The following is a 54,834-nucleotide window of genomic DNA, read 5'->3' on the forward strand; positions in this document are numbered from 1 at the left end:
CTTCGTGATCCACAGCCCGCCATAGGTAGTGCGTCTCGCCATTGATCTTCACGAAGACCTCGTCCAGATGCCACTGCCAGTTCGAATAAGATCGCATCCGATTGACCCTGTTTCTGCGGATCTCTGCTGCGAATATCGGGCCAAATCTGTTCCACCAATAACGCACAGTTTCGTGGCTGATCTCGATGCCGCGCTCGTGCAAAAGATCTTCAACATTGCGAAGCGAAAGCGGAAACCGAACATACATCATGACGGCCAGACGAATGATCTCGGGGCTCGTCTTGAAGTAGCGAAAAGGGCTGCGTTTTGTCATCCTGCGACGCTAAGTGCTCGCCCTGCCCGCCTCAATAAGTTTCTTCTGGTGCTGTCAGACGAATTCGAATCAGTCTCAGTTTGCCGCAGAAACCGTGAACCTATCCGGAACAAAGTTGACGCCACTCGCTAAGTGCGGCGGCGCGGGTCAGCTTGAAGGTGTCTCGGCTGGCTAGCGATCTTTCCTGGTTGAAGTGGTTGTATACGGAGGAATGGACGGAAGCGAATTTCTGTAAACTTCGCATGCGCCTGAAACGTTGCATAGCGCGTTCGCGTCGTCGAAACGGCAGGTGCGAATTCTCAACACGGTTATTGAGCCATCTGCCCGTCATTTGCTTTTCCAACGCACCCAAGTCTCTGAGCGCCGCCTTGTAGGATGCAAAGCGATCTGTGACTACTTCTTCAGCTTTGCCGTGGCGTTTCACTAATTTCTTAAGAAATTTCAACGCTGCAGCTTTGTTTCGGCGTTTGGTAACAATCGCTTCCAGCACTTCACCTTCGTGATCGACCGCACGCCAGAGATAGTGGCGTTTGCCATTCACCTTCACAAAGACCTCGTCCACGTGCCACTTCCATTTTGAAAAGGCTCGGAGTTGCTGAACACGCTTTCGTCTGATCTCGGCAGCAAACATTGGGCCAAACCTGTTCCACCAATATCGGACAGTTTCGTGGCTCACGTCGATGCCTCGCTCATGCAGCAGATCTTCGACATTCCGAAGCGAGAGTGGAAACCGAATATACAGCATCACCGCCAAGCGGATGATCTCAGGACTGGTTTTGAAGTACTTGAAGGTGGCAGGTTTGGTCATTCCTAAATGCTATGCACCCGCCCTGCCCCGCTCAAGCAAAGTTCTTCTGACAAGACCGTACGAAAGTCAGCGTTTCATCATTGTAAACTGGTTTATTCAATGATGCTCGTAAGTAATTGCTCGGTCATTGATGTCGCGTCAGCCCATGGGTAATCGGGGATCGTATTCACACACAGAGCGATACCGATCATTCCGGATATGAGCGTGTCAGTGCTCATTTTGACTTCATGGTCTTCCAGAAGAACCTCTTTGATCAAACTCGAAAACATCCGGAAGTGGGCCAAGGTTTCTTCGTCCATTACGAACGCACTGACATCCGCCCGCGTTACGTTAGTGGACATAAAGACCAATCGAAAATGATCAGGGTGATCAATCCAATAATTGACAAAGGTTTGTGCGGCTGACCGCAGCCGTTCACGCGGGCCAACGACCGACTTCAGCTTCGTCTCGATGTCCCGAGACATGTCCCGAAGCACGTCTGCCCATAGGTATCGTAGAATATCCGTCTTGCCCTCGAAATGCGCATAGATCGTCATCGGCGCGCATCCGACCTCCTTGGCCAAACGGCGAATTGACACCGCTCCGAAGCCTTCCGCTCGGTAAATCTCGAGCGCGTGTTTCCCGATCTTTGATCGAAACTCTTGAATTTCAGCCTTACTGCGGGTTGGCCTGCCAGCGGTTCTAGCCATGGTTGGGCCCTTTCAGATTTATTTTAGTACGCGTCCCAAATAATGTTTGCTTTGTCAAGATTGTATTATTATATAGCACGCGTACCAAATAATAATCACCCTACTGGGCACGCATTTAGGAAAAGTGAAATGAACAAGATAAACCTACTGAACTTTATTGTTGTGATCATTGGTGTTGCCATCATCTTTCTGGGATTGAATATCGGCCTAGGCGGGATCAAGACGCTGGGATGGCAATCAACGCGTGATTTTGTTGCGATTACAGATGCCGCGACATTTCATGCCCAAGACAGCCACATACGGTTCATTGGCGGGGTTTGGTTTGGCGTCGGTGCAGTGTTCGTAGTTGGTGGCTTTGCAATGCACAGGTTTCGTTCAACCTTGATTACTCTGTCGGCTATGATCGCGATCGCGGGCCTGTTTCGACTAAGCGGCATGGACACCGAAGTAATCTTCAGCGCAGCCGTTGCTCCGTCACTGACATTTGAGCTGGTTGGTTTTCCGCTGCTTGCTTGGTGGCTGATGACGTCCGGCAAGCGAGACGCACAGATTATCAAGGGTGTGCAATCCCAATAGCGGGCATTTGCTCGATGGACTTGGACGTCGGCTTCGTCCGCAACTCGGTCATAGCACCATCGGACCTCGCTGCGAGCGGGCCCAATGTCCGCTTTTCTTGCTGCTATGCAGCGCGTAGCCAAGGCGCTCAGCTTGGTGCTGTCAGACTAATTCGAACCAGTCTCAGTTTGCCGTGGAAACCGTGAACCTATCCGGAACAAAGTTGACGCCACTCGGCGAGAGCGGCGGTGCGTGTCAGTTTGAAGGTGTCTCGGCTGGCGAGCGATCTTTCCTGGTTGAAGTGGTTGTAGACGGAGGAATGGACGGATGCGAATTTCTGCAAACTTCGCATGCGCCTGAAACGTTGCATGGCGCGTTCGCGTCGTCGAAACGGGAGGTGCGAATTCTCGACGCGGTTATTGAGCCACCTGCCCGTCTGATGTTTTTCGGTAGCACCAAGCTCTCTGAGAGCGGCCCGATACGATGCGAAGCGGTCCGTCACAATCTCTTCCGCACAGCCATGGCGCTTCATCAATTTCTTGAGGAATTTCAGCGCTGCAGTTTTGTTTCGGCGTTTGGTGACGACTGCTTCCAGCACTTCGCCTTCGTGATCAACGGCCCGCCAAAGATAGTGACGCTTGCCATTCACCTTCACGAAAACCTCGTCCAGGTGCCACTTCCATTTAGAGAATGCGCGCAGTTGCTGAACACGCTTCCGCCTTATCTCAGCAGCAAACATCGGGCCAAACCTGTTCCACCAATATCGGACAGTTTCGTGGCTCACGTCGATGCCTCGCTCGTGCAACAAATCTTCGACATTCCGAAGCGAGAGCGGGAAACGGATGTACAGCATCACCGCAAGACGGATGATCTCTGGGCTGGTTTTGAAATACTTGAAAGAGGCAGGTCTGGTCATGGGCAAAAGCTACGCAACCACCCTGCCCCACTCAAGCAAAGTTCTTCTGACAAGACCTTTTCGACAACCACCACGGTTTAGCCATTGGTCATTTCCTCCAATTTCTTACGGTAAGCATCCGCCCGGCGCGCGTGCTGCGCTGCGTTCAGGGCAAGGATCAGGGTGCAAACGGTCAGAACGCCGATAACGGACCACAAGACCCATTGCGGCAGATCAACCAGCAGTGCACCGCCGCCGCCCACTGGGGCCGCGCGTGCGCCTTTGGCCTGCGTGGCGCGGGCTTTCTGGGCTTTGTCGGCCTCAACCTTCACACGCTCGGGTGATTGCGTGGCCATGGCGACAGCTTCGGCCTCTGTATCTGCCACACGACGGGCCCAACCGCGCCCGAACGTCGACCATGTCCGCAACTTGTGCAGGAACCCCATGCGCGCGGCGCAGGCCCGCTGAATGACTTCGACCCGATCGATAACATTGATAGCCGCGCCAAGCGTTCCACGGCCAATGACCCCGTCAACCGTGACACCCAAGGCGGTTTGCAGCCATTTTGCACCGCGCGACGGGCCAGAGTTCACAGCGCCATCCAGCGCCACCACGTCCAGCCCTTGAGGCAGTTCATCGCCTTTGACCTTGTTCCAATAGCGAAGCCGATAGATTTGCCCGGCTTGGTTCTTGGTCAGGGCTTTTACCTCAGCCTTGGTGACCGCCCTGCCAAGAAACGCGGAAAGCGTCTTGCGGGTGATACCGTGGTTTGTCGCGCCGCCCGGATCCTTGGGGTGGTCGACATAGCCGCCTTCCCATTTCAGCACGTGCGCTAGGCAGGCTTCGAAGTTGTTCCGGCTCATAAATTGCGCTCCACTAAGGCATGCTTTGCCTCAGTGTCGCTTAGTCAATCTATGTAATCCTCTGGCGTTTCCCGGGCCCGCAATCGCCATCCCCGGCCACCAAGCAGACCTTCGCTACTAGTGCAGCAATAGGCCTTAGTGACGGCGGCAATGCACAGGAAGCGGACTTTGGATCAAAGGTGCAGTGTCTTGGAGGCGTGTACAGCAACTATGCGGACAAACCCGCCATCCACGTCAAGCTCTCCAATGTCTGCTTACAACATCGAGCCTCAGATACAGAGCACTGGCGGTAGCCATGTTTCCCGTAGCGGGGACTGGTCCGGTTTAACAAAAGTCACGCGGAAGCTCGTTACATTCCATTGGTACGCCAACAGAGCCGCGCCATGTTCCGAATTGCATAATGGTTTCCGCAGCCAGCTTGCTGCTTTGCGAGCGGCAGTGTTGCCAGTCCAAGTCCGGAACTCGTTCGGTCTTTTAACTTCAATTGTCAGCGTGATCATCTGATCTGAGATGGTGCCTTCGACAAAGCTAAAATCTCGCGACGGCTGTGTTTCAGAAATCGTAGTCAAGATGTCTTGGCCAGATTCCTTTAGTGCATTTTCTCGGCCACCGTCGTTTTTAATCCAGCGCTGAATCTGGAGGTAAGTTTGCAAGTTGGCCGAAGCTCGCCGCTTGGTCGGATTGCGCCGCCACCGCGATGCCACCTCGGACCCACTTTGTGGCAAAGCAAAAACGTAGTCGGATGACAGCTCGTAGGCATAGCTCTCAACGACACCTTCTGAGGCATCCACAACAATTACACATAAAATAAACTTGTCATCAGGTTGCGCAATCGTTGTTGCCCAAATGCGTGCTTCAGCATTACAGCGTTCTCGCGACAACGAAACTGGTTGATGATTAGGTGCACCCCAGAGGAACCCAATCACTGCTTTTGGAAACGCATCTTGGTCATAGACGCCGTCAAACCCATCAGGTTTCTGGGCAACAACACGGCAGACCACATAATTCGAGTAAGCGAGCGCGAGGTCTTTGTCATTCGTTAGTGCTTCGCCAAGATGCGGTTCTAAGCAAGAATTTCCTATGATGGGCGAAACATCCGGATGCTGAGGCCAGTCAGGGCGCATTGTTTCGAGCCAGAGATTCTGGGGGTTATCACCTGCAAATCTGAAGTCTTCAAGCATCCGTAACTGGTATGAAAACTCCTGAGTTCCATTGTGACCCGTCCGGTAACGGACATATGCGATAAGATGTGGGTCAACTGTTCCAGCAACCGGCTGGGCTCCAACCTCGATAATTGTATTTGCGATAGTTTCAGTACTGGAATTTTCAGTGCCCATCCAATTCGCACGAATGGGATCGAAGAACAGAACCAACGTGAGAATAAGCCCAACGACACAAATCAAGGCTGAGATCGAAACCGAGAATCTTATAAACATTTTGTATCACCGAAATGCACTTGCTTTCATGCCTAAGTAATGTTGGCCAGCAAGGCAATCACCCTTTGAGTGTGTTGCTCAACCCACCCAGATTGAAGCGGACATTGGTGCTAAGTCCAGCATCTGGTAAAATGGGCTCGCAGCCGTCGTTCTCTGCGGCGTGCTTCGACTGACACATTGAGCCCTTTGCGGTCGTTGCCCTTTAGTACGGGCGCTGCGGATGCATCCGGCAGGTCGCAGCCCAAAGCGGAAGTTCTATTATGCCTGATCTTTGTGGACGATTTGATGAACGGTCTCCGACTAAGTCGAAACGGTTGCGAACAAGCCCTAAATTAGCAGTCAGAATCTACTTGGTTCCATCATAGTGAACTTCCGAAGCTCTGGATGCGCTATACCTAGGAGCGCCTGACCCGCTATATCCGATTTTGGACGCCCGCTTTCGCACCGCATCTATCGGTAAGATTAAACCAGCCTTTAGAAGTTCATCCTCCGTTTCGACATTGCTTGCCTCCAGTTCGAAAGTTGCACGCATCGGAACGAACCCGTCAACAAGGTGCATGGTCCTTTCTGACGGCGAAATGGATATCTTGCCAGTGAGCCTGACAGGTTCATGTAAACGCTCCGGTAGCCAGTCCCCTGTCAGGCGTACGCGTACTAGCTGATTGGGGTTCGGGGGCGGTGTGTGGCTACACATGCCTCTTTCTGGGACAAGGTAGATGGTTTTGGTGCCATCAGGATCATCAGGGGCCGCCAAAGCATACCCTGACAAACGAATGACCTGACCATCAATTCGCGGATTTCCCGCCGTTGCGGCTTTCTTTCTGTTTTCCGCAACGATCCAGCGTTGTGATAGCAGCCAGTCGATATCTATACCGGCGTCAATCAGCAGGCCTTCAGCACTCGTCAATCTAGCTTCGAGGCCCTGACGCGTTTTGTCTGAGAGAGAATTGGACTCCAAGTTTGATTTCAATCTTACCGTTTCAATAAGACTGCCCAATTGATCGGCCGATAGACTCTTGAATGGGTCATCGTACTCTTGAGAGGATTGGTCGATTAAGTCGGACCATTCCTGGTACTCAATTTCCGCTAATGCAGTCGAGCCGACAATAAGGTACGAGAACAAAAAAAACAGAATTTTGCGCATTTGACTTTCCTTTCTCCGGCATACGGTGTCGGAGCGTCATTGAGAGCTTTGCCTTTGACACCCATCACCCGCACCCAAAAAGTCCCGGCCATTAAACGAAGATAGCTAAAGATCGTTCTTATATACCGTCCCGTCTTTCATTATCAGGACAAAGTTTTTGCCCGGATCGCCGACAAGTTCGAGATTTTCCAGCGGGTTGCCGTCAACTAAGATCAGGTCAGCATAGGCACCTTGCTCTATAACTCCCAGTGCACCTTCCTGGTAAGGGTGCCGGGGACCGCTAAGCTCAAGTAAACGAGCGTTTTCCGAAGTAGCAATTTTCAAAGTTTCGTAAGGCGTGAACCACGTTCCCAACCGAACCAAGTAATCGCTTTGTTGATAGGCTTTTGAAGCATCAAGAAGTTGGTCTGTTCCAAAAGCTATATTGACACCAATCTCGGCGGCCATCGGATAAAGTGAATCTACCGCATCAGTAACTTGCTTCCACTTTTTTGCGCTGACAGGGCTGTCCCAAACCATATCATCATTGAACATGGGTTGCGGGCTCAGCCACACATCGTTCTCTTTCATCAATTTTAGAGTATCCTCAGAAGCGAAGAACCCGTGTTCGATGCTTTTCACTCCCGCCTCTACCGATGTACGAATTCCTCTGTCCGTCATGACGTGCGCTAACGCATATGTGTTAAAGTTTGTGGCCTCTTCAACGACTGCCTCGATTTCATCGACAGAATATTCGCTCACGTCCAGTGGGTCATACTGAGATGAAACGCCTCCACCGGTTGTGATTTTCACTTGGGTTGCACCCATCTTTAGAATCTCGCGGGTTCTTTTTCTTACCTCCGGTACTCCGTCCGACACCATGGCCATCATATTTCTTTCCCAGTAGCTCAATTCGGACGCAGAACTTCTCGGGTTTTCGAGAATACTATGGAAATCTGCGTGACCTGATGTCTGACTCATGAATGGGCCGGAAGGTAGAATGCGGTGACCTGGATACTCGCCTGAATCGATAAGCTTTTTGATAGAAAATGAGTTTCCGCCGGGGTCCCTGACAGTTGTAAAACCACGCATTAGAGTTTCCTGTGCTCCAGTCATGCTTCGAATGGCTACTTCTGCCATATCGCCCTGGTTCATCACGAGTACAGCTGCTGGCGTGTATGCATAAGTCGTGTGCCAGTGTACGTCGATAAGTCCGGGGATCATGGTGCGCCCACCGCCGTCAATTACCGTCGCGCCATCTGCATCTATGGGATCAGTCGAAATCGCCGTTATTAGGTTACCCTCAACCAACACATTAGCGTTTTCTATGCGTGTTTCGTTGACCCCATCAAACACGTGTACGTTTGTGAACAGTGTTTTTTCAGTGCCTTCTTGAGCGTAGGCCGGAACCGCGACACAGACTGCAAAAGACGACAGAATAGTTGAATAGAGAAAGTTCCGCATATCCTACTCCATTTGGGACACATCGACTTATTATATTTGTTTGTAACTCATCATAGTGTTGTATCGAGAAAATTCGGTATGAAAAATTTAAAGGCCAAAGTGCAAAGCGATCTGAAAACCTTCTCTACAACTGTGCGCCAAGCGATGTCTGGGCATGTTTTCAATGGTAGTGTTGTGCAATAGGGACCAGGTGGAGACGAAGGCAAAATTTCTGGCGTCAAAATCGGGCAATCTCGACTTTCGAGAATGTGTTTTGAACCAAAGGCTCTGGTGAGCACCGCACAAAGCAAAGACCATGCCAATTTTACAGCGCCCATCATCGCGTCCGAGCTGTGGTCGGTAAATGGTTTTTAACTGGATCAGCGTTCCGTTTTCATCAACATTCGAGCGGACGAAAGCGAAGTGATCGCGAGCGGGCGAAATTCACTGTGCGGTCGCGTTCCAGCCAACTTGTTTCATAGAGAACTGTGCGTAGTCGGTGGAGAGAGCCTTGCTTGTCGAATGAGCTCGACGGTTGTCTTTAAGCTGTCACGGAGAACACATTTGGCGCTGGTGCAAACGCTCGGATGGGTGATGGCACAATCCAACTTAGGAAACAGCCAGTCTGCACTGCAACTGCACATGGCAAAGATACTAGCCATTTCATTCGCCTTAGCCTCATCACACTGCAACGTCATTCCTGACAGCCAAGCCCGGAAATCTAGCTTGGTCAGGCAGGCACGAGAAATACACGCCTCCAATGACCAACGAAGAACGTCTGTTGCAGACATCTGTCAAAAGCTCGATATCAGCGCCCCAACACTTATCGCTGCATTTCGCAGTGTTTTGATGAGACGCCCTCGCGTTTTTTGCCCTTCAAAGGCTGTCAAAAGTTCATGATAAACTCTCAGTGTTGCAAAGTGAGAGAAGCGCTATAAAACAAGCGGCACTGACCAATGGGTTCTCTGATCTCGGTCGCTTCGGAAGCTACTACAAGAGCATTTATTGTGCGCTGCCGTCTGAATTTCATCGGAAAAATAAATACGACGATAGGGAATAAACCAAAGTAGTCGCTTTACCAAAACTGTTACCCCAGCAAGAGATTGCAGCATGCAGCGAGTGAAATCCTTGACGAGAACAGGCTTGGGATCAAAAATTGCCACATCAGCCCCAAGGATCGGACGCAGAAATGCTCGCACTTTATCTCAATTTTTACAGGCTCTTAAAAGCAATTGTCAGGTCTTGGAGCAGTCCACGGTTTCGTGGCGCACTCGTATTGGCAATCCTTCTGCTGCTTTCAGGGACAGTATTCTACGCTGGCGTGGAAGGCTGGTCCTGGGTAGACGCTCTATATTTCAGCGCGACAACCATTTCCACCGTAGGGCTCAGTGACCTCACACCTGCAACCGATTTGGGCAAGCTTTTCACGGTTGTCTACATATTTGCGGGTGTTGGCGTCTTCATAACTCTTTTTGTTCAGTTTACTAACGCCTTGCTTCGAGATTACGAAGATGCGGAAAGAGTAGAGGAGTAGTAAGTCGAAATTACTTTCATTTGCGCAGGAGAGTTTTCCGGCTGCCGCACTCCAGAGCACCTGAATTAGCGTCACGTAACCTTTTCGCTTACTTCTACGTGTTGACTAAGGATCTTTTGCGTAACTTTACAAAGCCCGCTTTCTGCGCATTGCCGCCGTTGCTGGGGTCCAGTGCTGCAAACGCAGCGAATGGCGGCTTGGTGGCCTTCTGACCAGTTCAGGCGTTGTGCAGCGAAGGACGGGAATGTCCGCATCACAGCCATTTGCTAGCCACGCGGGCGATGTCTGGTTTCCGTTGATTGAGGCTTGCTGCATGCGCGAAGCTCTACATGACTGTAGAGGTCCGGTAAGGGCTCAAACCAGTCATCTGACGGTTTCGGTTGGGCATCGGGCCAGTACAGACGGCATCAAGGTCGGCTGAGCGGGACTTAGCTGTCGTTGGTCTTCCGAGTTGCAATGACCGTTTTAAGTGTATTGACCCAGCACTCAGCCAGCATATTGCAGCTTACGAATTGTCATCTTAGGCTTTCCTGAACGCGGGCGGGGCTGTAGAGGTAACCGCATGTACTTCCAACTTTCAGCTTTACTTGCATCAACCCTGCGACGGGTAAAAGATGCGTATCTTTGGGTCACAGGTGGGTTTGTACGGCTCGTATTTGTGGTCTGCGCATTGCTTTTTGGAACGGGAATTGCGTTTATTATCGTACTGAATCTTGGTGGAAATTTTTTCTGGCAGCTCGGGGTGTTTGGGTTGGGAGCTGCGTCGACGTTACATTTTGCAATGAAAGTGGATAAGTTCCTGAGCTTAGACGAATAGATTTATGCTTAAACTGCCGTTCGCGCCCGCTGCAGCACCCGTCATTCTGGGCTCACAGCAGACTTCCGATCATTTCATTCGGACAATTGACGGGCACCTAGGCGGCCAAGGTCGGCAGTGCGCGGAGAGCAGACTAATGCACCCGCAGCTACCAGATCACTCGGCAACAGCGGCTTTGGGCTCGTAATGGCATTCAAAGGTCAGCAATAAAGAGCGATCATCCAACCGGATCTGATCGCTCGCCCTCACCAGTACGTATTATCCGCATCTGATCTGCAACGAATGGGTGCAGTAGTTTGAACGCCTCATCTGCGCTGCCGTTTATCCATTGGTCGTATGTTTCAGGTTTCAAGATGACCGGCATTCTCTGCGGGTGAATCGGTTTGACGATTTCGTTTGCTGTGGTGGTTATCACGGTAAAGGTTTCCGCTCTTTCCGAGCCTTCCTTCGTTTCGTACCGCGAAACCTGCCACATCCCCGCGAAGGCGAACGGAGGGCGGCTTTCATCGCCTGTCAGTGCAAACCAATGGTAAGTGGCCGGGTTGCGCCCCTTCGCCTCGCAAAACGAGCTGGCAGGCACCAAACAACGCCTTTTCTCAAAGCTTCCCTTCCAAAGTCCACTTGATCGCACCTTGTCATCACGAGCGTTGTTCCAGGCATTTGGCTGGATTATAGCGTCGGTCTTCTTTGATTTTTTGGTAGTGCGGAAACCCCAACTAAGCGGAACTAATTCGCGATCGCCATCTTTGTTTTTGCGGACAACTGGGGCCATGTGCTTCGGGAATATCGCAGGAAGGGGTTCTGCGTTTCCTAGCATGTCGCGTTCAGCCGGCACATCGAACAACTTCCGCATTGCGTCGGCAGGAATGGTGTTTGAATACAAGTTGCACATAGCATTAACGGTAAGCATCAAAAACCATTTGGACAAGTTGTGCCTGTTCGCTACTTGTTCCGCATGACATGGCCCAATCGAATCCCGTTTGACCTCCACAAAGAGCTAGAATCCCGTCCCGTGACGGACTGGGAAGCCGCGCTGCGCATCTGGGCAAAATCCCATGGTCTCAAGCTCAAAATCCAATGGTATCCGCAGTTACAGCGAACCATGAGTGATCTGCATTCCCGCCGGTACACGGCGAAACCTCAAGACTATTGGGCTGCGATCAAGGAATGGGTGGAACGCCATGACGTCCCTGCGCCAGAAAAGCTGCCGGGATGGCCGGAACCAGATACTGTGCGCTATTGAGTAGTCACGCGCTGGCCCAATTCTAATACGAGGCCATATGGGCTCTCTGCGGTGCTGTCAGACGAATTCGAACCAGTCTCAGTTTGCCACAGAAACCGTGAACCTATCCGGAACAAAGTTGACGCCACTCGGCAAGAGCGGCGGCGCGGGTCAGCTTGAAGGTGTCTCGGCTGGTCAGCGATCTTTCCTGGTTGAAGTGGTTGTAGACGGAGGAATGGACGGAGGCGAATTTCTGTAAACTTCGCATGCGCCTGAAACGCTGCATCGCGCGTTCGCGTCGTCGGAAAGGAAGGTGGGAATTCTCAACGCGGTTGTTGAGCCACCTGCCCGTCTGTTGTTTTTTGAGCACGCCCAGCTCTCTAAGCGCGGCTCTGTATGAGGCGAAGCGATCCGTCACTACGTTTTCCGCTTTACCGTGGCGCTTCATCAATTTCTTGAGGAATTTCAGTGCTGCAGCTTTGTTTCGGCGTTTGGTGACAACGGCCTCAAGCACTTCACCTTCGTGATCGACGGCACGCCAGAGATAGTGGCGTTTGCCGTTCACTTTCACGAAAACCTCGTCAACGTGCCACTTCCACCTTGAAAAGGCTCGGAGTTGCTGAACCCGTTTTCTTCGGATCTCTGATGCAAACATCGGGCCGAACCTGTTCCACCAGTATCGGACAGTTTCGTGGCTCACATCGATGCCTCGCTCATGAAGCAAATCTTCTACATTCCGAAGCGAGAGCGGGAAACGGATGTACAACATCACAGCGAGGCGGATGATCTCGGGACTGGTCTTAAAGTATTTGAAAGAGGTAGGTTTGGTCATGTGCAAAATCTACGCAACCGCCCTGCCCCGCTCAAGCCAAGTTCTTCTGACAAGACCTCGCCGGAGACATGGCACCCCAACCCGATCCCCACCTCCGGTCCATGCTGATCCGCGCCCATGGCTGGGCCCGTGATCTGAAAGCCGGGGTTCAACTGATGGAGATTGCACGCCGGGAAAGCATTCCCGGCGCTTTCATCCGTACCCGCGCCCAGCTCGCCTTTCTCTCACCGAAGATTCAGGCCGCGATTCTCGACGGCACCCAGCCGCCCGAACTCACACTCAAGCGTCTGGTCAGCGTTACCCACGCACTTGATTGGGCCGAACAGGAATGTCTGTTCGACTTTTGACACTTCAAGAACCGGCCTCCCTGATACAGGGTTCGCCCTCCCTGATCCGTGGGAACATTTCCCTGTTCGCTCAAGAAAATTCCCTGTTCCACCTTTTAGGGAATTTACTGCATAAACCTCTGAAAAACATACAGTTCTGATAGGGGAAACTCTGGGTTCCAGACCCATCTCACGAAAATTCCCTGCAAATTTCCGGGTATCAGGGAAATCCCGCCCAAAGCGACCCCGCCAAAATGCGCCACTGAGACTGAGGCCTGAATTGCGTTTTGAGTGTACGGTCTGCTCCGTCTCTGATTGAAAGCGCATGCGTCAACTCGCGGGAATTGCGGCACAATTCCGGGTCAGAAAACACAACTGAGGTGAGACGGGTATGGGTGGCGGGGAGACAGGGATTCGAACCCTGGGAACGCTCTCACGTTCAACGGTTTTCAAGACCGCCGCATTCGACCACTCTGCCACCTCCCCGCGTGGGGCCGGGTCTAAGGCCATCGCGAACCGGTGGCAAGACCAAATAGGGAATTCTTGCCGAAGCGCCCGCTGCGGTCTTTCCATGACACTTTGGCCGCGTTATGATCCGCAGGAAAGACCGAAGCAGGCTGGCAATACAGAACCAGCAATCGGCGGCGGGTCTCGGGAAACGAGGCCCAATCAGGCAAGGGATGACAAGATGAAGCGAGCGACAGAGACACGCGCACATCCGCGAGCGTTAGCGGCTTTGGCCGTTGTGTCCGTGGTTTTGGCTGGTTGCGATGAGGTGCTTTCCCCCGAAAATGTCTCGGCAGATACCCAGAGTTCCGAATCCGCACCAGACGGTCGGACCGACCTTTTCCCCACTCCAAGCGGAAGCCCGAAAGATGATGTCGAAGCGCCCGAGGTGTTTCAACTTTCTGAGCCCGGACTTTGGGACGGCCGCCCGTCTTTGGGCGGCATATGGGTTGCCCACCCGGATGTGACGCAGCCCGAACGTGTGCGCGTCAAAAACCCCAAAAACAATAAAACGATTACAGCCGCGTTGTTCCGTCGCGAAAGAAACCTGCCGGGTCCTGAACTGCAGCTTTCCTCTGCTGCGGCCGAAAAACTGGGCATTCTGGCTGGCGCGCCTACACAGGTTGATGTCGTCGCCCTGCGTCGCAAAGCGCCCGAGGCGAAACCTGAGCCGGTTGAAGAAAAGCCCGCAGCCGAAGAGATCCCTGTCGAAGAAACGCAAACCGCAGCAGCGGATGAGCCCAAGACCGACATCGCCGAAAGTGAGGCCGCAGAAGCTGAACAGCCAGCCAAGCTCAAGTGGTGGCAACGCAAAAAACCTGCGGCGGCGGCCGGCGCCGCGACTGCTGTAGCCGCAGATGCCGCGACCGACACGGCAACCGACACAGCGGCGGAAACAGCCGCCGAGGCGGTCGAAACCGTCACTGAGACTGAAGTACCGGCCAAGCCCAAATGGTGGCAGCGCAAGAAACCAGCCACGGCGGCCGTGGCCGCTGATGCCGTGACCGATACGGCGACCGACACAGCGACTGAGGTGGTCGAAACGACGGCAGAAGCAACATCATCGGCTTCACTGGTGGACCCAGAGGTTACCCCCCCGACTGAACAACCGGCCAAACGTAAATGGTGGCAAAAGAAAAAGCCCGATGAAATCACCGAAACGCCGCTGGACCCGATCGCGGGCGCGGCTGCGGCGATTGACGCGGCAGAACCCACACCGGCCGGAACCCCCTCTGCCGCAACAGCGGACGCATCGGCAGCTACGGCGGCTTCGGTATCGTCCTTGTCAAAACCGTTCGTCCAGGTCGGCACTTTCGGGGTTGAAACCAACGCCAATAGCGCTGCCAACAAGATCCGCCGCAACGGAATGCCTGCTGAGGTGCGAGAACTAACCTCGGACGGCAAAACGGTCTGGAGGGTCCTGGTCGGCCCAGCCACGTCGCGCTCGGAACGCAATGCAATGCAGCGCGATGTCAAAGACCTGGGCTTTAACGACGCGTTCACCGTCAAAAATTGAAACCTAGGAGGCCCCCATGCTGTCCTCACTGCGATCATCTGTTTTGACCCTCGGGCTGGCGCTGTTTGCCCTGCCCGCCCACGCTTTCGACACAACCGCCCGCGCGGCCTATGTGATCGATCAGACGACCGGAACGGTTCTGCTGTCGAAAGAAGCAGACCAGCCGCTGCCGCCTGCGTCGATGTCCAAACTGATGACGCTCTACGTCGCGTTTGAGGCGCTGCGAGATGGCCGCCTGACCCTGGGTGAAACCTTGCCCGTGTCGGAACACGCCATGAGTTATGGTGGCTCGACCATGTTCCTGAACACGCAGGATCGTGTCAGCGTCGAAGATCTGCTGCGCGGCATCATCGTATTGTCTGGCAACGACGCATGCGTGGTGATTGCCGAGGCGCTAAGCCCCGATGGGACCGAGGCCGGGTTTGCCCGCTACATGACACAGCGCGCCAAGCAGATGGGCATGGACAACTCGAACTTCGCCAACTCGAACGGATGGCCGGCGGCAGGCCACATGATGTCGGTCCATGACCTTGCCGTATTGGCCAACCGGCTGATCAGCGACTTTCCGGAATACTACCCACTGTTCGCTGAAGAAGAATTTGAATTTGATGGCCGTGCGCCGTCGAACAAACGCAACCGCAATCCGCTGCTGAAACTGGGGATCGGGGCCGACGGCCTGAAAACCGGGCACACGCAAGAGGCGGGTTACGGCCTTGTCGGCTCGGCCAAGCAAGGCGACCGTCGGGTTGTCTTTGTCCTGACCGGCCTCGATAGCACCGCCCGTCGCGCAGAGGAGGCTGAGGCCGTGGTTAACTGGTCGTTTCGCAATTTTGTCGAGAGGACCATTGCCGACGCCGAAACGCCGATAGCCGAAGCCCAGATTTGGATGGGCGCCGAAAAAACTGTTGGGCTGGTGCCCGAAGGGGATCTGACCTTGTTGTTCCCAGTTCTCAATGACAAGGACGTCAAAGCTGAGGTCGTCTACGAAGGTCCGATCAACGCGCCTGTGGAAAAGGGGCAGAAACTGGCTGAGCTGGTGATCACACCCGAAGGATTGCCCGAAATCCGTCGCCCACTGTTCGCGGCCAAAGACGTGCCTGTAGGCGGCTTTGTCGTGCGCATGAAAACCGTTGGCGGTATTGTTCTAGAAGACGTGATCGGCAATCCGCTGGAGGCGATGTGACGAAGGCAGGGTTGTTTCTGACCTTCGAAGGTATTGACGGGTCTGGAAAGTCATCACAAGCACGAATGCTTGCCGAACATTTGCGTGGCCTCGGTTACGATGTCGTTCTGACCCGCGAGCCCGGAGGATCTGCAGGCGCTGAAGAGATCCGAAGCCTTGTTCTGGAAGGTGACCCGGATCGCTGGTCTGCAGAGACGGAAATCCTGCTGTTTACGGCGGCCCGCCGGGATCATTTGGAACGCACGATCAGGCCAGCGCTGGCCGAGGGCAAAGTCGTGATCTGCGACCGCTTCGCCGACAGCACCCGCATGTATCAGGGCCTGTCGCGCGGCGATCTGCGGGGATTGGTCGATCAATTGCAAGACCTGATGATCGGGCGCGAACCCGACATGACCGTTTTGATCGACATGGACCCCGAAACCGGGCTGTCCCGCGCCAAGGGGCGTCAGGGAACAGAAGAACGGTTCGAAGATTTCGGGCTGGATCTGCAACAACAGATGCGTGCAGGGTTTCTGGCCCTTGCGAATGAGTATTCCGACCGTTTCCGCGTGGTTGATGGTAACCGGGACATGGACAGTGTTGCACAGGATGTGACAGATATCGTTCTGCAAGCTTTGCGATAGACGATAGATGAGCGACGACACCCCAACCCCGGATCAGGCACCCGGTGCCCCACACCCGCGCGAGACACTGCGCCTGTTTGGTCAGGACGCGGCGGAACAGGCTTTTCTAAGTGCCTATACCTCTGAGCGTCTGCACCACGGCTGGTTGATTACTGGTCCACGTGGGGTCGGCAAGGCGACGCTGGCCTGGCGGATCGCGCGATTTCTACTGGCAACACCTCCGACTGAGGATGACGGGCTATTTGGTGCACCGCCACCGCCCGATAGCCTTGAGATCGATCCTGAACACCCCGTCGCGCACCGTATTCAGGCTGGGGCCGAGCCCGGCTTGGCCGCAATTACCCGATCTCTGAACGATCAGGGGCGGTTGCGTAATGAGATTGTGGTTGATGATATCCGCAAGCTTGGCAAGTTCTTCGGCCTTTCCTCGACTGACGGTGGTCGCCGCGTTGTGATTGTGGATGCCGCGGATGAGATGAATGTCAGCGCCGCCAACGCGCTGTTGAAAATGCTCGAGGAGCCCCCGGCCCGCACCACCCTGCTGCTGATCTCGCACCAGCCGTCGCGTCTGTTGCCGACAATCCGGTCGCGGTGCCGGACACTGCGCCTGTCTCCGCTGGGATCTGAGAATATGGAAGCCGCGCTGATGCAGACCGGCACAGAAATGCCGGGACAGGCGGATCATTTGGCTGCACTGGCTGCCGGGTCCGTGGGTGATGCGGTGCGCCTGATAAACCTGGGCGGGCTTGAGATTTACGCCGAGCTGATCGCCATTCTGGGCACCCTGCCCCGAATGGACCGTCAGCGCGCGCTTGCCTTGGCCGAGGCTGCTGCCCAACGTGGCGCGGCCGAGCGGTTTGAACTGTTACTGACGTTGATCGACGTCGCCCTGTCCCGGCTTGCGCTGACCGGTGCAACCGGCGCGGCCCCGATGCCCGAGGCCGCTCCGAACGAGGCAGAAACCCTTGCCCGCCTGTCTGCCTCACCGCAGCAGGCCCGCAAATGGGCAGAGGTCGCTGCAGTGATCACCGCACGTGCGCGTCATGGGCAGGCGGTGAACCTTGACCCTGCCGCTCTGGTCCTAGATACGGTGTTCAAGATACAGGAAACCGCCGGTCAGAGCAGATGAGCAATACGCCCGAAATCACCGACAGCCATTGCCATCTGGACTTCCCCGATTTCGAAGGTCAGCTGGATCAGATCGTGGCCAATGCTGCCGAGGCTGGCGTGACCCGCATGGTAACAATTTGCACCCGCTTGCGGAACGAACCAACCGTCCGCGCCATCGCCGAGGCCCACGCGCCCGTCTTCTACGCGGCTGGAACGCACCCGATGAGTGCCGCTGATGAGCCGATGGCATCGGTCGATGAACTCGTCGCCTTGTCCCGGCACCCCAAATTTGCAGGTATCGGCGAAACCGGGCTGGATTATCACTATACCGCCGACAGCGCAGCGGTGCAGAAGCAATCCTTGCGGGTGCATATTGAGGCTGCCCAACGCACTGGCCTGCCTTTGATCATTCACGCCCGTGCCGCCGATGACGACATGGCCCGCATTCTGGCCCAGGAACACCGCAACGCGCCCTATTCCTGCGTGATGCACTGCTTTTCATCTTCTGCCGAACTGGCCAAAGCCGCCCTTGAGCTGGGGTTCTACTTGTCGATGTCCGGCATCGCGGCCTTTCCCAAAAGCCAAGAGCTTCGCGATATCTTTGCCAGCGCCCCGGTCGACCGCATCCTTGTTGAAACCGACGCGCCATACCTGGCCCCCCCCCCGTATCGCGGCAAACGGAACGAGCCCGCCTATACCGCCCACACAGCGCGCAAAGGGGCCGAGGTGTTTGGGATGGACTACGCCGATTTTGCTGCCCATACGCAGGCAAATTTTGACCGGTTGTTCACCAAAGCAGCGACCTACAAGGCGGCTGCATGACCGAATTGCGATGCACCATCCTTGGCTGCGGATCATCCGGCGGCGTCCCCCGGCTGGGCGGGCACTGGGGCGATTGCGACCCCAAGAACCCCAAAAACATCCGTCGCCGCTGTTCATTGCTGGTGGAACGGGACGGCCCGGACGGTACAACCTCGGTGCTGATCGACACCTCCCCCGACATGCGCAGCCAATTGCTCGATAGCGGGACCGGACGTCTGGATGGAGTTATCTACACCCATTCGCACGCCGATCACGTCCACGGCATCGATGACCTGCGTATGATTGTGTTCAATATGCGCGAGCGCGTGCCCGTGTGGGCCGATGGCGACACGCAGAACGCCTTGTTGGGACGGTTCGGTTACGCCTTTGTCCAGCCCGAAGGTTCACCCTACCCGCCAATCCTTGACCTGAAGTCCATCGACGGCCCGTTCGAGGTGGACGGCCCCGGAGGCCCGATCCCGTTCCAGCCATTCAAGGTCAACCACGGTTCGATCGACTCGCTTGGTTTCCGGATGGGCAACCTGGCGTACCTGCCGGATGTGGCGGATATCTACGACGAAGCCTGGGCGACGATGGAAGGATTGGATTGTCTAGTGATCGACGCGCTGCGTCGGAAACCTCACCCGACCCATGCGCATCTGGAAAGGACGCTGGGCTGGATCGAACGACTGAACCCCAAGCGCGCGGTCCTGACCAACATGCATATCGATCTGGACTATGCCACGGTTGATGCAGAAACTGCCGACAACATCACCCCAGCCTATGACGGAATGGTGATCCATCAGGCGCTATAAGACCCCACGCAATCGACCTGGGACGCAGCAATTTTGCGTCGGCCCAGCCTGCAAAGCGGTGCAATGCTTCAAAGTCTGATCGACGTCATTCTACCGGTTTTCCTTGTGATCGGAGCAGGTTATGCTTCGACCCGGTTGGGCTATTTCAAGGAAATCCACATCGATGGGTTGATGAAGTTCACCCAGGGCTTTGCAATCCCATGCCTTCTGTTCCTTGCAATCTCGCATCTGGATCTGAGTGCCAGTTTTGATCCCCGGCTTCTGGTCAGCTTCTACTCAGCAGCTGGCCTGTGTTTCACTGCTGGTCTGTTCGGTGCACGGTTGATCTTTGGCCGTGATTGGGAAGATTGCGTTGCCATCGGGTTTTGCTGTCTGTTCTCGAACTCTGTCCTTTTGGGACTGCCAATTACCGAACGCGCCTATGGCCCCGAAAACCTGACCGGCAACTATGCGATCATCGCCTTCCATTCACCCTTTTGCTACGGCGTTGGCATCACGGTGATGGAGGTTATTCGAAATCGCGGCCAAGGTGGCCCCCGCATGGTCAAATCCATTTTGTCGGCCATGTTCCGCAACGCACTGATCCTTGGCATCGCGCTGGGTTTTGCCGTGAACCTGTCGGGTATTGGCATACCTGCGGTCGTGGACGAAGCGCTGGGCCTTGTGACTCGCGCCGCCCTGCCCGGGGCGCTGTTCGCGCTTGGCGGAGTGCTTGTGAAGTACAAGCCCGAAGGTGACCTGCGCGCCATCGCCTTTGTCTGCGCGATTTCACTAATGCTGCATCCCAGTCTTGTCTGGTTATTCGGCTCAACAGTTGGTCTGCCGCAAGACCTGTTCCGCTCGGGCGTGCTGACGGCAGCGATGGCTCCCGGTTTTAATGCTTACATCTTTGCCAATATGTACGGACGGGCAAAACGGGTCGCGGCCTCGTCCGTTCTGGTCGGAACCGGCGTCTCGATCCTGACAGTCTGGTTTTGGCTGACATTATTGGGATAGCGTGACGTCCCACGGATTGACTTTGCACCAGCCGGACACACCTAACTGAAAAGCCACAGGATACTCCTAAATGCCGCACGCCCTGATCGTCGCCCACGGCCAACCCTCGGACCCGGCCCCTGCCGAAGCGTCGCTAGCTTCCTATGCGGCAGAGGTCGATGCGTATTGCGATGGCGTCAGCGTTCATTCAGCTACGCTTGCTGCGCCTGGAATGCTGGAGGCTCGTTTGGATGAACTGCCCGACGACACTGTCATCTATCCCCTTTTTATGGCCAAGGGGTGGTTCGTGACACGTGCGCTGCCCAAGCGTCTGGGTGATAGAAACATCCAAATTCTGGACCCGTTGGGCGTTGACCCAGAACTCCCCGCTTTGGCTGCGGGCGCGTTGCTGGATGCGCTATCGGGCAAGGGGTGGGACGCGGGCAAAACGGATCTGGTTCTGGCGGCACATGGATCGGGTCGCAGCCGCAATCCATCAGCTGTCGCCATTGAGTTTTCCAGGGAACTGGCCCGGTACGTGACCTTCCAATCCATCCGCGTCGGGTTTGTGGAAGAGGCCCCGTCCATTGCCGAAGCCGCGACCGGGGCTGGCGATCACTCTCTGTGCCTACCCTTCTTTGCCTGCACCGGCGGGCATGTTTTGGATGACGTGCCACAGGAGCTAGAGCGAGCGCGGTTCAAAGGCCACGTGATGCCGGTTGTCGGAGAGCTTCCCCCGATCAAGCGCCATATTGCGGAAATTCTGACACGGGCTATTGCGCTGGATTAACTTAAATACCCGCCCCGCGCGGATTCACAAGTCATTGAGAACTGGCCGGCTTCAGCCCAGTGGTCGCAAGTGCCGAGTACAGACAATGCCGCGAACGCCCCTGCCTCTTTGCCTCATACAGCGCCTGATCGGCTGCATTCAACAGTTCTGCCGCGTCCGGCGTGCCGAACAGCGTGGACAAGGCCGTTCCGATGCTGGCCGAAATCTTGCACGGGGCACCCTGAAACATCATGGGTTGACATAGCCTGCTGATCAGGCGCCCAGCTATTTTAGTCAGGACACTTTCGTCGACCAGGCCTTTGAAAATTATAACAAACTCATCACCACCGATCCGGGCGACCGTGTCCTCATTTCGTGTCTCTTCCACCATAATGCATGCGGCCTGTTGCAACACAAAGTCCCCCGCCGCATGGCCAAGGCGGTCGTTGACACTTTTGAAGAAATCCAAGTCCAAATGCATAAGCGCAAAAGCGCAATTGCCAGAGATCAGGTGGCCGAGAACCACATCCATCGCACGGCGGTTTTTCAACCCCGTCAACATGTCTGTCACCGCCTGTTCTTCAGCGGCCAGCATAGCTCCCTGCAGTCGCAGGTTCAGTGAGCGCGATGCCTCCATCGCGGCTGTTTTCGCCTCAACCAGGTACAGCAGTTCGATCGCCAGATCCGTGCCAGAGAAATCCGCGCTGGTCAGGGCATAGTCACGAACTGCATCCAGTATCGAAATCCCGAAGGACAGGTTGATGATGGCCCCGTTCCCCTTTGGCAAGGGCGCGATTAGCCCGGTCAGCGCGGTCCGAGGCTCGTCGTGAAATTTCAGATGCACTTTGCCACCGGCCAGAGACAGCAGCCCAGCAATCGTTGTAACTGTTCGTGGCCGAACCAGTTCAAAAACGTCCAGAAAACCGCGACCCCGCATCGGATGGACCGGGCGAAGCTTTTGCAGCGTTGGTCCTGCGTTTACGATCATGCCTTTGTCGTCCACCATCACGAACATGGGGCACAACGTGTCAAAAAGAGCCGAGAGTTCAAAGGCTTGCATCATGATTTGCGTGCCCCCAGATCGAAATGACGCCCTTCGGCGAACGCGCTTTCGATCAGAACGATCGTGATGACCTCAGCGTCGCCGGACTGCCCTTCATGCGACAGCATGGCCAATGCTCCATAATCGTCTGCAATTGCCCGTAATACGCCGACCATCACACTGGAATAGCCTGGCAGACAGGGGTAGCAGTACAAGTGATATTCTGCCGGTGACACCTCACACAACTCCAGCATTGGCAGACGCAGATCGGATACTGCAAGGCGGGCACGATCCGATAAGTCATCCAGCGAGTGCAGGAATTCGACATATGTCACACCGCCGAACCGAAGCAGTCGGCGCAAATCTTCCATATTGGGGTGTGACACCAGATAGGTTCCAAGATCCTCCAGTATCTCGGCCCGTGGACGATTCAGGTCAGCACATAACACGTCCAAAACCTGCGCGGTCATGGCGTCGTCATAAAGCAGCATTGCCTCAAACTCGGCAAAACCCAGGCCCGCAGCCTCGGTCACCCGCCGCCAGCAGGGTTGTCCATAAGTCGCGCAAACAAATGATTGTATTGCCCGATTGATCAGACCATGCATGAGATGCCCCAAATTGGTTACGCCCCAATCTGGACAGATAATCCTTAACAAATAGCCAAAAAACACGTTGCGGTGATGGCAATCCGACAGAGTCTCAATCTGGAAGTCACTGTTGTTACATTAGAAATCCGTCGGCGCGCCACCCTCGGCCTTTCGGCGGGCAACAAAGTCCTCCAACTCCTCGCGAATCCCGTCATCTATCGGCGGGGGCTCAAAGCTGGTTACGATTTCCTTGAACATGTGGTGGGCGCGCTCAGCCGTCCAGATACCACCTGCCACATCCCAACCTTCATAGTTTTTCCAATCACTCAGGAAGGGTTGGTAGAATGCGGTCGTGTAGCGGTCCTGGGTGTGTTGAATACCAAAGAAATGGCCATCGTTCCCGACAGACTTGATAGCATCCAGCGCGATTTCGTCCGGGCCAGTCGCTGTGATCTCGGGCTGCATGTATCGCTGGATTTGCTGCAGAATTTCACAATCCATAATGAATTTTTCGGGGCTCGCAATCAGCCCGCCCTCAAGCCATCCGGCCGCGTGATACACCATGTTGGTACCCGACTGCACAGCGGCCCAAAGTGAGTTCGACGTCTCCCAAACAGCTTGCCCATCGGGTACGTTCGCCGCACACACGCCCGAAGACCGCATCGGCAAACCATAGTATCTTGCCATTTGGCCGGTCATCTGGGTTGAGCGCATATATTCGGGCGTTCCAAATGCTGGTGCGCCGGATTTCATGTCAACGTTGGACGTGAACGTCCCGATAACACACGGAATTCCGGGCCGGACATATTGGAACAGCGCAATTGCGCACAGCGCCTCGGCTAGGGACTGCGCGACCGCACCAGCCATCGTAACCGGCGCCATCGCACCTGCCAGTGTGAACGGCGTCACGACAATCGCCTGCCCGCGCCGCGCTAGGCGCAGGCAGCCGTCAATCATCGGATGGTCGTGTTTCAATGGTGAGGTCGAGTTGATGTTGGTATACATCCGCGGGGTCGCTTCGAACTCTTCATGGCTGTGACCCCCAGCGATCCGCACCATTTCCATCACGTCCTCAACGCGTTCCTTACCCAGCGAATAGGCATGCATCGCCTTGTCGGTCAGCGTTAGCTTGTCATAGAGCACGTCCAGATGTCGGACGCTGGCGTGGATATCGACCGGTTCGACCGGATAGCCCCCCGCAAAGTGGATGCAGTTGAAGTACTGCGTCAGCTTCAGCAAATTCCGGCACATCTCGCGGTTTCCGGCCACCTTGGTACCAATCTCAAGATCCCAGTAGTTCGGAGGAGAAGACACGTTCCCGAACAGCAGGGTTTTGCCACCAACTTCAATCGTCTTGTCAGGATTTCGCGGCGTGATCGTGAACTTTGACGGCGCTTTGGCCACCATTTCCATCACAAAGTCACGACCCATGCGAACGTTGTCGCCATTGATCGTACAGCCTGCCTCTTTCATGATGCCAAGGGCTTCTTCGTTGTAGAACTCGATCCCGATCTCTTCGAGGATGCGCATGGCCCCCTCGTGGATTGCTTCGATTCCAGCTTGGTCCAGCGGTTCGGTGGGTTTGTCGGTATTGGTCGGCGGGTTCCACGGCATTTGGTCGATCACCGCGCTGCCCCTGCGCGCTGCAGCACCTGCCCGTCCCCCTCCGCGCCGTTTGCGAGTCTGTGTGTCAGCCATTGAATCCCTCCGGAACTTGCTTTCTTCAAGCAAGCCCTGAAGTCGGCCCAGTGGCCGCTCTGTCTGCGACAAGGTTTGTCGGTTTTATTACTTGGACAGTCGAATTCAGCCGAAGCTAGATCAGATTTCTGCCAACCAGGCGGGAATGTGACCGATGTCCGGCAGCACGACATCTGCCATCGGCGCGAGCGCTTCGGCCGGCGCCAACCCCGTCAGCACACCGATTGTGGTCATTCCGGCAGCTCGCCCGGCCTGCAGGTCATGCAGGCTGTCCCCTACCATCGCCACGCGCGACGGGTCGACACCAACATGGGTTGCAAAGGCAATCAATTGCCCGGGCCCGGGTTTGAACCCATGGCCGCTGTCGTAGCCAGCAACAAAATCGAAGTGGTCGCGAATCCCGACTGAGGCGAGATGTTGCAACGCAGGCATCTCCCCGTCATTCGTGGCTACACCCAGTTTTAGACCCAGCTGCCGCAAAGCATCGAGGAAGGGAACCAGAGGAACAGCCGGCGCCTGTGTCGCCGTAGCCGATTCCGTGTTCAGAATGTCGATCAGCTCATCGCTGGGCATATCCGGGAAATAGGGTGCAAGGGCTTCGGCGATCTCTTCAACGGTCCCCGCAATCACGATGCTGTCGTCAGCATATTCTTCCGAAACCGGATCAAACCCTATGGCCTGGCCCAGTTCGGCAGCCCGCTTTTGGTCGCCATCTGACAGCTTTTCCAACACGCTGCGCCCGAAACCACCCCATGTGTCCGCAAAGTCAAACAGTGTTCCGTCCTTGTCGAACAAGATCGCATCGATGGGCATTACATGCTCCTGTCAGTGGATTAAATCAGGTCCAGTGAACGTCGCCACCGGACAAAACAGCCCGCGCCTGACCCGGCAGGTCATAGGGCACGGAATTGGCGTCACAAAAGGCGATCACCCACGAATCGTCAAGCATCAAGAATTCAAGAACCGAATTCAGGAACTCCGGCTCTGATGCGCGAACCCGCAGATCCTCGGTGGATGCACCCGTCGAGCCCAAAAAGATCGGCAGCAATTCGTCATTCCCGACCAGCCAGCCGAGGACGTTCAGGGCAAGCGTTTCGGCGGATTGGGCGGTGATCGGCATAAAGAGGCCTCGAATATGCATTTGGAAAGGGTTTGTTAACCAGACTCATAAACACTTTGGCAACGCATGCAATCAACGGTGACAGATATGTCCGTGCAGGGAACCATCCTTGTCCTCGACGGGACTTCGACCAATCGCATTATGCTAAAAGTTCAGCTGACGGCGGCGTGGTATCACGTGGTTCAGGCTGAAAATCTGCAGGGGCTGGCCGGGCTGCTAAGTCGCACACGCCCCGATCTGGTGCTGGTGGCGCAATCGCTGCCTGATGGCTCAGCTGCGGACGTCAAAAGACTGGTGATGGCCAACGCAGAACTGGCCGATGTACCGGTCGTTGCAATCGCGCCGCAGAACGACAAGGCGGCAAGATTGCAGGCACTGTCGGATGGGTTGGACGACGTGTTGGCAGCCCCGTTCAAGGACACCCTGCTTCTGGCGCGAGTTCGCAGCCTGCTGCGCGCGCGCGCAGATACGCAAGAGCTTCAATTGGGCGACGGATCACATCCAGTCGGATTTGCAGAACCCGCAACCGTGCTGATTACGCCGCCGAAATCGGCCCATGTGGCCATATTGACCCAGAGCGCACGGATCGGGACGTTGTGGAAAACCGCGTTGTCCGAGAGATCGCATCACAGCCTAAGCACACATGCAGCTTCGAACATGCGTGCCTTGCTGTCAGGGCCAGTGCCAGACGCGATCCTAATCGAAATAGATACGACGGCCGCGGGCCTGAATACGTTGGCGGACCTGAAGTCACGGGGGGCAACTCGGCATACCGTATTGATCCCCGTCTTGGCCGATGAAAATGCGACAATGGCGAGTGAGGCGCTGGATCGTGGCGCTGACGCCGTGTGTATGGGGGGGTTCTACCTCGAAGAGGTTCAACTACATCTGGATAACCAGATCACGCGAAAGGCCCGAATGGACCAAATGCGCGCCTCATTAAAGCGCGGGCTGGCCGAGTCATGGGTCGACCCTCTGACTGGGTTGCACAACCGTCGCTATGCTATGCAAGCTATGAATCAGATGGCACGACAACCATCGCATACCGGTCACGGTTTTGTTGTCATGCTGGCAGACCTGGATCATTTCAAAACCATCAACGACCGTTTTGGGCATGTCAGTGGCGACCTGGTTTTGACCGAGGCCGCAAGGCGAATGAAACGCACGGTTGGCGCGGCGGGTTTTGTAGCGCGCATCGGAGGGGAGGAGTTTATTATCGGCCTGCCCGACATCTCTCAGGCGGGGGCGATGGATCTAGCAAAGACACTGCGTGACTGTATCAGCAAGGCACCGTTTTCGCTGCCCGATACCTCGGCCGCCGTGCCTGTCACCATCAGCATCGGCCTGACTGCACCGAACCCGCCTCTGCCCCTTGGTGACCCGGTGGAGCGGTTGCTGAAATCCGCCGATACTGCACTTTATGCAGCCAAGAAGGCTGGTCGCAATCAAGTAAGGATCAGGCAGAGCGCTGCCTGAAGCCCTCAGTCCTTTTTCTTGTGGCCACGCGGGCCTCGTTTAACGACCTCCTCCAGCCGGTCGGCATAGACCAGACGCTCTTCATCGCTCATGGCTTCAACCCGAGTCAACCACTCTTGTTGCAGGGCATTCTGCAGGTCCGCCATGGACTGCGCTTGTTGGTCCAGCAGGGCTTGAACCGCCGCAGCGTCAAAGGGGTTTGCCCGCAAAGCAGTGCTGAGTTGGGCAAAATCCTGGGATCGGTTGTGTGCACCCTTTTTGTGTCGGTCGAACAGCTCGCCCCGCATGGCTTTACGTTCTTCCTTTGGCAGCGCACGATACAGCGCCGAACCAAAACCTGGCGGAGATTTTGCATGATCCCCCCCTTTGACCCGCAGCGCGGTCCCCAGGGCAACGCCGACGATCAACAGGTTCAAGGCCAGCGAGATGACCAGCAGAACCGACATCCAGCGGTTTTTGGGTTTGGGGCTATCGCTCATTCGGCGTCCTCCAGAAAACTCGTATCCAGACTTAGGTCAGCGACCACGAAACTAACATCCTGCGCGTAGATGTAATTCGCGGGATCAGGCAGAAACGCCGGTGCTGAAAAGCCGATCCAGACACCCGCCATACTGGCTGCAACCAAACCGCCCATTCCCTGCCAGCCGCCAAACCCGGCCAGAAGGCGCGCCCAAAGAGAGTTTGTCTTTGGCTCATCTGGCTTCAGGCGACCCAGCCGAACAGATTCCGCGTCGGTGAGAATGCGCACAGCCAGATCATCCGGCAACTCATGCCGATCCTGCCGGGCTTGGGCGAACAACAGATCCAGATTGTCTTTGTCGTCAGTCATCGTCGTACCCCAGTTCATCTCGTCGCCCGGCCAGAATCGCCGATAACGACCGTTTTCCTCGTGCCGTAAGGCTTTCCACCGCTTCCACCGAAATACCCATGATCCCAGCGATTTCAGGGTTGGGCAATTCCTCAATATGCCGCAAAACAACAGCTTGCCGCTGACGTTCGGGCAGTTGTGATAGTGCCATTTGCAGTGCATCCTTTCGGGCTGCGTCCTGTAGACGGTCGGCTGCACTGGCCTTTTCATCTGCCGGCTCTGGCACATCCGCCAGCCGGTCCGGCGTCTTTTTGCGGCGCAGATCAACACACAGATTTAGCGTCACGCGATAAAGCCACGTCGATACTTTGGCCTGACCGGGTACCCAGTCGGGTGCCATCTGCCACAGGCGCATCATCGCATCCTGTGTCACATCTTCAGCCTCGGCGCGGTTGCCCAGAAACCGAAGGGCCACTGATAAGCTGCGCGGCGCAAGCCGATCGCTGAGAACGCGCGCCGCCGCGGCATCGCCATCGGCAAACTGCCTGAGCAACACATCGTCGCCCAGTTCGTCCGCGGCGTAATCCAAGCCGCGGACGTATTGTGGAGCAGAGGTCAGGTCCTCCATCCCGCATCAGCTGTCGTCAGAGTCCGCTTTCCCATGTTTCTTGTGGCGCTTTCCCATTCTGTCTTTTGCATCGGCAAATTCCTCTTCCGAGATAGCGCCGTCCTCGTTCGCGTCGATCCGGTCAAACATCTTGTCAGCACGGCGCGGCTTGGGCAACTCGTCCTCGCTCAGAAAACCGTCCTTGTTGGCATCGTTGCGTTCAAACATCTTAGTAACACGGTCGTTGGCCTTCTTTTGACCTGCTGCCTGCATCTCTTCGACGCTCAGCTGGCCGTCGCCATCGGTGTCGGCATTGGTGAAACGCTGATTCCGATGAGCCTGCATTTCTTCCTTGGTCACTTGCCCGTCACCGTTCGCATCGAGCTGTTGAAAGGTCACAGGTTCGCGATCTTTACCGCCTGCGGCGAAAACGGATGTGCCAGTGATTGCCAGTGCTGACACAATGATTGCCGGAATGAATTTGGCGCTTTTCATAACGTTTTTCCCTTGTTTTCGCGGCGCCATTGCCGCTGCTTACATAGGTTCAAACGGGGCAGGCATCCCATTCCGTCGCAGGAAGTGAAACTTTTTTAGAAACGTCTTAGCGATGCAAAGCGACGCACCCCCTTTCCCGAAGCTGCAAACAAGCGTTATATCCTCATCATTGGAACGCGCGAGTATCAACATGACAGATCAGACGATCGAAACCCACGATGTAGAAGACCGCCCGACAAAGCCAGCACTGGTCAAAGGGTTCCGTTGCCGTTGCCCAAATTGCGGCGAGGGCAAACTGCTGCACAGCTACCTCAAGGTTAACAACGAATGTTCGAATTGCGGGCAAGAGCTGTTTCACCATCGCGCCGATGACGGGCCGGCCTATCTGACTATTCTTCTGGTGGGTCACCTGCTGGCACCGGCGCTGCACTTATCTTATGTCCATTGGCGCCCTGAGCCCCTGACGATGTTCCTGGTTTTGGCAATTGGCTGTACTGCCCTGTCACTATTCCTGCTGCCACGATTGAAAGGGGCAGTTGTCGCCTATCAATGGGCTCGTCGCATGCACGGCTTTGGCCAGTCCGCGTGATCTTGGACCGCAAGTTGAGCAACGGATGACGGTGGACAAAACAGCCATACGCGACGCGGCGACAGTCATCGTTTTGCGGGATCGTCTGACCAATCCATCCATCCTGATGGGGCAACGCGGTGCAAAAGCCGCGTTCATGCCCAACAAGTTTGTCTTCCCAGGCGGCGCTGTTGATGCGTCTGATGCGGATGTTGCACTGTCAACTGATCTGCCCGCTGTGTGCTGTGATCGCCTTGCGGAGCGGTCACAAGCCGGGCTGCAGAATGCCTTGGCGGCGGCGGCGATCCGAGAGCTTTGGGAAGAAACCGGACTGATTTTGGGCCAACCAGGTGATTGGGCAGACCCGCGGACCGAAGATTGGGCGACTTTTGCGCAGATGGGATACCGCCCATCGGCACAAGCACTTCAGTTCGTTTTTCGTGCCGTCACCCCGCCTGGGCGACCCCGCCGGTTCGATGCACGCTTTTTCCTGGTAGACGCCGCCGCAATACAGGGCGATCTGGATGATTTCAGCCACGCCTCGGACGAGCTGTCACATCTGCAATGGGTGCCGCTGGACCGGGCGCGCGAATTCGACCTGCCGTTCATTACAGAAGTCGTGCTGGCCGAAATCGCTGCTCGGGTGACAGACCCAACGCCACCTGAAACTGTTCCGTTCTTTCTGAACAGTGAGGAGGAAAGCCTTTTCCTCAAACTTCGCGGTTATCCCATGCCAGAAGCAGACTGAGGGCCGGTGGCCCTCAGACACGTTATTTCATGCGGCTGATTACCGTGGTGACTTCGGGCTTTTTACCAATCTCGGTCTTTGCTGTTTGGCGAACGATCCGGCGTATTGCCTCTTCCAGTTTGTCATCGTCGCGCAGGGTTTTGGCATCGGCCCGCATCAGGAACTGATTCAGGTCTTCTTCCAGAACTTCAACCAATGCGGCGCGGGACGATCCAATCTCGGACAGACCCATCGTATCGCACCACGGCTCGCCCAATGGTTCGTCCTCTTCGTCCAGAATGACCGTGACTGTGACGTGCCCGTTCAACGCCATACGAATCCGGTCACGCACCACCCCATCCAGGGCGCCAACTTTGACCGTGCCGTCCAGATAGGTCCGTCCGGTTTCAACATAGTCGACAACCCGCGGCGCATTCCCTGTCAGATCCAGCATAGTTCCGTTTACGGCCAGAATACCGGTACGCCCACCAGCTTCGGCCAGTTTGGCATGCTCGCGCAGGTGACGATGTTCACCGTGCATCGGAATAATCATCTGCGGATCGACCAGCCCGTGTACTTTCTCAAGATCCGGACGGTTGGCGTGACCAGACACATGGTACAGGCCCGCACTGTCATCGACCACATCCACGCCCTTTTCACTGAGCTGGTTCATGATGAAAATCACGCCACGCTCGTTGCCTGGGATGGTTTTGGACGAAAAGAGAAACAGATCGCCCTCTTTCAGTTCCAAACCGCGGTATTTGCCCCGCGCAAGTTGTGCGCTGGCCGCGCGGCGTTCTCCCTGGCTGCCGGTGACAATCAGCATCAGGTTCTGGCGCGGCATGTCCACAGCCTCTTCGGCGCTGACGACGCGTGGAAAGCTGGTCAGAATGCCCGTTTCGGTCGCGGCTTCGATCATCCGGCGCATCGCGCGACCCAGCAGAACGACCGAGCGCCCCGCCCGTTCACCCGCCTCGGCCAGTGTTTTCACACGTGCGACATTCGACGCAAATGTGGTGGCAACAACCATGCCGCTGGCTTCCTCAACCAGCCTGGTGATCTCGGGGCCGACCTCGGATTCCGAACGACCCGCATGGGGGGAAAACACGTTCGTACTGTCACACACCAGCGCTTTGACGCCAGACTTGGCAACCTCAGCCCAGAGATTGGGGTCAAAAGGTTCACCCACGATCGGATTTTCATCCAGCTTGAAGTCGCCGGTATGTACGATCCGCCCCTCGGGCGTGTCGATCACCAGGGCAGCGCTTTCGGGGATCGAATGCGAGACCGGCAGGAAACCCACCTTGAACGGACCAACGGAAATCTGTTCGGGCCAGGCCGATGCAGTATGTACGGCATCCTCGGGGTGTCCGTGTTCCTCCATCTTGCGGCGCGCGATGTTGGCGGTGAAGGCCCGTGCATAGACAGGCGCACCCAGCGCCTCATAACAATGCGCTACGGCACCCACGTGGTCCTCGTGTGCGTGGGTAACGAACACGGCCTCCAGCCGGTCGGCACGTTCGCGCAGCCACGAGATGTCGGCATGGATCAGGTCAACGCCCGGGGTGGTGTCCATGTCCGGAAATGTCACGCCCAGATCCACAAGGATCAGCCGTTCCTGACCGGGTTTGCCATAGCCGTAGACATAGGCGTTCATGCCAATTTCGCCGGCACCGCCCAGCGGCAGGTAGATCAATCTTTCGCTGCTCATGTCGAGCCATTGTCCTTGTTATAGCGATGTATCACGGTAAGTCCGTGCATCGTCAGATCATCTTCGATTGCGTCAAACCCCACGTCCGCCTGATCGAACAGCGGCGCGAGCCCACCGGTTCCAACGACTTTCATCGGCATTCCATATTCCGCCTTGATCCGGGAAATCAGCCCCTCGATCAATCCGGAATAGCCCCAATACACGCCGGATTGGATACAGCCAACCGTATTCGTGCCAATCACATTTTCAGGGCGGGTGATATCGATATGCGGCAGGGCAGCCGCGCCCTGGTGCAACGCCTCGAGGCTGAGGTTTACGCCCGGCGCAATGATCCCGCCGACATAGGCCCCATCCGCCGCAACCACATCAAAGTTCGTCGCCGTGCCAAAATCTACAACAACCACGTTGCCGCCATGCCGGTCAAACGCAGCCACCGCGTTGGCCAGACGATCCGGGCCGGGCACTGTCCCCTCGTCAACACGCGGATTCATCGGCAACAGACAATCGGGCTTGCCCACGACAAGTGGCCGACATCCAAAGAACCGATCCGCAAAGACCCGCAGGTTGAACACAACCCGAGGCACGGTCGAGGCGATGATCACATCAGTGATTTCAGCCTCGATCCCATAGTGTTTCACCAGCGTCGAATACCACGTGAAATACGCATCCGCCGTGCGCGCGTGGTGGGTCGATGTGCGCAAGGTGCAAAGAAACCTTTCACCGTCCCAGATCGAGAACACAGTGTTCGTATTGCCGCAATCAATAGCCAGAAGCATCTGAGCCTCCTTCAGAAAAACACATCCGCCGCCGGAATACTGACGCGGCCTTTGGCGGTGTTTAGGACAAGGTTGCCCCCTGCGTCCACCGTTTCAAAGGTTCCAACCGTTTCCGACGCTGCGGTACGGGCGGTGATGACCTCACCCAACTTGGCAGCCCGGGCCAACCACGCGGTCCGGATCGGTTCGAACCCGTAAGTCACGAATTGGTTCTCGTATCTGGCATAGGCGACAGCCAGTTCGGTCAGGAAATCCTCGGGCGTTACGTTGGCTCCGGCTTCCGACAATAGGGAAACCGGTCGGACGGCGCCGGGTTCTACTTGATCTGCTCCGGGTGCCTCTGACAGGTTCACGCCGATGCCGATGGACAAGTGCGAGACGCCGCGCCCCTGCCCTGTACTTTCCAACAGGATACCCGCCAGTTTGCCACCGTTCAGCAATACATCGTTGGGCCATTTGAGCGACAAGCCCGTCGCCCGTCCGGTCACTGCAACGCAGGCGTCAAACAGCGCCAGCGCAGCCACAAAGCTACGCAGTGCGGCCTGTTCCGGATTTCCCTGTGGCCGCATCAAAAGGGTCGCGGCCAGATTTCCCTTGGGATTGGCCCACGCCCGACCCCGCCGCCCACGCGCCGCCGTTTGGTGATGCGCCATGATCCACACCGGACCGGTCGTGGTCGGGGCCATGCGGGCGGCCTCGTTCAATGTGCTGTCGACCTCTTTCAGCACGTGCAAGCCGTATCCCTGTGGCCAGTCTGTCATATCAAAAAGGCCCGGTCCGCTGACCGAGCCCCCAAGTTTGATGTGTTACGCTGATCAATTGACAAGAGTAGCCGCCGCAGCTGCCGCCGCGCCTTCAATACCGAACTGATAGAACACGCCCACTAGCATCAACGCGGCAGAGCCCATCAAAGCAACCCACAGAACTGGCGAAGAATGCGTTTCGATCGGGTCGTCGTTTTCAGCTCCGAAATACATGTAGAACACGATCCGCAGATAATAAAACGCGCCGATGACCGAGGCGATGGCTGAGGCGATCACCAGCCCGGTCAGGCCCGCGCTTACGCCGGCCTGCCAGACACCGAATTTGGCGAAAAAGCCCAGCATTGGTGGGACGCCCGCCAGGCTGAACATCAGGATCAGCACCGCCAGCGCCTTGCCCGGTTCGCGTTTGGAATATTGGCGTAGGGCGTCGATGTCCGTGACCGGTTTGCCGTCTCTCTCCATCATCAGGATGAAAGCGAAAGTGCCGATATTCATCGTCACATAGATGGCCAGATACATCAGCATAGCCTTGATGCCCAACTCGGTTCCCGCAGCCAGTCCGATCAGCGCATAGCCCATATGGGCAATCGACGAAAACGCCATCAGCCGCTTGATGTCACGCTGGCCAATCGCCGCGACCGCACCCAACAGCATCGACAGGACCGAGAGCAAGACGATCACCTGTTGCCAGTCCTTGATCACACCACCAAAAGCGTCGTGCATTACGCGTGCGAACAGGGCCATGGCCGCCACTTTCGGCGCTGTGGCAAAGAAAGCGGTGATAGGCGTGGGCGAGCCTTCGTACACATCCGGTGTCCACATGTGGAACGGCACAGCGGACACTTTGAACGCCAGACCCGAGATCAGGAACACCAGACCAAACAGAAGGCCAACCGAAATCTCACCATCCTGAACCGTCTGGATGATACCCGAGAACAGTGTGGTGCCTGTGAACCCATAAACCAGCGAGGCACCGTACAGCAGCAGGCCCGAGCTGAGCGCACCAAGCACGAAGTACTTCAAACCGGCCTCGGTCGATTTGGCACTATCCCGGCGCAGCGCGGCCACGACGTACAGCGACAGTGACTGCAGCTCCAGCCCCATGTACAGCGACATCAGATCGCCAGCACTGACCATCATCATCATGCCGACAGCGGCCAGCGCAACCAATAGAGGGAATTCGAATCGCAGCAGATCCCGACGCGCCATATATTCCTGGCTCATCACCAGAATGGCAGCCGCTGATAGCAGGATCGCCACCTTCGAGAACCTTGCGAACCTGTCATCGACAAACATGCCATTGAACGCGACATTGGTACCATCGCCGTTGGTCGCGATCCAAATCGCCAGCAGCGCCATCAACCCAGCGGTTGTCCAGACCAGCAAAGGTGCCAGCCCGTCTTTCGTCGTGTAGACAGCCGCCAACAGCGCCGCCATCGCATATACGGCCAGAACAATCTCTGGCAGGATTATCGTCAGATCAGCCTGGATCATGTCTCCAAAGCCCCCTTAATGCGATGCGGCTGACTGGGTCGCGGCCTCAGCCGCGGCCAGAGCCATGTCATAGTTCGAAATCAGCGCGGCGGTCGAGTTGCCGATTACATCGGTCACAAGCGACGGGTAGACGCCCAGCAAGATGGTCATCACGATCAGCGGCGCAAAGATCAGCCGCTCGCGCGAGCTCATATCCGTCATCGCCTTGAGGCTTTCCTTGATCAAATCGCCAAAGACCACTCGGCGATACAGCCATAGCGCATAAGCTGCCGAGAAGATCACACCAGAAGCCGCAACAGCTGTCACCCATGTGTTGACCTGGAAGGTTCCCATCAGTGTCAGGAATTCTCCGATGAATCCACTGGTGCCCGGCAGACCTACATTGGCCATGGTGAACAACATGAAGACCAGCGCATAGGCTGGCATGCGAATGACCAAACCACCGTAAGCCTCGATGTCGCGAGTATGCATCCGGTCATAGATCACGCCAACACACAGGAAGAGCGCAGCCGAGATGAACCCGTGGCTAAGCATCTGGAAGATCGCGCCGTCAATGCCCTGCTGGTTCGCAGCAAAGATGCCCATGGTTACAAAGCCCATATGCGCGACCGAAGAGTACGCGATAAGCTTTTTCATATCTTCCTGCACCAGCGCCACCAGCGAGGTGTAGACAACGGCAATCGCTGACATCCACAACACCAGATCAGTCATCACTGCCGAACCCACCGGGAACATCGGCAAGCTGAACCGCAAGAAGCCGTAGCCGCCCATCTTCAACAGGATCGCCGCCAGAACGACCGATCCAGCGGTCGGTGCCTGAACGTGGGCGTCCGGCAGCCAAGTGTGTACCGGCCACATCGGCATCTTCACTGCAAACGATGCGAAAAATGCCAGGAACATCAGCGTCTGCATGCCGCCGACAACATAGATGCCAAGCACGCTGAACCCTTCGGACGAGAAGTGATGGCTCATCAGTGCTTCGATATCGGTAGTGCCCGCATCCGCATACATCGCGACCATCGCCACCAGCATCAGCACCGATCCAAGGAAGGTATAGAGGAAGAACTTGAAGCTGGCGTAGATGCGTTCTTTGCCGCCCCAGATGCCGATGATCAGGAACATCGGGATCAGACCTGCCTCAAAAAACAGATAGAACAGGACCAGATCCAGCGCCATGAACACGCCCAGCATCAGCGTCTCCAGAAGCAGGAAGGCGATCATGTATTCCTTGACGCGGTCCGTGACGTGCCAGCTGGCCAGAATGGTCAGGGGCATGATGAAGGTGGTCAACAAGACAAACAGAACGCTGATACCATCCACGCCCATCTTGTATTTCAGACCCAGCAGCCATTCGCCTTCTTCCACCATCTGGAAGCCGGTGTTGGACGGATCAAAACCCGTGTAAATGCCGATCGAGACTAGGAACGTCACCGTGGTTGCCACAAGTGCAACCCATTTGGCATTGCGCTGCGCCGCCACGTCCTCGCCATGCAGGAACAGGGCCAGAATGCCTGCTGCCACAGCGGGGATGAAGGTGACGATGGAGAGGATATTATCCATTAGTGTGCGCCTCCGCCGATCGATATCCAGGTGACAAGGGCAGCGATACCCAGAACCATCCAGAAGGCGTAAGTAAAGATGTAGCCCGTCTGCGCCTTACCAGCGAGGCGGGTAAAGAAGGGTACAACACCCATGGCCACCCCGTTGAGGAAACCGTCAATAGTGTTGCCGTCACCCCGTTTCCACAGGAACCGGCCGAGCGCGATGGTGGGTTTGACGAAAACCGCGTCATAGATCTCGTCAAAGTACCACTTGTTCAGCAGGAACAGGTACAGGGGGCGCTGGTTCTGCGCCAAACGCGTCGGCAGCGATGTGTTCACGATGTAGAACCAGAAGGCCATGATAAAGCCCAAAGCCATGGCGACAAAAGGCGAAACCTTGACCCACTTGGGGGCGGCATGCGCATCGTCCAGAACATGATTGTCCGGCGCGATGTAAATCGCGCCCTCGCCCGGCTCACCCGCGAAGATGTAATGGTGGTCGTCGCCGTGCGCCGCTTTTTCTTCGTGTCCGGCGTCATCACCATGGCTTTCATCCGCGTGCGCCTCAACCGCATGCGTATCGTCTCCATGGGTCGTATCGGCTGTACCGTGATCACTGGCCTCTGCATGCTCGGACGCCTCAGCCACCGGTATACCGTAGAACTTGCCGACCTTGTCTGTGTGACCAAAGAAGTTGCCATACCAGATCATCCCGGCAAACACCGCGCCCAAGGACAGAACACCCAGCGGCACCAGCATGGTCATCGGACTTTCATGCGCGTGCTCATGCGTATGCTTGTCGCCACGTTCTTCGCCATAAAAGGTCAGGAAAATCAAACGCCAGCTGTAGAATGACGTGAACGCCGCCGCGATCACCAGCATCCAGAAGGCATATCCGGTGCCGCCGGCAAAGGCGCTTTCGATGATGGCATCCTTGGACAGGAACCCGGCGAATCCGATTTGGGTCAGCGGGATCCCGACGCCTGTAATCGCCAGGGTTCCGATCATCATCGCCCAGAATGTATAGGGGATTTTCTTCCGCAGGCCGCCGTATTCGGTCATCTCCTGCTCGTGATGCATCGCGTGGATCACCGAACCTGCGCCAAGGAACAACAGCGCCTTGAAGAAAGCATGGGTCAGCAAGTGGAACATCGCTGCCGAATACATACCTACACCCGCGGCCACGAACATGTAGCCCAACTGAGAGCAAGTCGAATAGGCAATGACGCGCTTGATGTCGGTCTGAACCAGACCAACGGTTGCAGCAAAAAACGCGGTCGAGGCCCCAAGGAAGGTGATGAACCCGGTGGCACCAGGCGCAAATTCCATCAATGGCGACATCCGGCAGATCAGGAACACACCCGCCGTCACCATGGTTGCAGCGTGGATCAGCGCCGACACAGGCGTCGGGCCTTCCATCGCGTCCGGCAACCAGGTGTGCAGGATCAACTGCGCTGATTTACCCATCGCGCCAATGAACAGCAGAACGCATATCACCTCAATTGCGGTCCACTCACCCCACAGGAAGTGTAGCTTTTCTTCGGCCAGCGCAGGGGCCGAGGCAAAAATGTCCGAGAAATTGATGCTGTCCGTCAGGAAGAACAGCGCGAAGATGCCCAGAGCAAAGCCAAAGTCGCCAATCCGGTTTACGATGAACGCTTTCATCGCTGCCGCATTGGCCGTGGGCTTGCGATAATAGAACCCGATCAGCAGGTACGAGGCTACACCCACACCTTCCCAACCAAAGAACATCTGAACCAGATTGTCCGCTGTCACCAGCATCAGCATGGCGAAGGTGAAGAACGACAGATAGGCAAAGAAACGCGGCTTATAGCTCTCGCCCTCGCGCCATTGCGGATCGTGATCCATGTAGCCGAAGGAATAGAGGTGCACGAGCGCCGAAACCGTCGTCACCACGATCAGCATGATCGCGGTCAGACGATCCAGTCGAACGGCCCAGCTTGTCGACAGCGAACCGCTTTCGATCCAGCGCATGATCTCGATCTGCTGGGTCACACCGTCGAACGAGAAGAACACGATCCAGGACAGCAGACAGGCCAGGAACAGCAGGCCAGTGGCGGTCCACATGGCGGCTTTCTCGCCAATGAACTTCCAGCCGAACCCGCAGATCAGCGCGCCCACCAACGGGGCAAAGAGGATGGTGGTTTCCATGTTCTCTTACCCCTTCATCATATTGACGTCTTCAACCGCGATGGTGCCACGGTTGCGGAAGAAGCAGACCAGAATGGCCAGCCCGATCGCCGCCTCGGCCGCCGCCACGGTCAGCACGAACAGCGTAAACACCTGCCCGACCAGATCGCCGAGGAAGCTTGAGAACGCCACAAGGTTGATATTCACCGCCAGCAGCATCAGTTCGATGCTCATCAGCAGGATGATGACGTTCTTGCGGTTCAGGAAGAGACCGAAGATGCCGATGACGAACAGCGTCGCTGCGACCGTAAGATAGTGTTCAAGTCCGATCATCGTCTTAAAGCCCCTGACCCGGTTTCACGTCCTTCAGCTCCATCGCCTTGGCCGGGTCGCGCATCATCTGGCCGACGATGTCCTGACGCTTGATGTCCTTGCGGTGGCGTAGCGTCAGCACGATGGCACCGATCATGGCCACCAGCAGAATTAGGCCCGCCAGTTGGAACAGAAGGAAGTATTGATCGTAAAGAATGACGCCCAACGCCTCGGTATTGTGGCGGTCTGTTGGGACCGGCTGGGCTAGATTGGCCTCAACGCCTTGCGCGCTGTCCCATGCGCCAAAGGCCATGACGAACTGCATCAGGATGATCAGACCGATCAGCAGGGCCAGCGGCATATAACGCGCCATCTCGGCCTTGAGCTCGGCAAAGTCCACGTCCAGCATCATCACCACGAAGAGGAACAGCACTGCCACCGCGCCGACATAGACGATGATCAGCAGCATCGCCACGAACTCGGCCCCCAGCAGCACGAACAGCCCCGCCGCTGACAGGAACGACAGGATCAGCCAAAGCACCGAGTGCACTGGCTGGCGGCTGATCACTGTGAACAGCCCACCGGTGATGGCACTCATGGCAAACAGGTAGAAGGCAAAGACGGTCATTGATCCGTATCCTCGTTATCGCCCAGAACCTCTTGCGCCAGTTCCAGCGCGCGGGTCATGGCCGGGATGCCGGCAAAGACCGACATCTGACCGATCGCTTCCACGATCTCTTGTTTCCTAGCGCCCGCTTCCAGCGCGTGGCGCACGGTCTGACGCACGGCCGCGTCCGCCTGCGCCCCCTGGCAGGTCAGCCCGGCAAGCGTCAGCAGCAGCCGCGTCTTGGCGTCCAGCCCGTCCTTGTTGACGGTGTTGCCGAACATCATCTCCATGACCTCTTTGGGCATGGTCGGCCACAGCGCCTCGAACCCTTTGGGCGAGAAATTCTCCATCGCCGGGTTCATCGCCTTGGCCATGTCCTGCGCCTGTTTCATCATCAGGTCGAACGGATTTTGAGGCGTGTCAGTCATCGGTACGGCGCGTCCATTTCCAGATTGCGGGCGATCTCGGCTTCCCAGCGTTCGCCGTTGTCGAGCAGCTTTTCCTTGTCATAGAACAGCTCTTCGCGGGTTTCCGTGGCGAATTCGAAGTTCGGCCCCTCTACGATGGCGTCCACCGGGCAGGCTTCTTGGCAAAAACCGCAATAGATGCACTTGGTCATATCGATGTCATACCGCGTGGTACGGCGGCTGCTGTCTTCGCGCGGTTCGGCGTCGATGGTGATGGCCTGCGCCGGGCAAATCGCTTCACACAGCTTGCAAGCGATGCAGCGTTCCTCACCGTTCGGGTAACGTCTCAGGGCATGCTCACCACGAAAGCGTGGGGAGAGAGGGCCTTTTTCGTGCGGGTAATTGATGGTGGCCTTTGGGGCGAAGAAGTACTTCAAACCCAGCTTCATGCCGACCAAGAAATCCTGCAGCAGAAAGTATTTGGCGGCGCGAGTGTAGTCGATTTGGGTCATGATCAGCCTCCTACGCTCCAACGGGCAAACGCGCCCCAGAACCAGTCGAATTTTGCCGCGAAGGCCACAAAGACCACCCAGGCCAGCGAGAAGGGCAGGAAGACTTTCCAGCCCAACCGCATCAGCTGGTCATAGCGGTAGCGGGGCGTGATAGCCTTGACCATCGCGAAGAGGAAGAAGAAGAACGCCATCTTGGCGACCATCCACAGCACGCCGTCCGGTAAGCCGGGGATCGGTGACAGCCAGCCGCCGAAAAACAATAGCGTGGTCAGGGCGCACATCAGGAAGATGGCGATATACTCGCCGGCCATGAACAACAGGAAAGGCGTGGCCGAGTATTCAACCTGATAACCCGCAACCAATTCCGATTCCGCCTCGGGCAGGTCAAACGGTGGACGGTTGGTTTCCGCTAGCGCCGAGATGAAGAACAGAAAGACCATCGGGAAATGCGGCAGCCAGTACCAGCTGAAGAACCCGAACCGGCCATCTTGCGCCTCGACAATGTGGCCGAAGTTCATGGAACCGGTTGAGATGATAACCCCAATAATAATCAGGCCAATGGAGACTTCATAGGAAATCATCTGAGCCGCAGAGCGCAATGATCCAAGGAAAGGGTACTTTGAGTTCGAGGCCCAACCGCCCATAATCACGCCATAAACTTCCAGTGAGGACACGGCAAAGACATACAGGATTGCGACATTGATATCCGACAACACCCAGCCATCATTGAACGGGATCACGGCCCAGGCGATCATCGCCAATACGAATGAGGTCAGCGGAGCGAGGATGAACACTGTGCGGTCGGCCCCGGCGGGTATGACCACCTCTTTTACCACGTACTTCAGGGCGTCAGCCACCGATTGCAGCAGTCCATAGACGCCAACCACGTTGGGGCCGCGGCGCATTTGGACGGCGGCCCAGATCTTGCGGTCGCCGTAAACAAGGAACAACAGCGAAATCATCACGAAGGCAACAACTGCAAGCACTTGCGCCAGAATGATGATGGCTATTCCGCCTGGGGTGTTAAAGAAATCAGCCATTGGTCCTCACACCGTGGGTATTCAATTTTTCGCGGGTGATGATCAGGCCAAGTGCCTGCGCATCTTGCGGTTGGGTCGGCGCATAGGTGTAAACAGCATCCACAGCCATAGCGCTACCTTTTTCATTGCGTTTCATGCGCAGTTCCCTGGTGCCCGCACCGCAAGCGATGTTGGCTTCTGAAAGCGATATGAAACGGGTCTGGTTCATTCTGCCGCAATCTTCCCGGTATTCCGAGACTGCGCCTGAGCAGAAAGCTCGGCCATCAACTGCGACGCCCGTGCAATCGGGTTGGTCAGATAAAAATCCCTGATCACATTGCGGAACGTTGCCTGACCCAGAGGGCCGGCATCCAACGGCTGGACCTCATTCTCGATCACGTGGTCGATTTGGGCCAGATGCGGGACAGCTTCGATCAACGCTGTGCGCAGTTGCGCCAGCGAGTCGAAAGGCAACGTAGCGCCCAGCTGTGCCGACAAAGCCCGCAAGATGGCCCAATTCTCTTTCGCCTCACCCGGGGCGAACCCGGCTCGCATCGCCAGTTGCGGGCGGCCTTCTGTGTTCACGAACAACCCGTTTTCCTCGGTATACGCGGCACCAGGAAGGATCACATCGGCACGGTGCGCGCCACGATCACCATGGCTGCCCTGATAGATCACAAAGGCCCCTTCGCCGATTTCAACCTCATCTGCGCCGAGGTTGTAGATCACGTCAGCCGCACTAACCGCATCCATTCCGCCTTCGTTGGTGGCATCCACATCCATCGCCCCCACGCGAGACGCAGCGCTGTGCAGGATCAGCAATCCACTTTCGGTATTGGCTGCAATCGTTTGCGCGGCGGCCAGCACAGCTGCGCCGTCGGCTTCAAGCAGCGCGCCCTGCCCGACGATGACCAGCGAGGCTTTGCCCTTGATCTCAACATCGCCGCCCATATCGACAACCTTTTGCAACGCCGCGCGGTCGTCGCCCATATGGTGATACGCGTAGGTCAGATCGGCCGCTGGCCCAACCAAGGCCACCTCAGTCCCATGTGCCCAGGCCTTTCGGATACGCGCGTTCAAAACCGGAGCTTCGTCGCGCGGGTTCGTTCCGATCAGCAGAATACGCTCGGCTGTGTCGATATCCTCAATCGCGGCCGTCCCGGCATAGGCACCGCGATTTCCCGCAGGCAGCTTGGCCCCATCGGTTCGGCATTCAACAACACCGCCCTGCCCTTCGATCAATTGCTTCAGCGCGAACGCGGCCTCAACTGGAGCGAGATCACCAACGATACCCGCAGGTTTTTCCGCCCCTTTCAGCGCTTCGGCAGCTTTGGTCAGCGCCTCCGGCCACGAGGCCGGACGTAACTTGCCGTTTTCGCGCACGTAAGGTTTGTCCAGACGCTGACGACGCAGGCCATCCCAGACGAACCGGGTCTTGTCGCTGATCCATTCTTCGTTCACACCGTCATGGTTGCGCGGCAGAAAGCGCATAACCTCACGCCCCTTGGTGTCCACACGGATATTGGACCCCAGCGCATCCATGACGTCTATGGATTCAGTCTTGGTCAACTCCCACGGGCGGGCGGTAAAGGCGTAAGGCTTGGAAGTCAGCGCCCCAACCGGGCACAGGTCGATGATATTGCCCTGCAAGTTCGAATTCAGCGTCTCGTTCAGATAGGACGTAATCTCGGCATCTTCGCCACGCCCGGTCTGACCCATCTGTGTGATCCCGGCGACCTCGGTCGTAAAGCGCACGCAACGGGTGCAGCTGATGCAGCGGGTCATCGCGGTTCCGACCAGCGGCCCCAGATCCAGATCGTCCACGGCGCGCTTGGCTTCCTTGAAGCGTGAGCCCGACACACCATACGCCATCGCCTGATCCTGCAGGTCACACTCGCCACCCTGATCACAGATCGGGCAGTCCAGCGGGTGGTTGATAAGCAGGAACTCCATCACCCCTTCGCGCGCTTTCTTGACCATGGGCGAGTTCGTCTTGACCTCTGGCGGCTGACCTTCCGGCCCCGGGCGCAGATCGCGCACCTGCATTGCACACGACGCCGCAGGTTTGAGTGGGCCGCCGACAACTTCGACCAGACACATCCGGCAATTCCCGGCAATCGACAGACGCTCGTGATAGCAAAAGCGCGGCACCTCGACCCCGGCCTGCTCGCAGGCCTGGATCAGCGTCATCGCACCATCGACTTCGATTTCCTGCCCGTCGATATTCACTTTGCGGAGGTCAGACATGGTCTAGTTCGCCCTCAAATACACGCCAATGGCGCTGTTTCTTTCAATCTCTGACTGCCCCAGCGTGCAGAAAGATTTGGGATTGTCATAAGACACACCGTTCGCGGCCAGATACGTCTCGCCTTTGGCACGCATCCGGTCCTTTTCGGCATCCGATTCCACGTAAGCGCGGATTTCGCCGTCCGAATACCCCAGACTGTTCGCTTTGGACTTGAGCCCCCACATCACGCCAATCGCCTTCAGCCTGCGCCCGCTGATCGACGGGCAGTAATCCGAAATTTCGTTTGCGATAGCGATGTAATAGAGTTCGTCGTCAATCTCTTTGACTTCGCGCAAGGGCGGCTTTGCCGCGACCGCAGTCGGAATAGCCAGAACAGACAACACAGTAAGCAGTTTGATGCCAGACATCACAAATCCTTTCGTCTTGGACAGGCCAAAACGATCCGGGGCTGGCGCGCTATTCAATAACACGTCTTGCGTCACGCCCTGATATGCGAAAAACCGGTTCATGGTCGCTGGCAGGTTCCTGCAAAGGTCAATTTATTGTCGGTGATGCGCAAATTCTGCGGTTCGGTGTCGGGTCCGACTTTCCAGTTGATTTTAGAAGTCCCAAAGGAATCGATGCAGAATTTGGTGCCTTCATACCGCCCTGCTTCGCGTGCGCCATCTAAAGACGCGGATGCGCCGTTCACCACAACCGTAAAATCCGTCGGAGCGTTTCTCTTATCAACGGCCTTTGCTTTGGCCCGGAAGGCCTTGCCATCAAAGAGAATTCGATCACTGGAAGACGTGCCGCAAGCCGAGACAAACACCGCAGCACCCAAGGCGGCAACTAGTGCCACGCGTCCCACCCTGAAGCCTGTTCCAGTCAACGAATAAGTACCTTTCTTTTCCATTAGAACGCCGCCACCAATGCCATGAAGCCCATCACAACCATGCAGGCCCATCCGACAACGTAGGATACTGACCGAACGCCGCTGTGCGGTTGTCCAATACCACGCATGTGAATAACCAACATGACGATGCGCGCAATCAGAGCGACCGATGCCAAAAGGTTCACCCAGAACGGGCTAACCCCAAGCAACATGGCCGCGACCGTGACAGCGACATAGGCCGGCAGCGTCTCGGTCCCGTTCAGATAAGCCCGGTTCAGGCGATACGCCTTGTCGGAATAGTCCTGTTCCGGCGTTGCCCCGGGGGCCAATCCCTTGCCCTGTTTGGCCAGCGCGGAAAACGGCGCAAGCGCCAGAATGATCAACGTAAAGACCACGAGGGATGCGATTGCATGTGAATACTCAGCAAAAGATTCCATTAGTTCAACTCCCTGATCTCAACGTGGTTTGGGTTTGATCCGATATCATGCAACTTGATCACTCCGCCGCCATCGCGCCCATTCGGCCCGATTTCTGGGCCTTGATGCGATCCTCGATTTCCTCACGGAAATTGCGGATCAGGCCCTGGATCGGCCAGGCGGCAGCATCGCCCAAAGCACAGATCGTGTGGCCTTCGACTTGCTTGGTCACGTCAAACAACATGTCGATCTCTTCCAGTTCGGCCTCACCCCGCACCAGACGGTCCATCACGCGCATCATCCAGCCGGTGCCTTCGCGGCAAGGAGTACACTGACCACAGCTTTCATGTTTGTAGAACTTCGACAAACGCCAGATCGCTTTGATGATGTCCGTGGATTTGTCCATCACGATCACCGCCGCCGTCCCAAGGCCCGAGCCCAGATCATTGCGCAGGTGGTCGAAATCCATGATGGCGTCGCGCATGTCTTCACCGCGCACACAAGGCACTGAAGAACCACCGGGGATCACCGCCAGCAGGTTGTCCCATCCGCCGCGAATGCCGCCACAATGGGTTTCAATTAGCTGTTCGAACGGGATCGACATCGCCTCTTCGACAACACAGGGATTGTTTACATGACCCGAGATCGCAAACAGTTTGGTGCCTGCATTGTTCTGGCGACCAAATCCAGCAAACCAATCCGCACCACGGCGCAGGATCGTTGGCACAACGGCGATGGATTCCACATTGTTCACAGTGGTCGGGCAGCCATAAAGCCCCGCCCCCGCCGGGAACGGAGGTTTCATGCGCGGCATGCCCTTCTTGCCCTCAAGGCTTTCGATCAGGGCTGTTTCCTCACCGCAGATATATGCCCCCGCCCCGTGGTGTAGGAACAGGTCGAAATCCCAACCCGAACCGGCGGCGTTTTTGCCCAGCAAGCCAGCATCATAGGCCTCATCAATCGCGGCCTGCAGCGCCTCACGCTCGCGGATGTATTCACCGCGAAGGTAGATATAGCAGGTATGCGCATTCATCGCGAAAGACGCGATCAGGCAGCCTTCGATCAGCGTATGCGGATCGTGGCGCATAATCTCACGGTCCTTGCAGGTGCCGGGCTCGGATTCGTCCGCGTTCACCACCAGATAGGCTGGGCGACCGTCGCTTTCTTTGGGCATGAACGACCATTTCAAGCCGGTGGGAAAACCAGCACCGCCGCGACCGCGAAGCCCTGAGTCCTTCATCGTCTGGATGATCCAGTCACGCCCGTTTCCGATCAGGCCAGCTGTGCCGTCCCAATGCCCGCGGGTCTGCGCGCCTTTCAGCGTACGCTCATGCATCCCGTAGATATTGGTAAAGATCCTGTCCTGATCCTTCAGCATCATGTCTTACCTTCAGCTGTCCTGACGCATGCGCCAGAGTTGAAAAATGTTCACGCCCGCATAGATGAAACCCGCCAAAGCGGCGAAATCAAACAGCAGCGCATAGCGCCCGGGCAATCCCAGTGCCGGGCCGATGAACAACGAAATGGCAAGCCACAACAGCATGGTCACCGCGATGACCACCCCGATATGTCGGCCCTTGCGGGCCATGGCCTGTTCTTTTTCTTTGTCCATCTCACCTTGATGCCCCGAACGGGCACCGTCCTATTCAGTCTTTGTAGGTGCCGTCTTCTTTGGCACGTTTTGCAAATTCGGTTTCTTCGCCTGTCGCCAGTTGGGCTGCTTGTTCGATCCAACCGTCCCGCTCGATCCGGCCCTTGAATTTCAGCCGCGCATCTACCCAGGCCACCTGTTCCTGCGTCCATGCAGCGATTTGGTCGAAGTGGAAAAAGCCAAGTTCGTTCAGCGTCTGTTCAAGCTTGGGGCCCACACCTTTCAGCATCTTGAGGTCGTCCGCTTTGCCATCCCGCGCGGCGGTCAGAGTTTCGGGCTGATCCTCTTTGATCTGGGCCTTCTTTGCCTCTTCCGCCTGCTTCACGGCGGGTTTGGCGGGTGCCGGCGCCTTTGGTGGCTTTGGCGCGGCCTTGGTCGCCGCAGCCTTGCCGTCTTTACCCAGCCATGGCGTCAGGATCGGAACCTCGGTCCCGTCGATGCGTTTGACCGTATCACCAAGTTCTTCGGCCAGTTCAACACTGGCATTGTACTGCGGTTTTCCGGCATCGTAGTCCGTGAGGCTGGTCAGACCGCTCAGCGGTTCTGCCGCGTATCTGCCATTCTGCGGACCCGGCGTTGGCACCTTGCTGGCGGCCAGATCGTCAATGATCTTGCCAAAACTGTCAGCGGTCAGATCTTCGTAATAGTCCTTGCCGATCTGCGCCATCGGCGCATTGGTGCAGGACCCAAGGCATTCCACCTCTTCCCAACTCAATTTGCCATCAACTGAAAGCTCATGCGGTTTGGCAGCGATCTTCTCCTTGCAAACCGCGATCAGGTCTTCGGCCCCGCAGATCATGCAGGAGGTCGTTCCGCAGACCTGAATATGCGCGACAGTTCCAACCGGTTGCAGTTGGAACATGAAGTAGAACGACGCAACCTCGAGCACGCGGATATAGGCCATGCCCAGCATGTCGGCGACGGATTCAATCGCGGGACGGCTGAGCCAGCCCTCTTGTTCCTGCGCGCGCCACAACAGCGGGATAACCGCGCTGGCCTGACGGCCGTCAGGGTATTTGGTGATCTGTGCTGTGGCCCACTGCTGGTTGGCAGCAGTGAAGGCAAAGCTTTCAGGTTGTTCGGGGTGCAGACGGCGCAGCATTAGCAGGCATCTCCGATCACGATAACATAGGGGTCTTCCTGATGCGCACGACCTTGATCGACAAGGCGGGCAATCAGATCGGGCGTTTCAGCCTGTGTAAAACCGGCGGGGCGCAATTTGATCTGAGCTTCTTCTTCGACCATGCGACACCCGTTCAGACGCACAAAATCATAAAGCGCATCGGCACGGCCCGCCGTATCCTCGGGTGCCAGCCCATGCGCACCGCAGATCGCCGGAGCAATTTCGAATGCCGCACCGTCCAGCCCGGCCACCCCCTGTTCAGCCCAGGAATTAATCACAGCGCTGACATCTTCGGGTCGCAAGTCATGGGCAGAAAAGGCCTCCTCGGCGCGCGATACATCCAACCGGCAGCCGTTCTCGCGCATCACCTCAAGCACTTTTGCCGTTGGATGGGTCGAGGCGGCCTGCAACGGTGTGGCGGCTGCAAGCGCCAGGATCAAAGCAAGGCGTCTCACCGGTCAATCTCTCCGAACACGACATCCATTGTCCCGATGATCGCGGCGACGTCGGCCAGTTGGTGGCCCCCGGCGATATGGTCCATGGCTTGCAGGTGCAGGAAACCCGGCGCGCGCAGCTTGGCGCGGTAGGGTTTGTTGGTCCCGTCGGCGACCAGATAGACTCCGAATTCTCCCTTGGGGGCCTCGACGGCGGCATAAACCTCACCTGCAGGGACGTGGAAGCCTTCGGTGTAAAGCTTGAAGTGATGGATCAGGCTTTCCATCGAGGTTTTCATGTCCGAACGTTTCGGCGGAGTGATCTTGCCGCGTGCCAGAACGTCACCGGGGCAGTCACGGATTTTGACAATGGCCTGCTGGATGATCGACAACGACTGGCGCATCTCTTCCATACGCACCAGATAGCGATCATAGCAGTCGCCGTTTTTGCCGACGGGGATCTGAAACTCGAACTCGTCATAGCATTCGTAGGGCTGTGCGCGTCGCAGGTCCCATGCCAGCCCCGATCCACGCACCATCACACCCGAGAAGCCGTATTTCTGGATATCTTCCTCGGTCACGACACCGATATCGGCATTGCGCTGTTTGAAGATGCGGTTTTCCGTCAGCAAACCGTCGATATCGTCTAAAACGGCTGGAAATTCGTGGCTCCACGTCTCGATATCGTCCAGCAGTTCCGGCGGCAGGTCCTGATGAACACCGCCGGGACGGAAATAGGCCGCATGCAGGCGGGCACCGCAGGCACGTTCGTAGAACACCATCAGCTTTTCGCGCTCTTCGAAGCCCCACAGAGGCGGGGTCAACGCGCCGACGTCCATCGCTTGCGTGGTCACGTTCAGCAGGTGGTTCAGGATGCGCCCTATCTCAGAATACAGAACTCGGATCAACGAGCCACGGCGCGGCACCTCGACCCCGGTCAGCTTTTCGATGGCCAGGCACCAGGCGTGTTCCTGATTCATTGGAGCCACATAATCCAGACGGTCGAAATACGGCAGGTTCTGCAGATACGTCCGGCTTTCCATCAGCTTTTCGGTGCCACGGTGCAGCAGACCGATATGCGGGTCACAGCGCTCAACGATCTCGCCGTCCAGCTCAAGAACAAGACGCAAAACCCCGTGCGCCGCAGGGTGTTGCGGGCCGAAGTTGATGTTGAAATTGCGGATCTTCTGTTCTCCGCTCAGCGCGTCAGTGCTGCCGTCATCGTATCTTGAGCCGTCCATCAACGCCCCCGTTTCTTTTTCGCATCAGCCCGAACCCGGACCTTTTCCGCTTCGACAGCCTTGGCCGCAGCCCCTGCCAGCAAGACCCCCAGCGCACCCAAAGCGATCAGTTCCCCCAGCAGCACCAGCATCTTATCGGCGCTCCAACTCTTGTAGTTTCAGCCCGACCCACCACAGCAACGCGATCGTGCCGAATGGAACCAGACAAAGAAGGCACCAGAATTTATTGATCCCGAAAAACGGCAATATCTTCACCATCGGGATGATGGTCAGCGCAGACAGGATCAGCCACCAAATGCCACCCATTATTCGGCCTCCTGCTTTTCATCACCCGGCAGTATGTAATTCGCCCCCTCCCACGGGGACATGAAATCGAACTGACGGTATTCCTGGACTAGCGACACCGGCTCATACACAACGCGCTTTTGGGCCTCGTCATAGCGAACTTCGGTGTATCCTGTGGTTGGGAAATCCTTGCGCAGCGGATAGCCACGGAATCCATAGTCGGTCAGGATGCGCCGCAGATCCGGGTGGCCTGAGAACAAGATGCCGAACATGTCGAACACTTCGCGCTCAAACCAATTGGCCGAGGGATGCACATCCACGATCGAAGGCACCATGTCCTCTTCGCGGATAGAGACCCGCAGGCGGATGCGCTGGTTCTGATACATCGACAAGAAGTGATAAACCACGTCAAAACGCTTGGCCCGTTCCGGGTAGTCGACGCCGGTGATATCGACGAGCGTGGAGAACTGGCAGCCGCGGTCGGACTTCAGGAATTCAATGAATTCCACAACGTTCGACAGCGCCACATCTACGTTCAACTCACCATGGGTTACGTCCCAGGACAGAACACAATCAGTTCGCTTCAACTCCAGCTGGGTGCCGAGTTCTTTGAGTGCTTCGCTCATCAACTCTCTCCTCAGCGCACGATGGTGCCAGTACGGCGGATTTTGCGTTGCAACTGCATCAGACCGTACAGCAGCGCCTCAGCGGTCGGGGGGCAGCCGGGGACGTAGATGTCCACTGGAACAATACGGTCGCAGCCACGCACAACGGAATATGAGTAGTGGTAGTAGCCGCCGCCATTGGCGCAAGAGCCCATTGAGATCACATAGCGCGGCTCGGGCATCTGGTCATAAACCTTGCGCAGAGCGGGGGCCATCTTGTTGGTCAGGGTGCCAGCCACGATCATCACGTCCGACTGACGGGGGGAAGCACGGGGTGCGATGCCAAACCGTTCCGCATCGTAACGCGGCATCGAGGTGTGCATCATCTCAACCGCGCAGCAGGCCAGACCGAAAGTCATCCAGTGCAGCGAGCCGGTGCGAGCCCAGTTGATGATGTCCTCGGTCGAGGTCAGCAAAAACCCTTTGTCCTGCAGCTCGGCATTCAGGGCCTGGGTGGCGACTTCTTTGTCGACGCCGGCGGTGTTTGCACCCGTCATCACTCCCATTCCAGGGCCCCCTTCTTCCATTCATAGGCAAAGCCGATGGTCAGAACACCCAGGAACACGATCATGGACCAGAAGCCAACATCGCTGATGTCCTTGAAGCCGACAGCCCAGGGGAAAAGAAACGCGATTTCCAGGTCGAATATGATGAAGAGAATCGCGACCAGATAGAACCGGACATCAAACTTCATCCGCGCATCATCGAACGCGTTGAAACCACATTCATATGCGCTGACTTTCTCGGGGTCGGGATTGCGGACCGCCAGAACGACTGCCGCCAGAATCAAAACGATTCCAAGGCCCACAGCTACGGCCAGAAACACCAGAATCGGGAGATACTCCCGCAATAGGTCTTCCACGTACAGCTCCTTTCCTGCGCATACCCTGAAAGGGAGCGCCGTCAATTGGCGTGTTGACTGGACATTCTCTATCCCTGCGGGGTCAGAGGGTCAACCGAACACAAACGCACAGGGGGTTAATATTCGACTTATCGAAGCTCTGTCACAGAAGGTCACCCACACAATCGCGGCCACATCACAAGTGGCGCCTAAACCTTACTAATCCATGCAGGTTTTCTTTTTTCAAAGAATGCGCCGATTCCCTCCTTGGCCTCTTCGGTTTCCCACCTGTCAACCAGCTCGCGGATCGTGTGGTCGATCACGGCATCGTCAATGCGCGGTCCCAGCTGGCGAACCAATTGCTTGGCCGATGCCACCGCGCCGGGTGCACAGCCAAGATAGGGCAGGACTTCGGACTCAACCGCATCATTCAGGTCGGCAGCGGGCACAATTCTGGCCAGCAGGCCCAGCTCTACAGCTTCTGCGGCTTCGAAGACCCGGGCCGACATGAACACGCGCCGCGCGCGGGCTTCGCCCATGCGGGCGATGACATAGGGGCCAATCGTGGCCGGGATCAGCCCCAGCTTGGTCTCTGTCAGCCCCATTTTGACCGTTTCCACTCCGATCGCTACATCACAAACCGACGCCAAGCCCACACCGCCGCCAAAGGCATTACCGTGGATCGCGCCGATTAGCGGTTTGGGCAACGTGTTCAGCGCCTGCAACATTTCGGCCAGCTTACGCGCCTCGACAAACCGGGTCTCGGATTCTGCCGCCATCTGGGATTGCATCCAACCCAGATCACCGCCAGCACAAAAGCTTTTGCCCGCACCGGTCAGTACAACAACACGCACGGCGTCGTCGGTTCCAAGCTGGTGCGCGGCTTGCGTAAGATCGGTGATCATCTGCGCCGACATGGCGTTGTGCTTGTCGGCACGGTTCAGAGTCAGAGTGGCCACACCACGCGCGTCCGTGGTCACCGCAATCGTTTCAAACATGTCCGCTCCTTACTGGGATCGCATGGCGCGTGCCATCTGCGCGGCCTCTTCAATGACCGCAAGGTCGAGGCCGGTCTGATATCCAAGCCGCTCCAAATGAGCCACAACAGCTTCGGTGGCGACGTTTCCGGCAGCGCCCGGCGCGTAAGGACACCCACCCAAACCGCCAACGGCGCTGTCGAACACCCGAACGCCCAGCGCCAGCGCAGCGTCGATATTGTCGATGGCCCGCCCGTTGGTGTCGTGGAAATGCCCCGCGAGCCGCGTCATCGGAACGCGTTCGCGCACGGCCAGCAGCATATGGGCAATGGTGTCGGGCGTGCCCTGCCCGATCGTGTCCCCCAGCGATACTTCGTAACATCCCAACGAGAACAGCCGGTCCGCAACTTCAGCCACTTTCTCGGGCGGTGTTGGTCCGTCAAAGGGGCAATCAGTCACGCAGGACACATATCCACGTACAGGCAGGTCGATGTGGCGCGCAGCTTCAAGAATCGGGGCAAAGCGGTCGATGGATTCTTCAATAGTCGCGTTGATATTGGCTTTTGAGAACCCTTCCGAAGCCGAAGCGAATACCGCGATCTCATCCGCCTTTGCGGCCAAAGCGTCTTCGTATCCCTGCATATTCGGTGTCAGCGCTCCATACCGGACGCCGTCGGCCCGTTTGATCCCGGCCAACACGTCCGCGCTGCCCGCCATTTGCGGCACCCATTTGGGCGAGACAAAACTGGCCACTTCGATGCGGTTAAAACCGGCCTTGCTCAGGCAATCGACCAGCGCCACTTTTTCCGCCACGGCAATTTCGCGCTTTTCGTTTTGCAGACCGTCTCGCGGACCTACTTCGAAGATTTCGACCCGTTCACCCATTGCTGTGTCCTTCTCTGATTGCCGCATTCGATCCGACTGTGCCACGTTGTTCGAGAAGGGGACAGTTCATTCCTCCTCCAGCCGGACCAACGCGGCCCCAGCCTCGACCTGCGCCCCGGCATCAGCCAGCACTTCGGCAACGATGCCGTCACGGGCGGCCTGCAGGGAATGTTCCATTTTCATGGCTTCAAGGATTGCCAGCCGGTCGCCTTCTTGCACGGCTTGACCCACCTGCGCAAAGACAGCTTTGACCAGACCCGGCATCGGGGCCTCAATCACATTGGTGTCGCCAGCGGCACCGGCATCGCGGTCCAATGGATCAACAATTTCCAGGACTTGACCATAGTTTTCAAAGACTGTGATCTGCGAACCCGAGACAGACACGCGCGACATAGGGGCTCCGTCGATCATCCAACCGCCCGGACCGCGCTGGGCAAGGATCGTGTGTTCTCCGACCTGCCAGACCTGACGGTTCTGATCTTCTACCTGAACGTCCAGATCAATATCATCACCTGCCCGCAACTGGACCGCGCGATGCAGTGGGGCCCATAGCGAAAACCCTGTTTCCTCATCTGTATCCACCAGATCCAAAGCCGTCATCGCGGCCGCGACGATCGAAGACGCCGGGATCGGCTCTGCACGGGCCAGCGCGTCCAGATCGCGACCAATCAGGCCAGTATCAACATCACCGACGGCAAAGCCCGGATGCCGCGTCAGTGCGCCCAGAAAGCCAAGGTTCGTGACTGTCCCCGCAACCTCAGTGCCTTTTAGGGCGCGGTGCAACTGTTCCAATGCGACAGCGCGTGTGGGGCCGTGCACGATCACCTTGGCGATCATCGGATCATACCAGGGGCTGATCGTATCACCTGCGCGCACGCCGCTATCTGCGCGGCACGCCACGGGGAAGCGCAGATGGGTCAGTGTACCGGTCGCCGGCAGAAAGCCCTTTGGCACGTCCTCGGCATAAAGCCGCGCTTCGAAGGAATGGCCTGAGATCGACAGGTCACTCTGCTGCTTCGGCAGGCTCTCGCCCGCCGCAACACGCAACTGCCATTCGACAAGGTCGACGCCGGTGATCGCCTCGGTCACCGGATGCTCGACCTGCAGGCGGGTGTTCATCTCCATGAACCAGAAACGGTCCGGACGCAGCCCGTCCGAGGCATCCACGATGAATTCAACCGTCCCCGCACCTTTGTAACCGATGGCCTCGGCGGCACGTACGCCCGCCTGCCCCATCGCGTCGCGCATCTCAACGGTCATGCCGGGGGCCGGCGCTTCTTCAATCACCTTCTGATGTCGGCGTTGCAGCGAGCAGTCGCGTTCAAACAGATGCACCGCATGGGTGCCGTCGCCAAACACCTGAACCTCGATATGGCGGGGCTTGGAGACGAATTTCTCGACCAGAACAGCATCATTGCCAAATGCGGTGCGGGCCTCACCCCGGGCGCTGTCCAGTGCCTCGGTAAAATCCTCGGGCTGTTCGACCAGCCGCATGCCTTTGCCACCGCCACCCGCGACGGCCTTGATCAGGACCGGATAGCCAATCGTGTCGGCCGCACCCGCCAGATGCTCGGGGTCCTGATTGTCGCCGTGATACCCCGGAACAACCGGCACGCC

At 56.8% G+C, this 54,834-nt stretch carries 64 protein-coding genes and 1 tRNA gene (1 of these 65 only partly in view); 16 read left to right on the forward strand and 49 right to left on the reverse strand.

Annotated features, from left to right (window positions below; all coding sequences use genetic code 11):
* From DK510_RS00185 to DK510_RS00195, 3 genes are all read right to left on the reverse strand, one after another.
* Positions 1-313: DDE-type integrase/transposase/recombinase (locus DK510_RS00185; protein WP_160116409.1), on the reverse strand; the 313-nt coding region annotated here is incomplete at its 3' end.
* A gap of 100 nt (positions 314-413) precedes the next feature.
* On the reverse strand, positions 414-1,121 hold the full coding sequence (locus DK510_RS00190; protein WP_109310399.1) for an IS6 family transposase: 708 nt from the start codon (positions 1,119-1,121) through the stop codon (positions 414-416).
* A 92-nt stretch (positions 1,122-1,213) separates the two neighbouring features.
* Positions 1,214-1,810 carry a TetR/AcrR family transcriptional regulator gene (locus DK510_RS00195; RefSeq protein WP_109310400.1) on the reverse strand — a complete coding sequence of 199 codons (597 nt, stop codon included), beginning with the start codon at positions 1,808-1,810 and terminating at the stop codon, positions 1,214-1,216.
* A gap of 129 nt (positions 1,811-1,939) precedes the next feature.
* Here DK510_RS00195 and DK510_RS00200 point away from each other — a divergent pair, with 129 nt between their 5' ends.
* A complete protein-coding gene (locus tag DK510_RS00200; RefSeq protein WP_109310401.1) occupies positions 1,940-2,386 on the forward strand; it encodes a DUF4345 family protein in 447 nt (148 codons plus the stop codon).
* Between the two features lie 187 nt (positions 2,387-2,573).
* Here DK510_RS00200 and DK510_RS00205 read toward each other — a convergent pair whose 3' ends face one another.
* The 5 genes from DK510_RS00205 to DK510_RS00225 all read right to left on the reverse strand — a co-directional run bounded on the left by DK510_RS00205 (position 2,574) and on the right by DK510_RS00225 (position 8,146).
* Entirely contained in the window at positions 2,574-3,281 is a 708-nt protein-coding gene (locus DK510_RS00205) for an IS6 family transposase (RefSeq protein ID WP_109310402.1), read from the reverse strand.
* 77 nt (positions 3,282-3,358) lie between these two features.
* Positions 3,359-4,123 carry a glycoside hydrolase family 108 protein gene (locus tag DK510_RS00210; RefSeq protein ID WP_109310403.1) on the reverse strand — a complete coding sequence of 255 codons (765 nt, stop codon included), beginning with the start codon at positions 4,121-4,123 and terminating at the stop codon, positions 3,359-3,361.
* Positions 4,124-4,392: 269 nt separating this feature from the next.
* The gene (locus tag DK510_RS00215; protein ID WP_109310404.1) at positions 4,393-5,559 is read right to left on the reverse strand and encodes a hypothetical protein; all 1,167 of its coding nucleotides are present in this window, start codon (positions 5,557-5,559) and stop codon (positions 4,393-4,395) included.
* 346 nt (positions 5,560-5,905) lie between these two features.
* A complete protein-coding gene (locus DK510_RS00220) occupies positions 5,906-6,703 on the reverse strand; it encodes a DUF3299 domain-containing protein (RefSeq protein ID WP_109310405.1) in 798 nt (265 codons plus the stop codon).
* 105 nt (positions 6,704-6,808) lie between these two features.
* The gene (locus tag DK510_RS00225; protein WP_109310406.1) at positions 6,809-8,146 is read right to left on the reverse strand and encodes an amidohydrolase family protein; all 1,338 of its coding nucleotides are present in this window, start codon (positions 8,144-8,146) and stop codon (positions 6,809-6,811) included.
* A 1,168-nt stretch (positions 8,147-9,314) separates the two neighbouring features.
* Between DK510_RS00225 and DK510_RS00230 the strand changes: the two genes are divergently transcribed.
* Together DK510_RS00230 and DK510_RS00235 are read left to right on the forward strand one after the other, a co-directional pair.
* Positions 9,315-9,659 carry a potassium channel family protein gene (locus DK510_RS00230; protein WP_109310407.1) on the forward strand — a complete coding sequence of 115 codons (345 nt, stop codon included), beginning with the start codon at positions 9,315-9,317 and terminating at the stop codon, positions 9,657-9,659.
* Between the two features lie 562 nt (positions 9,660-10,221).
* The gene (locus DK510_RS00235) at positions 10,222-10,476 is read left to right on the forward strand and encodes a hypothetical protein (RefSeq protein WP_109310408.1); all 255 of its coding nucleotides are present in this window, start codon (positions 10,222-10,224) and stop codon (positions 10,474-10,476) included.
* 217 nt (positions 10,477-10,693) lie between these two features.
* On the opposite strand, the gene DK510_RS00240 is transcribed toward DK510_RS00235, so the two are convergent.
* The gene (locus DK510_RS00240; protein WP_234998829.1) at positions 10,694-11,404 is read right to left on the reverse strand and encodes an SOS response-associated peptidase; all 711 of its coding nucleotides are present in this window, start codon (positions 11,402-11,404) and stop codon (positions 10,694-10,696) included.
* 84 nt (positions 11,405-11,488) lie between these two features.
* On the opposite strand from DK510_RS00240, the gene DK510_RS00245 reads away from it, so the two are divergent.
* Positions 11,489-11,719, forward strand: a complete 231-nt coding sequence (locus DK510_RS00245; protein ID WP_160116410.1) for a hypothetical protein — start codon at positions 11,489-11,491, stop codon at positions 11,717-11,719.
* A gap of 103 nt (positions 11,720-11,822) precedes the next feature.
* Here the strand turns inward: DK510_RS00245 and DK510_RS00250 are convergent, their stop codons facing one another.
* Complete coding sequence (locus DK510_RS00250; RefSeq protein WP_109310411.1) at positions 11,823-12,530, reverse strand: IS6 family transposase; 708 nt, start codon at positions 12,528-12,530, stop codon at positions 11,823-11,825.
* 68 nt (positions 12,531-12,598) lie between these two features.
* Between DK510_RS00250 and DK510_RS00255 the strand changes: the two genes are divergently transcribed.
* A complete protein-coding gene (locus DK510_RS00255) occupies positions 12,599-12,877 on the forward strand; it encodes a hypothetical protein (protein WP_160116411.1) in 279 nt (92 codons plus the stop codon).
* Positions 12,878-13,252: 375 nt separating this feature from the next.
* Here DK510_RS00255 and DK510_RS00260 read toward each other — a convergent pair.
* Positions 13,253-13,342, reverse strand: a tRNA-Ser gene (locus tag DK510_RS00260).
* 202 nt (positions 13,343-13,544) lie between these two features.
* Between DK510_RS00260 and DK510_RS00265 the strand changes: the two genes are divergently transcribed.
* From DK510_RS00265 to DK510_RS00300, 8 genes are all read left to right on the forward strand, one after another.
* Positions 13,545-14,879 (forward strand): SPOR domain-containing protein, encoded by a 1,335-nt coding sequence (locus DK510_RS00265; RefSeq protein WP_109310455.1) that lies wholly within the window; start codon positions 13,545-13,547, stop codon positions 14,877-14,879.
* 16 nt (positions 14,880-14,895) lie between these two features.
* The gene (locus DK510_RS00270) at positions 14,896-16,062 is read left to right on the forward strand and encodes a D-alanyl-D-alanine carboxypeptidase family protein (protein WP_108861555.1); all 1,167 of its coding nucleotides are present in this window, start codon (positions 14,896-14,898) and stop codon (positions 16,060-16,062) included.
* Positions 16,059-16,685, forward strand: a complete 627-nt coding sequence (tmk, locus tag DK510_RS00275) for a dTMP kinase (protein ID WP_109310413.1) — start codon at positions 16,059-16,061, stop codon at positions 16,683-16,685. Before DK510_RS00270 ends, tmk begins: the two co-directional genes overlap by 4 nt.
* Before the next feature lie 7 nt (positions 16,686-16,692).
* Positions 16,693-17,814: a DNA polymerase III subunit delta' gene (locus DK510_RS00280; RefSeq protein ID WP_109310414.1), complete on the forward strand. Its 1,122-nt coding sequence runs from the start codon at positions 16,693-16,695 to the stop codon at positions 17,812-17,814.
* Positions 17,811-18,617, forward strand: a complete 807-nt coding sequence (locus DK510_RS00285) for a TatD family hydrolase (protein WP_109310415.1) — start codon at positions 17,811-17,813, stop codon at positions 18,615-18,617. The genes DK510_RS00280 and DK510_RS00285 overlap by 4 nt, the downstream gene beginning before the upstream one ends.
* A complete protein-coding gene (locus tag DK510_RS00290) occupies positions 18,614-19,411 on the forward strand; it encodes an MBL fold metallo-hydrolase (RefSeq protein WP_109310416.1) in 798 nt (265 codons plus the stop codon). Before DK510_RS00285 ends, DK510_RS00290 begins: the two co-directional genes overlap by 4 nt.
* Positions 19,412-19,474: 63 nt before the next feature.
* A complete protein-coding gene (locus DK510_RS00295) occupies positions 19,475-20,407 on the forward strand; it encodes an AEC family transporter (RefSeq protein ID WP_109310417.1) in 933 nt (310 codons plus the stop codon).
* A 70-nt stretch (positions 20,408-20,477) separates the two neighbouring features.
* Entirely contained in the window at positions 20,478-21,176 is a 699-nt protein-coding gene (locus DK510_RS00300) for a CbiX/SirB N-terminal domain-containing protein (RefSeq protein WP_109310418.1), read from the forward strand.
* Between the two features lie 31 nt (positions 21,177-21,207).
* On the opposite strand, the gene DK510_RS00305 is transcribed toward DK510_RS00300, so the two are convergent.
* The 5 genes from DK510_RS00305 to DK510_RS00325 form a co-directional block, all read right to left on the reverse strand.
* The gene (locus DK510_RS00305) at positions 21,208-22,218 is read right to left on the reverse strand and encodes a GGDEF domain-containing protein (RefSeq protein WP_109310419.1); all 1,011 of its coding nucleotides are present in this window, start codon (positions 22,216-22,218) and stop codon (positions 21,208-21,210) included.
* Positions 22,215-22,802, reverse strand: coding sequence for a heme NO-binding domain-containing protein (locus DK510_RS00310; protein ID WP_109310420.1), 588 nt, complete (start codon positions 22,800-22,802; stop codon positions 22,215-22,217). The genes DK510_RS00305 and DK510_RS00310 overlap by 4 nt, the downstream gene beginning before the upstream one ends.
* A gap of 120 nt (positions 22,803-22,922) precedes the next feature.
* Positions 22,923-24,482: a trimethylamine methyltransferase family protein gene (locus DK510_RS00315; RefSeq protein ID WP_109310421.1), complete on the reverse strand. Its 1,560-nt coding sequence runs from the start codon at positions 24,480-24,482 to the stop codon at positions 22,923-22,925.
* Positions 24,483-24,602: 120 nt separating this feature from the next.
* Positions 24,603-25,295: an HAD family hydrolase gene (locus DK510_RS00320; RefSeq protein ID WP_109310422.1), complete on the reverse strand. Its 693-nt coding sequence runs from the start codon at positions 25,293-25,295 to the stop codon at positions 24,603-24,605.
* A 25-nt stretch (positions 25,296-25,320) separates the two neighbouring features.
* Positions 25,321-25,602 carry a DUF3572 domain-containing protein gene (locus DK510_RS00325; RefSeq protein ID WP_109310423.1) on the reverse strand — a complete coding sequence of 94 codons (282 nt, stop codon included), beginning with the start codon at positions 25,600-25,602 and terminating at the stop codon, positions 25,321-25,323.
* A gap of 87 nt (positions 25,603-25,689) precedes the next feature.
* Between DK510_RS00325 and DK510_RS00330 the strand changes: the two genes are divergently transcribed.
* The gene (locus tag DK510_RS00330) at positions 25,690-27,078 is read left to right on the forward strand and encodes a diguanylate cyclase (protein WP_109310456.1); all 1,389 of its coding nucleotides are present in this window, start codon (positions 25,690-25,692) and stop codon (positions 27,076-27,078) included.
* A gap of 5 nt (positions 27,079-27,083) precedes the next feature.
* Here DK510_RS00330 and DK510_RS00335 read toward each other — a convergent pair whose 3' ends face one another.
* Genes DK510_RS00335 through DK510_RS00350 form a run of 4 tightly spaced genes read right to left on the reverse strand, consistent with a single transcriptional unit; the run spans position 27,084 to position 28,988 of the window.
* A complete protein-coding gene (locus tag DK510_RS00335) occupies positions 27,084-27,557 on the reverse strand; it encodes a periplasmic heavy metal sensor (protein ID WP_109310424.1) in 474 nt (157 codons plus the stop codon).
* Positions 27,554-27,907, reverse strand: a complete 354-nt coding sequence (locus tag DK510_RS00340) for a hypothetical protein (RefSeq protein ID WP_109310457.1) — start codon at positions 27,905-27,907, stop codon at positions 27,554-27,556. Before DK510_RS00340 ends, DK510_RS00335 begins: the two co-directional genes overlap by 4 nt.
* Entirely contained in the window at positions 27,900-28,514 is a 615-nt protein-coding gene (locus DK510_RS00345; protein WP_109310425.1) for an RNA polymerase sigma factor, read from the reverse strand. The genes DK510_RS00340 and DK510_RS00345 overlap by 8 nt, the downstream gene beginning before the upstream one ends.
* Positions 28,515-28,520: 6 nt before the next feature.
* Positions 28,521-28,988, reverse strand: a complete 468-nt coding sequence (locus tag DK510_RS00350; protein WP_058279674.1) for an EF-hand domain-containing protein — start codon at positions 28,986-28,988, stop codon at positions 28,521-28,523.
* A 190-nt stretch (positions 28,989-29,178) separates the two neighbouring features.
* Between DK510_RS00350 and DK510_RS00355 the strand changes: the two genes are divergently transcribed.
* Positions 29,179-29,577, forward strand: coding sequence for a DUF983 domain-containing protein (locus DK510_RS00355; RefSeq protein WP_058279642.1), 399 nt, complete (start codon positions 29,179-29,181; stop codon positions 29,575-29,577).
* 25 nt (positions 29,578-29,602) lie between these two features.
* Positions 29,603-30,304, forward strand: a complete 702-nt coding sequence (locus tag DK510_RS00360; protein WP_109310426.1) for an NUDIX hydrolase — start codon at positions 29,603-29,605, stop codon at positions 30,302-30,304.
* A 22-nt stretch (positions 30,305-30,326) separates the two neighbouring features.
* Here the strand turns inward: DK510_RS00360 and DK510_RS00365 are convergent, their stop codons facing one another.
* From DK510_RS00365 to DK510_RS00495, 29 genes are all read right to left on the reverse strand, one after another.
* Positions 30,327-31,994 (reverse strand): ribonuclease J, encoded by a 1,668-nt coding sequence (locus tag DK510_RS00365; RefSeq protein ID WP_058274410.1) that lies wholly within the window; start codon positions 31,992-31,994, stop codon positions 30,327-30,329.
* The gene (locus DK510_RS00370) at positions 31,991-32,770 is read right to left on the reverse strand and encodes a type III pantothenate kinase (protein WP_058274409.1); all 780 of its coding nucleotides are present in this window, start codon (positions 32,768-32,770) and stop codon (positions 31,991-31,993) included. The genes DK510_RS00365 and DK510_RS00370 overlap by 4 nt, the downstream gene beginning before the upstream one ends.
* An 11-nt stretch (positions 32,771-32,781) precedes the next feature.
* Positions 32,782-33,531, reverse strand: a complete 750-nt coding sequence (locus tag DK510_RS00375; RefSeq protein ID WP_109310427.1) for a biotin--[acetyl-CoA-carboxylase] ligase — start codon at positions 33,529-33,531, stop codon at positions 32,782-32,784.
* 54 nt (positions 33,532-33,585) lie between these two features.
* Complete coding sequence (nuoN, locus tag DK510_RS00380) at positions 33,586-35,028, reverse strand: NADH-quinone oxidoreductase subunit NuoN (protein WP_109310428.1); 1,443 nt, start codon at positions 35,026-35,028, stop codon at positions 33,586-33,588.
* A 15-nt stretch (positions 35,029-35,043) separates the two neighbouring features.
* Positions 35,044-36,588 carry an NADH-quinone oxidoreductase subunit M gene (locus tag DK510_RS00385; protein WP_109310429.1) on the reverse strand — a complete coding sequence of 515 codons (1,545 nt, stop codon included), beginning with the start codon at positions 36,586-36,588 and terminating at the stop codon, positions 35,044-35,046.
* Positions 36,588-38,741 (reverse strand): NADH-quinone oxidoreductase subunit L, encoded by a 2,154-nt coding sequence (gene nuoL / locus DK510_RS00390; protein ID WP_109310430.1) that lies wholly within the window; start codon positions 38,739-38,741, stop codon positions 36,588-36,590. The genes DK510_RS00385 and nuoL overlap by 1 nt, the downstream gene beginning before the upstream one ends.
* A gap of 6 nt (positions 38,742-38,747) precedes the next feature.
* Complete coding sequence (nuoK, locus tag DK510_RS00395) at positions 38,748-39,053, reverse strand: NADH-quinone oxidoreductase subunit NuoK (protein ID WP_005984024.1); 306 nt, start codon at positions 39,051-39,053, stop codon at positions 38,748-38,750.
* Positions 39,054-39,057: 4 nt separating this feature from the next.
* Positions 39,058-39,660: an NADH-quinone oxidoreductase subunit J gene (locus tag DK510_RS00400; RefSeq protein WP_109310431.1), complete on the reverse strand. Its 603-nt coding sequence runs from the start codon at positions 39,658-39,660 to the stop codon at positions 39,058-39,060.
* On the reverse strand, positions 39,657-40,067 hold the full coding sequence (locus DK510_RS00405) for a carboxymuconolactone decarboxylase family protein (RefSeq protein ID WP_058274403.1): 411 nt from the start codon (positions 40,065-40,067) through the stop codon (positions 39,657-39,659). Before DK510_RS00405 ends, DK510_RS00400 begins: the two co-directional genes overlap by 4 nt.
* Positions 40,064-40,558: an NADH-quinone oxidoreductase subunit NuoI gene (nuoI, locus tag DK510_RS00410; protein WP_109310432.1), complete on the reverse strand. Its 495-nt coding sequence runs from the start codon at positions 40,556-40,558 to the stop codon at positions 40,064-40,066. Before nuoI ends, DK510_RS00405 begins: the two co-directional genes overlap by 4 nt.
* A 2-nt stretch (positions 40,559-40,560) precedes the next feature.
* Positions 40,561-41,598, reverse strand: a complete 1,038-nt coding sequence (gene nuoH / locus DK510_RS00415; protein WP_058274400.1) for an NADH-quinone oxidoreductase subunit NuoH — start codon at positions 41,596-41,598, stop codon at positions 40,561-40,563.
* On the reverse strand, positions 41,591-41,806 hold the full coding sequence (locus tag DK510_RS00420; RefSeq protein ID WP_108861577.1) for a hypothetical protein: 216 nt from the start codon (positions 41,804-41,806) through the stop codon (positions 41,591-41,593). Before DK510_RS00420 ends, nuoH begins: the two co-directional genes overlap by 8 nt.
* On the reverse strand, positions 41,803-43,824 hold the full coding sequence (nuoG, locus tag DK510_RS00425; RefSeq protein ID WP_109310433.1) for an NADH-quinone oxidoreductase subunit NuoG: 2,022 nt from the start codon (positions 43,822-43,824) through the stop codon (positions 41,803-41,805). The genes DK510_RS00420 and nuoG overlap by 4 nt, the downstream gene beginning before the upstream one ends.
* A 3-nt stretch (positions 43,825-43,827) precedes the next feature.
* Positions 43,828-44,334 carry a DUF5333 domain-containing protein gene (locus tag DK510_RS00430; protein WP_160116412.1) on the reverse strand — a complete coding sequence of 169 codons (507 nt, stop codon included), beginning with the start codon at positions 44,332-44,334 and terminating at the stop codon, positions 43,828-43,830.
* Positions 44,331-44,720: a hypothetical protein gene (locus DK510_RS00435; RefSeq protein ID WP_234998830.1), complete on the reverse strand. Its 390-nt coding sequence runs from the start codon at positions 44,718-44,720 to the stop codon at positions 44,331-44,333. Before DK510_RS00435 ends, DK510_RS00430 begins: the two co-directional genes overlap by 4 nt.
* Positions 44,720-45,136: an MAPEG family protein gene (locus tag DK510_RS00440; protein WP_109310434.1), complete on the reverse strand. Its 417-nt coding sequence runs from the start codon at positions 45,134-45,136 to the stop codon at positions 44,720-44,722. Before DK510_RS00440 ends, DK510_RS00435 begins: the two co-directional genes overlap by 1 nt.
* A 58-nt stretch (positions 45,137-45,194) precedes the next feature.
* The gene (gene nuoF, locus DK510_RS00445) at positions 45,195-46,493 is read right to left on the reverse strand and encodes an NADH-quinone oxidoreductase subunit NuoF (RefSeq protein ID WP_058274474.1); all 1,299 of its coding nucleotides are present in this window, start codon (positions 46,491-46,493) and stop codon (positions 45,195-45,197) included.
* A gap of 12 nt (positions 46,494-46,505) precedes the next feature.
* Positions 46,506-46,727 (reverse strand): DUF5337 domain-containing protein, encoded by a 222-nt coding sequence (locus DK510_RS00450; protein ID WP_058274396.1) that lies wholly within the window; start codon positions 46,725-46,727, stop codon positions 46,506-46,508.
* Positions 46,728-46,761: 34 nt separating this feature from the next.
* On the reverse strand, positions 46,762-47,868 hold the full coding sequence (gene nuoE, locus DK510_RS00455) for an NADH-quinone oxidoreductase subunit NuoE (RefSeq protein ID WP_109310435.1): 1,107 nt from the start codon (positions 47,866-47,868) through the stop codon (positions 46,762-46,764).
* Positions 47,868-48,344 carry a hypothetical protein gene (locus DK510_RS00460; protein ID WP_109310436.1) on the reverse strand — a complete coding sequence of 159 codons (477 nt, stop codon included), beginning with the start codon at positions 48,342-48,344 and terminating at the stop codon, positions 47,868-47,870. Before DK510_RS00460 ends, nuoE begins: the two co-directional genes overlap by 1 nt.
* On the reverse strand, positions 48,341-49,564 hold the full coding sequence (locus DK510_RS00465; protein WP_200833181.1) for an NADH-quinone oxidoreductase subunit D: 1,224 nt from the start codon (positions 49,562-49,564) through the stop codon (positions 48,341-48,343). Before DK510_RS00465 ends, DK510_RS00460 begins: the two co-directional genes overlap by 4 nt.
* Complete coding sequence (locus tag DK510_RS23440) at positions 49,564-49,695, reverse strand: hypothetical protein (protein ID WP_255414839.1); 132 nt, start codon at positions 49,693-49,695, stop codon at positions 49,564-49,566. Before DK510_RS23440 ends, DK510_RS00465 begins: the two co-directional genes overlap by 1 nt.
* Before the next feature lies 1 nt (position 49,696).
* Entirely contained in the window at positions 49,697-49,870 is a 174-nt protein-coding gene (locus DK510_RS22895) for a hypothetical protein (protein WP_058274391.1), read from the reverse strand.
* Positions 49,870-50,475: an NADH-quinone oxidoreductase subunit C gene (locus DK510_RS00470; RefSeq protein ID WP_058274390.1), complete on the reverse strand. Its 606-nt coding sequence runs from the start codon at positions 50,473-50,475 to the stop codon at positions 49,870-49,872. Before DK510_RS00470 ends, DK510_RS22895 begins: the two co-directional genes overlap by 1 nt.
* 11 nt (positions 50,476-50,486) lie before the next feature.
* Positions 50,487-51,020: an NADH-quinone oxidoreductase subunit B family protein gene (locus tag DK510_RS00475; protein WP_037307875.1), complete on the reverse strand. Its 534-nt coding sequence runs from the start codon at positions 51,018-51,020 to the stop codon at positions 50,487-50,489.
* Positions 51,011-51,376: an NADH-quinone oxidoreductase subunit A gene (locus DK510_RS00480; RefSeq protein ID WP_058274389.1), complete on the reverse strand. Its 366-nt coding sequence runs from the start codon at positions 51,374-51,376 to the stop codon at positions 51,011-51,013. The genes DK510_RS00475 and DK510_RS00480 overlap by 10 nt, the downstream gene beginning before the upstream one ends.
* Positions 51,377-51,564: 188 nt before the next feature.
* Complete coding sequence (locus tag DK510_RS00485) at positions 51,565-52,353, reverse strand: crotonase/enoyl-CoA hydratase family protein (protein ID WP_109310438.1); 789 nt, start codon at positions 52,351-52,353, stop codon at positions 51,565-51,567.
* A 9-nt stretch (positions 52,354-52,362) separates the two neighbouring features.
* Positions 52,363-53,217: a hydroxymethylglutaryl-CoA lyase gene (locus tag DK510_RS00490; RefSeq protein ID WP_109310460.1), complete on the reverse strand. Its 855-nt coding sequence runs from the start codon at positions 53,215-53,217 to the stop codon at positions 52,363-52,365.
* A 66-nt stretch (positions 53,218-53,283) separates the two neighbouring features.
* Positions 53,284-54,834 carry the 3' portion of an acetyl/propionyl/methylcrotonyl-CoA carboxylase subunit alpha gene (locus tag DK510_RS00495; protein ID WP_109310439.1) on the reverse strand. Its footprint extends 378 nt past the window's final position, so only the last 1,551 of its 1,929 coding nucleotides appear in the window; its start codon lies off the right edge, out of view; the stop codon is at positions 53,284-53,286.

This window comes from Ruegeria sp. AU67 (assembly GCF_900312795.1).
Classification (GTDB): Bacteria; Pseudomonadota; Alphaproteobacteria; order Rhodobacterales; family Rhodobacteraceae; genus Ruegeria; species Ruegeria atlantica.

What these genes read in the sequence shown, in the direction of transcription:
- DK510_RS00330 (WP_109310456.1), top strand. Translation starts at nt 25,690, where the DNA reads ATGTCCGTGCAGGGAACCATCCTTGTCCTCGACGGGACTTCGACCAAT.
- nuoI (WP_109310432.1), bottom strand. Translation starts at nt 40,558, where the DNA reads ATGACCCAAATCGACTACACTCGCGCCGCCAAATACTTTCTGCTGCAG.
- DK510_RS00420 (WP_108861577.1), bottom strand. Translation starts at nt 41,806, where the DNA reads ATGAACCAGACCCGTTTCATATCGCTTTCAGAAGCCAACATCGCTTGC.
- nuoN (WP_109310428.1), bottom strand. Translation starts at nt 35,028, where the DNA reads ATGATCCAGGCTGATCTGACGATAATCCTGCCAGAGATTGTTCTGGCC.
- DK510_RS00320 (WP_109310422.1), bottom strand. Translation starts at nt 25,295, where the DNA reads ATGCCCATCGATGCGATCTTGTTCGACAAGGACGGAACACTGTTTGAC.
- DK510_RS00305 (WP_109310419.1), bottom strand. Translation starts at nt 22,218, where the DNA reads ATGATGCAAGCCTTTGAACTCTCGGCTCTTTTTGACACGTTGTGCCCC.
- DK510_RS00230 (WP_109310407.1), top strand. Translation starts at nt 9,315, where the DNA reads ATGCTCGCACTTTATCTCAATTTTTACAGGCTCTTAAAAGCAATTGTC.
- DK510_RS00470 (WP_058274390.1), bottom strand. Translation starts at nt 50,475, where the DNA reads ATGAGCGAAGCACTCAAAGAACTCGGCACCCAGCTGGAGTTGAAGCGA.
- DK510_RS00405 (WP_058274403.1), bottom strand. Translation starts at nt 40,067, where the DNA reads ATGACTGACACGCCTCAAAATCCGTTCGACCTGATGATGAAACAGGCG.
- DK510_RS23440 (WP_255414839.1), bottom strand. Translation starts at nt 49,695, where the DNA reads ATGCTGGTGCTGCTGGGGGAACTGATCGCTTTGGGTGCGCTGGGGGTC.
- DK510_RS00450 (WP_058274396.1), bottom strand. Translation starts at nt 46,727, where the DNA reads ATGGACAAAGAAAAAGAACAGGCCATGGCCCGCAAGGGCCGACATATC.
- DK510_RS00370 (WP_058274409.1), bottom strand. Translation starts at nt 32,770, where the DNA reads ATGCTTCTGGCTATTGATTGCGGCAATACGAACACTGTGTTCTCGATC.
- DK510_RS00310 (WP_109310420.1), bottom strand. Translation starts at nt 22,802, where the DNA reads ATGCATGGTCTGATCAATCGGGCAATACAATCATTTGTTTGCGCGACT.
- DK510_RS00265 (WP_109310455.1), top strand. Translation starts at nt 13,545, where the DNA reads ATGAAGCGAGCGACAGAGACACGCGCACATCCGCGAGCGTTAGCGGCT.
- DK510_RS00345 (WP_109310425.1), bottom strand. Translation starts at nt 28,514, where the DNA reads ATGGAGGACCTGACCTCTGCTCCACAATACGTCCGCGGCTTGGATTAC.
- DK510_RS00325 (WP_109310423.1), bottom strand. Translation starts at nt 25,602, where the DNA reads ATGCCGATCACCGCCCAATCCGCCGAAACGCTTGCCCTGAACGTCCTC.
- DK510_RS00225 (WP_109310406.1), bottom strand. Translation starts at nt 8,146, where the DNA reads ATGCGGAACTTTCTCTATTCAACTATTCTGTCGTCTTTTGCAGTCTGT.
- DK510_RS00190 (WP_109310399.1), bottom strand. Translation starts at nt 1,121, where the DNA reads ATGACCAAACCTGCCACCTTCAAGTACTTCAAAACCAGTCCTGAGATC.
- DK510_RS00235 (WP_109310408.1), top strand. Translation starts at nt 10,222, where the DNA reads ATGTACTTCCAACTTTCAGCTTTACTTGCATCAACCCTGCGACGGGTA.
- nuoH (WP_058274400.1), bottom strand. Translation starts at nt 41,598, where the DNA reads ATGGCTGATTTCTTTAACACCCCAGGCGGAATAGCCATCATCATTCTG.
- DK510_RS00435 (WP_234998830.1), bottom strand. Translation starts at nt 44,720, where the DNA reads ATGGAAAAGAAAGGTACTTATTCGTTGACTGGAACAGGCTTCAGGGTG.
- DK510_RS00355 (WP_058279642.1), top strand. Translation starts at nt 29,179, where the DNA reads ATGACAGATCAGACGATCGAAACCCACGATGTAGAAGACCGCCCGACA.
- DK510_RS00475 (WP_037307875.1), bottom strand. Translation starts at nt 51,020, where the DNA reads ATGGGAGTGATGACGGGTGCAAACACCGCCGGCGTCGACAAAGAAGTC.
- DK510_RS00365 (WP_058274410.1), bottom strand. Translation starts at nt 31,994, where the DNA reads ATGAGCAGCGAAAGATTGATCTACCTGCCGCTGGGCGGTGCCGGCGAA.
- DK510_RS00315 (WP_109310421.1), bottom strand. Translation starts at nt 24,482, where the DNA reads ATGGCTGACACACAGACTCGCAAACGGCGCGGAGGGGGACGGGCAGGT.
- DK510_RS00270 (WP_108861555.1), top strand. Translation starts at nt 14,896, where the DNA reads ATGCTGTCCTCACTGCGATCATCTGTTTTGACCCTCGGGCTGGCGCTG.
- DK510_RS00250 (WP_109310411.1), bottom strand. Translation starts at nt 12,530, where the DNA reads ATGACCAAACCTACCTCTTTCAAATACTTTAAGACCAGTCCCGAGATC.
- DK510_RS00385 (WP_109310429.1), bottom strand. Translation starts at nt 36,588, where the DNA reads ATGGATAATATCCTCTCCATCGTCACCTTCATCCCCGCTGTGGCAGCA.
- DK510_RS00335 (WP_109310424.1), bottom strand. Translation starts at nt 27,557, where the DNA reads ATGAGCGATAGCCCCAAACCCAAAAACCGCTGGATGTCGGTTCTGCTG.
- DK510_RS00220 (WP_109310405.1), bottom strand. Translation starts at nt 6,703, where the DNA reads ATGCGCAAAATTCTGTTTTTTTTGTTCTCGTACCTTATTGTCGGCTCG.
- nuoF (WP_058274474.1), bottom strand. Translation starts at nt 46,493, where the DNA reads ATGCTGAAGGATCAGGACAGGATCTTTACCAATATCTACGGGATGCAT.
- DK510_RS00255 (WP_160116411.1), top strand. Translation starts at nt 12,599, where the DNA reads ATGGCACCCCAACCCGATCCCCACCTCCGGTCCATGCTGATCCGCGCC.
- DK510_RS00215 (WP_109310404.1), bottom strand. Translation starts at nt 5,559, where the DNA reads ATGTTTATAAGATTCTCGGTTTCGATCTCAGCCTTGATTTGTGTCGTT.
- DK510_RS00340 (WP_109310457.1), bottom strand. Translation starts at nt 27,907, where the DNA reads ATGACTGACGACAAAGACAATCTGGATCTGTTGTTCGCCCAAGCCCGG.
- DK510_RS00360 (WP_109310426.1), top strand. Translation starts at nt 29,603, where the DNA reads ATGACGGTGGACAAAACAGCCATACGCGACGCGGCGACAGTCATCGTT.
- DK510_RS00400 (WP_109310431.1), bottom strand. Translation starts at nt 39,660, where the DNA reads ATGACCGTCTTTGCCTTCTACCTGTTTGCCATGAGTGCCATCACCGGT.
- nuoK (WP_005984024.1), bottom strand. Translation starts at nt 39,053, where the DNA reads ATGATCGGACTTGAACACTATCTTACGGTCGCAGCGACGCTGTTCGTC.
- DK510_RS00280 (WP_109310414.1), top strand. Translation starts at nt 16,693, where the DNA reads ATGAGCGACGACACCCCAACCCCGGATCAGGCACCCGGTGCCCCACAC.
- DK510_RS00205 (WP_109310402.1), bottom strand. Translation starts at nt 3,281, where the DNA reads ATGACCAGACCTGCCTCTTTCAAGTATTTCAAAACCAGCCCAGAGATC.
- DK510_RS00375 (WP_109310427.1), bottom strand. Translation starts at nt 33,531, where the DNA reads ATGACAGACTGGCCACAGGGATACGGCTTGCACGTGCTGAAAGAGGTC.
- DK510_RS00300 (WP_109310418.1), top strand. Translation starts at nt 20,478, where the DNA reads ATGCCGCACGCCCTGATCGTCGCCCACGGCCAACCCTCGGACCCGGCC.
- DK510_RS00285 (WP_109310415.1), top strand. Translation starts at nt 17,811, where the DNA reads ATGAGCAATACGCCCGAAATCACCGACAGCCATTGCCATCTGGACTTC.
- DK510_RS00210 (WP_109310403.1), bottom strand. Translation starts at nt 4,123, where the DNA reads ATGAGCCGGAACAACTTCGAAGCCTGCCTAGCGCACGTGCTGAAATGG.
- DK510_RS00290 (WP_109310416.1), top strand. Translation starts at nt 18,614, where the DNA reads ATGACCGAATTGCGATGCACCATCCTTGGCTGCGGATCATCCGGCGGC.
- DK510_RS00490 (WP_109310460.1), bottom strand. Translation starts at nt 53,217, where the DNA reads ATGGGTGAACGGGTCGAAATCTTCGAAGTAGGTCCGCGAGACGGTCTG.
- DK510_RS22895 (WP_058274391.1), bottom strand. Translation starts at nt 49,870, where the DNA reads ATGGGTGGCATTTGGTGGCTGATCCTGTCTGCGCTGACCATCATCCCG.
- DK510_RS00195 (WP_109310400.1), bottom strand. Translation starts at nt 1,810, where the DNA reads ATGGCTAGAACCGCTGGCAGGCCAACCCGCAGTAAGGCTGAAATTCAA.
- nuoG (WP_109310433.1), bottom strand. Translation starts at nt 43,824, where the DNA reads ATGTCTGACCTCCGCAAAGTGAATATCGACGGGCAGGAAATCGAAGTC.
- DK510_RS00200 (WP_109310401.1), top strand. Translation starts at nt 1,940, where the DNA reads ATGAACAAGATAAACCTACTGAACTTTATTGTTGTGATCATTGGTGTT.
- DK510_RS00440 (WP_109310434.1), bottom strand. Translation starts at nt 45,136, where the DNA reads ATGGAATCTTTTGCTGAGTATTCACATGCAATCGCATCCCTCGTGGTC.
- DK510_RS00295 (WP_109310417.1), top strand. Translation starts at nt 19,475, where the DNA reads ATGCTTCAAAGTCTGATCGACGTCATTCTACCGGTTTTCCTTGTGATC.
- nuoL (WP_109310430.1), bottom strand. Translation starts at nt 38,741, where the DNA reads ATGGAAACCACCATCCTCTTTGCCCCGTTGGTGGGCGCGCTGATCTGC.
- DK510_RS00430 (WP_160116412.1), bottom strand. Translation starts at nt 44,334, where the DNA reads ATGAACCGGTTTTTCGCATATCAGGGCGTGACGCAAGACGTGTTATTG.
- nuoE (WP_109310435.1), bottom strand. Translation starts at nt 47,868, where the DNA reads ATGCTGCGCCGTCTGCACCCCGAACAACCTGAAAGCTTTGCCTTCACT.
- DK510_RS00485 (WP_109310438.1), bottom strand. Translation starts at nt 52,353, where the DNA reads ATGTTTGAAACGATTGCGGTGACCACGGACGCGCGTGGTGTGGCCACT.
- DK510_RS00350 (WP_058279674.1), bottom strand. Translation starts at nt 28,988, where the DNA reads ATGAAAAGCGCCAAATTCATTCCGGCAATCATTGTGTCAGCACTGGCA.
- DK510_RS00465 (WP_200833181.1), bottom strand. Translation starts at nt 49,564, where the DNA reads ATGGACGGCTCAAGATACGATGACGGCAGCACTGACGCGCTGAGCGGA.